We start from the raw sequence: 57,671 nt of genomic DNA on the forward strand, positions 1-57,671 counted from the left end.
TCGGGCGACGGCTTTTCCTGGAAGGCCTTGATCCTGCCTTCATCGTCGGTCACGACCACACCGTAGTTCTTAACCTGCTCACGCGGCACATCCAGTGCTACCACGCTCGCCATCGCGCCCTTGTGACGGTGCTCGTCCAGCGCCGCGCCAATATCCAGATCGACGATTGCGTCCCCGCACATCACCAAGGTGGTTTCGTCGAAGAAGCCACCGAAGTCCTGGATCTTCCGCATGCCACCGGCCGACCCCATGGCCTTGGGCACAATGTCACCGTGCTCGCGCTTGCCCTCGTAGGAATAGCCGATCTCTACGCCCCAGCGATGCCCGTCGCCAAAGTAGTTTTCGATCTTGTAGTGATTGAACGCCACGTTGATCATGATCTCGCGGATGCCGTACCTGGCCAGGTGCTCGATCAGATATTCGAGCACCGGCTTGTTCAGAATCGGCACCATCGGTTTGGGCAGGTTCTTCGTCAGCGGGCGAACCCGCGTTCCCTGGCCTGCAGCCAGAATCATTCCCTTTGCCATGATCAATCTCCCTTTTACGTATTAGTTGAACCCGGTAGCACTCAAGAGAGCGAAAAATCAATCGCCCTTCAGCCCAAGAGACCTGCCACCATCGACGATGAAATTCTGCCCGGTAATAAAGTTGGCCCGGGGAGAGGCAAGATAAGCCACCATCTCGCCAATATCCTCAGGCTTACCGTAACCACTCAACCAGTTCGTCTTGCTCAGTTGCTCAAGCTCCGAAGCGCTGATCTCGCCACGCTGGACAATCCCCGGCGAAACGCAGTTTGCCGTAATTCCGAACGGTCCCAGTTCCATTGCGATGGACTTGGTAAAGGCGATCACCCCGCCCTTTGAAGCCGCATACTCGGCGAAATTGGCCTTGCCTTGCACGCCCAAGACACTGGAGATATTGATGATCCGACCGGTCTTGGACGGCACCATCGCCTTGGCCGCCTCCCGGCAGCACAGGATTGCCCCCCTCAAGTTCACGTTCAAGACTTGGTCGATGACCTCTGTCTTCTGCCCGATCAACGAGGAGTACTCGTCGCGTGCGCTCCCCCCTGCGCTATGAACCATGATATCGAGTCGGCCGTGACGTGCGGTGACCTCCGCGAAAGTCCGCACAATATCAGCCTCATCCGTAACGTCTAGGCGCTGCGGATAGGCTTTACCCCCTAAACCGACAATCTCGGTAACAACAGAGTTGATTTTGTCCGGACTCATACCGCAGACATAGACGATAGCCCCTTCGGCTGCAAGGCAGCACGCAATACTCCGCCCGATGGATCCGCTTCCGCCCGTGACGATCGCGACCTGGTTCTGCAGCACACAGCCATCCGCAACCCGTATCTCGTAGGGGACGGTAACCGGAATCCGCGGGGCCAACCCGTCACGCAGCGAACGTAATTTATTACGGACGCGACCAGGAACAAATTTCTTAAGCAACCTCATGACTGAGTATCCTTTAACTTGGCTTGCCAAAACGGCGGGCGAATATGTCGAGGACTATCCGACGCTCATCGCGATGCAATCCGATCACGGCAACCGCCGCGACAACCGAGATTCCTGCAACGGCACAAACAAGAAAAATGCCAAAGAGCGTCTCGGGCGCATGGTATTTCACGGCCAGCGGAGCAAGAGGCGCTAGCATCAGAACAGCACCGCAGCGCAGCCCCACATCCCGCGCAAAGAGCATCATCGGAAGAGCGATCGAATGCCGCAGAAAGTACAGTCGGGCAACCGCTATCAGCGCCGACAGGACAATGGCGACGACAAAGACAATCTCAGGGGCGAACCCCTGGCTCAGGAAGACATAACTGATGGGTAAATTCGTCATGCCGATGGTGCTGACCGTCAGGTGATATGTCCTGACCTTTCCCGTCGCCGCCTGAGCCGTTCCAGTCACGCCCGCGAAGCTCTCGACCAATGCTTGAATCAGGACCAACTGAATGAAGACGACAGTATGCTCAGGTACAGTCGAGAGCCAGATTCCGAGCAGGGCCTCGGCTTCGATCAGTACCGGCAGGACCATCAATAGCACCAGGAAAAACGCAAGGCGGGCGCCCTTCAGCACCAGAGTATGCATCTGCGCAAGATCGCCCGCTGCGTACGTCTTGACGATTTGCGGATTAAGCGCCTGGATGAAGCTGCTCGTGAAACTCTGTAACGCGTTGCTCACCTGAAGAGCGAGCCCGAAGGCTGCATTGACCAGCGTGCCGAAGATCAGGTTCAAAATAACATTCGTCCCCTGCAGGCGCAGCACGACCGAGAGATTGCTGAGAATGCTCCAGGACGAAAAGGACAATATTTCGCGAAACAGACGGGGGTCACGAGCAGGGCGCGTATGGCATTCCGAAAAGTTCCGGCGCGCATACCAGCCATAAACACCTGCGACGAGCGCTGCAACCACCAACATCAACACGGCATAGACCTGCAACCGGTCTCCAGAAACCCTGAAAAGCGCATAGGCGACAGCCAGCCTAAGTCCCACATCCACAATACTGACGTATGCGAATGCGGCCATCCGCTCATTGGCAATAATCGCTGCGTTAAAGGGTGCCGTGACGACATTGACCAGGAAAGCCAGCAAGGCACACTGATAGACCCAATTCGCGGCGTCCATCCGGTCTGGTGCAATATTCAACTGTGTATTCAGGAACCACAGCCCCAGCGTCTCCGCAATGAGCAGAATGACCACCGCCAGCATCAGATGGATGAAAAGACTCGTGGCGAAGACGCGCTGCACATCGTCCGACGTACCTGACCGTCCTTTCTCGAAGTTCAGGAAGCGCTGCGTGGCGGCCGTCATCGCAGCGTTCAAGAACCCCATCAGGACCATGAGCCCGCCAACCAGGCTGAACAAACCGAAATCGCTGACCCCCAAGGCCTCGAGGATGACCCTCGAGGTATAGAGTGCAACAACCGTCGTCAGGAGCGTACGAAAATAGAGCGCCAGTGTGTTCCTGGCAATTCTGCGGCCATGATGTTCCATTCATTCAGCTCAGTATCAACGGAACAGTTTGGGCAGTTTGCGTCTGAGTCGGCGCCGCACTCTATCGCCGAAGGTAAGCTTGTCCAGCTCCTGCAGATAGGTCTTTAACTGGCGGACGTCGTCCTCCTTGACACTGAAGACCTCGACCAGGATCGGGCCAGACTCCGCAGGATTGGTTAAAACGTCAATTGCGGCGTCGCATTCCTCGCGCGTCGTCGCCGCCAGATAGCGGAAACCCACCGACTCCACCCAGCCCTTTGCCGAGGTCGCATGTCCTGCCGAGATGTGGCGCGACAACTGCGGCGCCAGTCCCTCGCTCAGCGGCATATGCATGACCCCACCACCCTCGTTGTTGAGCATCAGAATGCGCAGATTCTTCGACAGATGCCGGTTCCACAGGGCGTTCATATCGTAGAAGAAGGTAAGGTCGCCGATGACCAGGTAGACAGGATCGGACGTCGCAGCGGCGAAACCCACCGCAGCGGACATGCAGCCGTCAATTCCGTTTACACCTCGGTTGCAATAGGCCGTGACCGATGGGTCCGAACGGAACAGGTGCACCATGCGGATCGGAAGGCTGTTCGCGATATGCAATTGCGCATTCTTCGGTAGCTTTCGAACCAACTGACCTACGGCATGAATTTCGCCAAAATCTACTTGCGGCTCTTCGATAGCGCCATCAACCTCGGACCAAGCCTCGTAATAATCCATTCCGCCCTGCTGCTCGGCCTGCTCACACATCTTCTCGAAGAAGAAGCGCTCCCGAACCTCAAAGACGGTCGACAGTCGTCGGAAAGGGTCGGAGACGCGACTGGTTCCAAGATCCCATACTTCGAAGGGTCTGCCAGTCGAGGAGAGATACCCTTTAAGCTCTCCGTTGAACGTGTAGTTTCCGAAGAGTGTGATGACAACGTCAGGAGCCAATTCAGTAGTCTGCTCCAGCGTCATCGAGCGCAATGCAAGATAGGCCGTTTCAATGGTGCGCGAGGTGTGGCAGTTGGACAGTTTGTCCGCCAGGATCACACAATCGAAGCGCTCGATGAAACGCTCGACCGCCCGGCTTAGCGCTTCGTCCGTCGGTGCCGACTGCCCCCAGACGATCATGATCTTGCGCCCCGAGAGCCAACTCGCATATCGCTGCCAGATCTCTGGATCATCATCGCCGCGAACGCGAGAAATCTTGCGCACCTTGGGAAGGCTCTCGGTAGAGAACTTGTCGGTGTGATGACTTTCCACAGGAAAGTTGAGATGCACCGGTCCGCGACCGTGGTGGTCAAGTTCGAGGAAGGCTTCGTTGATCACCCGATTGCAGTACCACTCCGAAAGCCCGTCCTTAACCTCCGGCAGTTGCCCCTGATAGCGAATAAAGCCGTCATAGACATCCTTCTGAAGGAACATCTGCTCTTCCTTCTGATTGAGAAGCTCTGGAAGGCGATCCGCCGTCAATACCACGAGCGGCAACCCTTGATAGAAGGCTTCCACCACAGCAGACCCATAATTGATCGCCGACGTGCCCGAGGTGCAGCAAACCGCGACCGGGGCACCAGAATTCTGAATCAAACCGAGAGCGAAGAAGGCTGCACTGCGTTCATCTACAACAGAATATAGCGAAAAATCCGGATCCCGCTCCAGGGACCGCACCAGCGGATAGTGTCGGCTACCCGGCGAAATCACGACACTCAAGATGCCATGTTGCTTCATGAGGGAGATGATCTGAAGAATCAACTTATTGTCTGAATACACGCTTATGTTCTCATCGAGTTTATCGAACCCATTGCACATTATGCAAAAAGGCAACCCTGTAAATCTAATATTTAGATAGCAGTTCCGAGCATCCGCGAAATTTAAACTTCAACCAAATTCATATTCCAATAATTTAACCTAGATACACAAACTGTAAACTGAATCATTCCTCTATCGCTCCAAGCAAAAAATCTGCTGAATCGCTCTGAAGCTTCGGCAAAACGTCATCGACAGTTGAGTAGTCGACTGCCGTACCGATGAGCTCTTGCAGCCTGCTTTTGTCGTCGTATTCATTCAGCAGCAGCCTGGACTCCAGGTTGAACCCCCCAAGTAAGGACGTAAAACGTGAAAGTCCCCGACCGGAATTCCCAAGAGCGATGAAATTCTTCCTGAAGATGATTGCAAAAACAGTCCCGTGAAAGGAGTCGGTAACAATAAAGTCGGCATGTTTGAACTCGCTTACCCACTCTGAAACCGATGCATCGGATTGCAACCCAAGTTCTCGCAGGACATAATGCTTGCCGAGCATCTCACGGGCGTCCCCAACCAACTGTGACTTATCCTTGGCGCGGTCAAGGATGTACGTAAGCATGCGCTTCGTCCCTGAGACTTCCTTGGACTGCGGGACAGTAATCCTGTCGTATAAACTCGCATCCACTAGCAGAGTGGGATCCAGGACATGGCGACAATCCGTACGCCCCAAGGCTTCACATATCGGCACGCCACTCTGCTCTCGCGTCGATACGGCATGAAAATCCGCAAGCAGGGGCTTTATTTCCTCGATCATGTCCGGAGCCTGCCAATGATCCATACCGAATGACGCCGCATAGGCGATTTTTCGAGTGTGCATGGAATCAACAAAGCTCAAAAAATACCTGGACGGATCATACGAAATGTAGTCCCACCTCCAGACCTGATCACTCCCAACGATCACGGCATCGAATTTTTCTCTGCTTGCAGCTCGTCTAAACTCGGCCTCGGAGCAGGCCTTTCGAGTTTGGCGGACGATATATTCACTCAGGAATTTCTCATGCCTTGAAGTCTTTTCGTATCGCTCCCGAATTCCGTTAAAATTCTGCCCCGGAACTCTTTCAAGCAAGGTTACGATCACCTTCTTTAGTGCCGGATTAAGACGCCTTCCCTGCGGCCCGTCATTACCGATCGATGTAACTCTATACCCCTTCTCATTCAGGAAACTATGCAGCGCGACAGCCTGTAGCATTCCACCGTAGTTTCCATCCCGGGGTAAATTCAAAATTCCTATATGCTTCATTACGATCGATCCTGTCGAAAATACCTGCAGCCAGGCCTAACTTAGCTGGGGATCCAGCCTTTGGATTACCATAAGCCAATACCCGTATTTCTTCCGGGGCAGCGAGCAACAATGCCTGGATGCTCAGCTTGCCGCCTCAGATGTCAGTGCATTCGCACACGTGATGCGGATCGCCCGACGCCGGACCTCAAGCGTGCAAGGCGACCATCGACTTCGCCAAGCACTAGCCCACAACTCGTCCATATGTATCCTCGAAGCGCACGATATCGTCCTCACCCAGGTAGCTGCCCGACTGTACCTCGATGATCTCCAGCGGCACCTTGCCGGGATTCGCCAGGCGGTGAGTGTGACCCAGCGGGATGTAGGTGGATTCGTTCTCGCCCAGCAGGAAGGTACGCTCGCCGTTGGTGACCTCAGCCGTGCCCTTCACCACGATCCAGTGCTCGGCGCGGTGATGGTGCATCTGCAGGCTCAGCGTCGCGCCCGGATTCACCACGATGCGCTTGACCTGAAAGCGCTCGCCGAAGTCGATCGAGTCGTACCAGCCCCACGGGCGATACACCTTGCGGTGGCTGCGCGTCAGGCTCTTGCCCTCGGCCTTGAGCCGTTCCACGATTTTCTTCACGTCCTGGGTGCGGCTCTTGTGCGCCACCATCACCGCATCGGCGGTTTCCACCACCACCATGTCGTCGCAGCCCACCGCCGCCACCATGCGGTGCGTGGCGTGCACCAGGGTGTTGCGGCTGGATTCGAACATCACTTCGCCACGCCCGCTGTTGCCGTCGCCATCCTTCTCCGACACCGCCCACAGCGCGTCCCACGCGCCCACGTCCGACCACCCGGCCGACAGCGGCACCACCACGCCCTGGCCAAGTTCGGGCGCAGTGCCCAGCTTTTCCATTACGGCGTAGTCGATTGAATCCGACGGGCAGGCGACAAACGCGGCCTTGTCCACACGCAGGAAGTCGGCATCCACCGAGCGCCCTGCAAACGCCGCATCGCAGGCTGCACTGATATCGGGGCGGAAATGCGCCATCGCCTTCAGCCACACCGAGCCCTTCATCATGAAGATGCCGCTGTTCCAGAAATATTCGCCGCTCTCGACGTAGCGGGTGGCGGTGTCGGCATCCGGCTTTTCGACGAACTCGGCCAGCACGCGGGCGGTGTCGGTGTCACCCGCCAGCGGGCCGACGCGGATATAGCCGTAACCGGTTTCGGCGCGATCGGGCACGATGCCGAAGGTCACCAGGCGACCGGCCTCGGCCTGCGCCGCCCCTTCGGCAATGGCCTTCTGGAACGCGGGCACATCGACGATCACATGGTCGGCCGGCATCACCAGCAGCACCGGGTCCTTGCCCTCGGCCGTCGCGGCAAGCCCCGCCAGCGACAGCGCCGGCGCCGTGTTGCGGCCCACCGGCTCGAGCACGATCTGCGCCGAGCGCACGCCCACCTGGCGCATCTGTTCGGCGATGATGAAACGGTATTCCTCGTTGCTCACCACCAGCGGCTGTGCGTCCACCTCGCCGCCCGCGTAGCCATTGAGCCGCACCACGGTTTCCTGCAGCAGCGAGTGATCGCTGGTCAGCGGCAGCAACTGCTTGGGATAGGACTCACGCGACGCGGGCCACAGCCGCGTGCCGGAACCACCAGAAAGAATTACCGTCTTGATCGCCATGTCCCAGCTCCAATATTCCATCACAATTTACTGTTCAGTCGCTGTCTTGCTGCCACAAGGATTGCGGACTCACAGCCTGTAAAGCCATCCGCGCAGCCGGAAGTAAGAGGCAATCAGCTGGTAGCGAGAACGCCCGAAACTCCCCTTGGCCAAAGATACGACCGCCCCTACAAGAGGCCGCAAAGCCATATAGCCGACGAACCAAATCGGGTATCCGGCAAGTTTCATCACGCGACCGAACCCCATGTTGTAGGAGCGTCCACGCGAGAACGTCTTGGCATCGAACTGACTCAGGGGCTCTGGATGATGAATGTAAAAGCTCGGGTCGTAGACCGCATGACACCCTCGATCCACCGACCTGATCATGAATTCGGTTTCCTCGCCAGACCCCCAGAGCGTACCGGCGCCGGTGCCGAGTTCCTCACGGAAATTCCCAACCTTTTCGAACACGGCTTTCCGATAGAAGGTCGTGTACTGAGTCTGCGTAACCCAAGCGCTGTACCGGTCGATCGTTTGGCGAACGGTTGCCCATCGCCCCTGCGACGGAACCCCCTTTTCGTTGAAGCTCATGCCCGAAAAAATATCGAGATGATCATCCTTCGAAAACTCGCCATGAACCCTCTCGACAGCTCCCACCGGATACCAGCAGTCATCATCGGGAAATCCGATCACATCACCATCGACATGCCTCAGGCCGATGTTCCTCGCAGCGGGCGCCCCTCGGGGAGGAGCCCGTAAAACCAGTAGATTCAAGCGTTCTGAAAACTCCGCCGCCACCGCCTCGGAAAGGTCGTCACGACTCTGGTCAACCAAGATCACCTGGTCGGGCAAGCGGGTCTGAATGACAAGCGAGTCAAGCAACCGTCGCAACAAATCCGGACGATCCATGGTTGCAACCACCAATGAGATACGCATTTTCAAGTCCGCCTAAGAACAATTTTCTGAAAAATCACATCAAATCCAATGCACTCTCGTACATCCAGTTTTCGTCACGAGGCCAATGCTGGGGAGGGAACCGTTTCACCGTTTTCTGGCACAGACTGGCTCGTTCGAAGAATTGTTCGAAGGGCATCGACCTGTGCCTGATTCCACCGCTGCGCCGCGTGGAAGGCTTCACGCCCCGCACGCTCTCGCTCGTCCGGACTCATCGCAAACCGGATCACCGCATCGGCAAACGCTCTTGCATCGTTGTCAGGAACAATGGTCACGCCATCGCCAAACCCCGTGCCGAGACCGCGACTGCCGGTTTCAGTGCATACCGTATGCACCGCTGTAGCCATGGCCTCAAGCAGCTTGATATTGATCCCGGTTCCCAGCAGCATCGGATTGACAGAGAGTGGCGCATGGGAAAATGCATCCACCATGTGAGGAACTCGGCCGAGTTTCACCACGTTGGGGTAATCAGGGATGTGCTTGCAAACGGTTCCCGCAACATAGAGCAGAAAGTCAGGAACAGCCTTAACCACCAGAGGCAAGACCCTGTCGATAAAGTACGTAATAGAATTTACGTTAGGGCTACTAGCCGATCCTACGAACGTGGCGCCACCAGGACGATAACTCTCGACCGGCCGACTTAGGTCCAAGAAGTGACTTACGACTCTGACGGGAGGAGCATCATTGCCCAATCGAGCCTCGAACTCCTTAGCCTCCGGCTCCTGAATTGCGACCACCACATCCGCCCGGCGAAAACCCTTGCATTCATCCTCTGGCGTTAGCGAAATCCAGTAATCGGGCTTCTTGTCACTACCAACAAACCCAATATGTCTATCGGCGAACGAGTCATGAGTGTCGAGGACTTTGATAATCTGATCTGGAAAAGCCGAGAATGCACGTGACTGAAAGACATACTCCACAAAAACGGCATCGAAGCTGTGCGATTTCTGAAGCGCCCTCAGTTGATCAGTAAATCCGTCGTAGTAAAGCTCATCAAGTTCAAAATAGTATGCGCCAGCTGCGCCTAGTTTCGCCTTGATCTTTCGACCTGCGGTCAAGGTTGCGCGTTTAACGTTATACCTAAGCTTTTTTATCCCACCACGATAAAGCGGACTAAACTGCTTGACCCCGAATTCGCTCACATGAGCACTCACGTCAATATCAGTGCCCGCATTGGTTCGCGAGGGAAGGTATATGAAATGCGTCGTATGACCGATAGCCTTGATGGCTCTCGCCAGATTAAGTACCCGACTGCGATTACCTTCGACGGTCGGGAACACTGGAATATTCGAAACGATCGCAACTTTCATAGTCAAATTCCTTTTTCTTGCAACAAAACGCCATGCATGGATATCGCGCGCCCCGGAGCGATGTTATTCACTTGCAGCCTTACCCAGCCCGTTCTCCGCGCGAGTACCGTGACGGAGTGCAAAGATGCGATCTACCAGCAAGGCGTCCGTGGAAGCGCCTCGACCAACTTGAATGTAAATTCCTTTCGCATGATCTTTCGTCATTACGAAAGGACCACCGGGAATCAGGATCTCGGTGTAATTTCCGTCTCCAAGCCTTGCTGCATCGAGTCGGGTCGAGGCCCGCGAACCCGGATAGGCCCCCAAGATGGCAGCAAAATCGTGGCCAGACTGACTGGGAGCATCGATTCGAACTCGTGCATACAAGTCCCAACGCCCCTCCCCTGGAAGCCGATCGAGCTTGAGGTGTATCGCCCACGCGCGCTCGTTGCCTGGAATCCTTGCTGCGGCAGCATCGGATGCCTGCGGGTCGGGAACAATGCGTGCCCGTCCGTAAAGGTTGAAAGACAGCTCTTGAAAGTCGACCCAATCGGCCGACTTCAAGCCCTGGACGACACTCGGCGCTTGTGGCGGCCGTCGCTCAATGGCGAGCAGTTCCCGCAAAGCTGTGATCGAGCCGTCCTGGCGGTACGCTTTCACCCCTTCGGCTGATATCGCCGCCCAGAACCGTGCCTGTCGCACCTCCATGGCGGGGTCCCACTCCACTCCCTCGCGCATCGCCATCGCACTCAACGCTGCACGATTCACCAGTGCTACGTAGTCAACTGACATTCGTGCGGCACGGACATGACTGAGCCGCTGCGGATCACCGGCAACGGCCACCTCAGCCTCGTCAAACAGCCGGTCAGCAAGCGCAATGAATCGCACGCCAAACATGCGCTGATCGACATGCGACTTCTCTGCGAGCACGTCACCATGCTCGTCGATCGCTTGATGCATCAGATCGATATATTCAAGGATCTGAGCACCGGCAGCACCGTAGTAGTACGTGCAGAACTCAGCAACCAGCGCGCGCACATCCTGATCCGGATTCCACAACAGGCGAGCTATCAACCACGCTCTGAGCGAGGCGAATTCAGCGCCACGTGTGTTCCAGCTACCTTCTGCGAAATATCCGTTCACGTTTGGCAAGCCTGCAAGCCAACGGATGCTCTTTCCGATCGGGTAGATATTCGGTGTCGGCTGCAGGAAGCCACTGAAGTTGGTGATGTGATCCCACACCAGCACGTTTTTCGCAATCCGGCTCCAGCCAGCGATATCTTCACCCAACTGCCGGTTACTGCCCTCATTGAGCGGGTAGCGGTAGTCAACATGAATCGTCATCGGAAAAACCATGACGTGGTCGGGCACACGCATGCCGGCTGGCGGCGAAAAGCTCCAGTGATACGCATTGAACGCAAACCGGGCGCCCGGCATGTGTTTGCGGACGCGCTCGGCAACATCGATCACCATGTCCAGCCGTGGTGCGGCAGGAGACCCGCCGTGCTGCTCGGCAAAGCGGCGGCTCGCCGGGTCCATGTCCCAGCCCCAATCCATGTCATGGATGTCGAACCAGATGCTGCGGTAATCGGGGTGTTGCTTGAGACGCTTGATGATGCCCTCGGCCATGGCCTGCCGCATGTCGGGATTCATCATCGCGACCTGCCCACCCGCGAACCATTCCGGATGCAGTCTTTCGCTGTTCTTCTTGTCCAGCAAGGCCCAGAACGTGCCGTCGCCCCCCTTGGCACGCCAGCTCCGGTCCCAGGTATCGATCTCGGGCGGCCCGGGCTGAAACGAGGGCCCGTGCGACTCTCCGTTCAGCAGGTTATGCGCACGGAAGCGCTTGTCCTCGCCCTCCGAACTCAGCACCTCGCGATACGAGAAGCGCGGCACCTGGCGTTCGGTTACCGGCGCGATCGCAAGTCTGGTCTGGCGCGGGATATGCACATAGGTCGGGCTGAGCCACTTTACGCCGAGCTTGCGATCAAGAAACCAGTTAACGCCGTACATCGTCCCGCGCGAAGTCTGGCCGGCAATGAGGATGTGTTCGCCAACCGTCCGGATAAGGAAGCCGTCCTCGCCCAGGCCCTCGAACGACAGATCCGGCGCCAGTGCGGCCATCGCCTTTGCGCCCTGCCCGACGACGATCAGACGCTGTGCGCTGCCATCGCCAGACGATGTCAGCGGCAGGAAGCCCGAGCCTGTGATCAATTGCAGATAACGGGCAAGCTCTCCAGCCGCGTGCATGGTCACCGCGTCTGCGTCGACGGCGACCTGAATGCGGTAGTTGCTCCGGCCGGGCTCTGAAAGGGTGAGCAGCGGTGGTGTCTGGCGAGCCGGCGGACGGTCCGCGACGCCGGCAACAGGCACTGGGGTCGCACCATCTGCCTCAAGCAGTTCTGCCGCAAGTTCATCACGCCGCAGCGTCGCCGCGGTGTCGACCGGATCGGTGGTCGGCTCCACCCTCACCGCATCAAAATAGGCTGCGCCATTCGTTCCGCTGACCTTGCGCAGGTACAGCAGGAGTTCGCTTGCGCCCTCAGGCGCTGCGACAACGACCGAATGCGGGCGCCAGGTGGATGTCTCGCCGGTCACGAAAAGTGCCGGTTCGGTTCGCCCGCCCAGTGCCACCCGTGCCGGGCCAACCCAGCCCTGATCGACCCCCTCACCCCGATAGCTCAGCTGAACGAAAACCGAGCCTGCGGGTGCGTTCTCACCTCGAATACGCATGCTGATCCGGTAACGACTGCCCCCCTTGATGGCGCGCTTGTCCTGGGCCACGAAACCGCCCGTGACCCGCATCGAGGCATTGCCCTCGGCGGCACCGCCGCTGACAACGTCGCCCTTGCCCCACCACGGCGACTTGCCCGCCTCAAAGCCGCCATTGGCGATAACCAGCGCACCGTCGCCGGGCTCAGCTGCCAGCGCAAGCGGCGACAGCATCAACCCGGCAAGCAGGGCGACGAGCGCCCACAGAATGGGGAGAATCCTTACTTCCACAGGCCTTCAATACCCGGTTGACGCAGCAGGGGGACACGGAACTTGCTCCGGAACCGCATCAGGCTGTTGAGGTGCATTCGCCCAGCCCAACTGAAAGGACCGGCAGCACTGCTGCGCTGGTGGTCGTGAACCAGGCGCGCGCCGGGAAAGCACACCACTCTCTCCCCGGCCTGCCACACTCTCGCGCAAAGATCGACGTCTTCCATGTACAGGAAATAGGCTTCATCCATGCCCGTTACACGCTCGTAAAGCGCTCGCCGGACAAGAAAGCCCGTACCCATGACCCATTCGGCTTCAAACGGCAGCCCCGGCGCCCACGCATCCAGCATCAGGTGCCGCTTCATGCGCGACTTGAAAGGCCAGTACTTGCCCAGTGGTGTGCGGCGGGCGGCAACATCCAGCAGACTGTAGAAGCGCCTTGCCGAATGCTGGCGCTCGCCGCCCGGATACACCAGATCGAGCCCGACCAGCCCGACGTCGGGGCGTGCGTCGAAGTAGCGGACAACGCGCTCAAGGCTGTCATCCTCGAAGTACGTGTCGGGATTGAGCACCAGCACGAAATCGAGCGAGCACGCGGCCGCGCCCAGGTTGACCCCCGCGCCAAAGCCGCCATTGCGCGTTGCCCGGATCAGCTGCACGCCTGGCGGCAATCGGGCGGACAGCTGCTCGAAGGAATCGTCGGGAGAGCCGTTCTCCACGACGATGATGTCCTTGGCGGCGGCCACCCCATGCTCAAGAATGGAAGCCACGCACTTGCATGTCAGATCCGGCGTACGGAAGTTGACGATAACCGGGTTAACTCGTGTGATATTCATTCCGCACCTCTCAAGCACTGCACTAGACCGCCCCTTGCAGACACCGTCCGCCCGCACTCACCACGTCATCGACAATGCTCCACAGCGCATCCGCCGACGCGTTCCAATCAAAACGCCTGACCTGCTCCCGGCCGCGCCCCGCGAGCTCGGCTCTCAGACCCGGTTCGACCATCAGTTGGCGAAGCGCGCGGGCAATGTCGTCCACGGAGTACGGATCGACGATGAGCGCAGCGTCGCCCGCGACCTCGGGCATGGCAGATACGTTGGAGGTCAGCACCGGAACACCCGAAGCCATGGCCTCGACGATCGGCAGGCCGAAACCTTCATAGAGCGAGACGAAGGCAATCGCTTCCGCCCCCCGGTAAATGCGCGGCAGATCCACATCGGCGAGGCGTCCGGCAAAATGCACATATGCTTCAACGCCTTCATTCCGGGCGAGATTCATCAGTTCGGCATTTTCGGTGCCGGTCATGACGAGATGAACATCCATGTCACGCAAGCCCGAGCGCGCGTAGGCGCAGACAAGCCGATCAAGGTTCTTGTAGCTGCGATGGTTGCCCGGATAGAGCACGTAGCGGTAGGGCAGCCCGAGCGTTTCGGTGTTGGCGGAAAACTGCGGGCTGACCCCGTTCAGGACGACGTGAACGCGACCGGCCGGCATGCCCGACCACTCGATGAACTCACGCCGTGTGTAATCTGACACGCACACCACAGCCTCGCAGCGCCTGTAGAGCGGCAGGAAGAAATGTCGGTAGTAGAGCGCATGCGCGCGACTGTAGAAGTGAAGGTGGGTCAGATCATGCACGGTCACCACGCTTGGCACCGGCGACCACAAAGGCGGCACGAAGCCGGCGCTCCAGAACACACCGCCATCAAGCGCTTTCCCCCGCAAGCTGCGGGAAACCGCCAATGGCGATAACGGGCTGCCAATGCGGCCCTGGACATCCAGATCAACCACTTCGGCATGACTTGGACATCCATCCATCATCGCGGTCATGACGTTGCCGATGCCGGTCTTTTCGGGCCAGCGCATGTCCGAGAAGACCTGATACTTTGCTACACATCGTTGATCACCCATGGCGCGCCTCCAAAGACCGCCCATTCAGCAGTCGATCACCTTTCACAGACCGCTCGTGACCAACTGTTGACGTTCCAGAAGCAGCCTGCAACGTTGAGGCCTGCTGAGCTAATGCATATGAAACAAGCCAACCACAAAACAGATACACGATCTCCGACTGATGCAGTGGGTTGACCAATGACCACAAGGCTACGGGCGCCAGCACGATCACAGCCGTTCTGCCCAAACCCACACCTGCAAAGAACATCATCCACATCAACACCCCTGGAATGCCGGCAATCACAAACAAATCAAGAGGGGAGCTGAACACTGAGTTCGTTCCTGCGCCGAGCCCCCGTACAGCAATCCAGAAAGTTGAAAAGTACGATTCCACGAATCCAAATCCGTAACCAACGAAATTGCGCTCGATGAGTTCAAGCACCTGAACCAAGGCCAACCCTCGCTCCTCCTCGAGACGAACACGCAGCAATTCGCCGGTCAATTCAGGGCCGAAACGGTAGTAGAACAATCCAGCACCGGCTGCCACTGCCAGCCACTTCAAGACCCCGCCTCCCTTGAACTGCAGCAACAAGACGACACCACACGGAATCAGAATGGTTTTTGATCCGCTCAATAGCGCGACGACGATACATACGGACGCAAACAATGCTGCTGATTTGGGCTTCCGATCCGAGCGGAGAAAGAGAAGGTAGGCGCCTAGAAAGAAGAAAACCGCAAGCCAGTTGCGTTCCTTGAATGTGCCGTGCAACGCCCCTTGCATGAACGGGACATGTTGATGCAACACGGGCACCTCAAAGTGCTGAACCAGAAACTGAAAGACAAGAAACAGCCACAGGAACAAATACCCGTATGGCATCTTACGTGACTGATAATAGCTTCCTAGAGTCCTCCCGACCAGATAGCAGGCGGGATAGACGATCGCGAACTTGATCACCTGCTCCACCGCTTTCACGCGGTCGTAATCCGAAAAAAAGGTCAGCACCAGCGCCGTTGCCATGAAAAGCACGTAGCACAATACCTCCTGCAGTCGCGGCGCGAGCCCCCCCCGGAGAACGACAAGCGCAAGCGTGCCGAGCACCCACAGCTGTCCCGACTGTGCTGGGCCGATTTGGAAAAACTGAAGGGATATCAGAAACAGGCCGACAATCACAAAGGGATCGTTAAAACCCATCGACTGAGGTCGTGCCTTCACAATATCGTTCACACAAGAGACTCCCACATGCATACGCAATAAATAGCGTTGTAACTCAATAGCCTATCCAACAGCCTTAACAAGTTGTGCATTCAACCGCGCAAAACCGAGCGCTGGGTGGACCGCCACACCTACAAGCCAAGTCCCCGCGATTCCAAGGGTAATTTCAAGTTCTGAAAGGTTTATCTCCGTTGCCACCGGAGGCAATAAACACCACAAAGCTAACAACAATCCCAAAAACCACACCCAAACTGAACAGGGCCGTAGTATTCAGTTGCGCGACTGATACTTCAGCCCGGCGATACGTGCGCGATCCTGAACTCTCAGCTGACTAATCATGCTTTGAAGGAAATCACCCTGTAATGAAAACGCACGTTCGCTGTCAGGGTCGATGCTGGACAGGCGAAAGATCAGCCCATCCGGAATCAGTCCTTTCAATCCATATTCGAGCTCTACGATTCGCCGCTGAAAAAGACTCGATATGGCAACGTCACCTACTGTGGTCCAGTAAGTGAGCGGCTCAAAGCGTGAACCAGCTCGGGTTTCCATGCGAACGACCGGTATATTTCCATAAGGAGTGGGCAACAGCCCGCCCTGCGTGGATGTCACGGTGAAGCCCTGTGCGGGATAACAGAAATCGGGCTTGTGCGCCTCCAATTCCCCACGCTGATCCTCGCCATATGCGACTGACAGCATGACGCGCTCGCCGGCCTCACTGATGTAGATCCGATTAATCACTTGTGAATAGAGCTTGTCCAGGAGCACGCTTGCCTGCGGATTGACGACCTCGACCGGCGTGCTGTCGAGACGTTGCCACCCTTCGAAACGATCCGGCAGCACGGCTTCGAGATCGAGTTTGGTGCCCAGATCGGAGAGCTTGATGACCGGCTTGAAATGTTCGGCCACGACGAGCGAGAGCATCATGATCACCGCAAGTGCGATGGCTACGGGCAAACTGAGCGCCTTCATGCCGGTACCCCTGCAACCACCTTGCGACGGCCGGTCATTACGCGCAACAGCGCATCAACAGAGATGATGATCAGCAGGGCCGAAAGGAAGAGCACCATGCCGGCGAAGCCGTGAAGAAAGCCCTGCCCAGCTTCGTCACCAAAATGATAGGTAATCAGCGTAAGCACCATGACCCTGATGACATTCGCAGTAAAGGATATCGGCACGATCAGGACCGCAAGTGTGATGTTGCGCATAAGCGAGGTGTGCCTCACCACGTTCAGATAGAGCAGGCCGAGCGATTCGAGCGCGAGCAGTGTCTGCAGACCTGCACAGGCATCGGCAACGAGGAGTTTGTACTGCCCGATCTGCAGAATGACGCCAGCGCGGGCGATCGGGTAACCAAGTGCGAACAGTGCGTTCTCCGCGACGTAGGACACCGCAATCTTCATCGGCATGGTCAGGGATTCCACGAGGGGCCCAGGCAGCGGCACCAGGAAGAACAGGAAGAAGACCGGGAACCAGATCTGCTTGAGACTGTTTGCGCCTCGCAAGAGCAGAACCGTGCCAATCAGTACGGGGAGCAGGGAGAGTGCCTGCGCACCTTCAAACCCCTGCGAGCGGCCGAGAATATAAAGGACGCACCCACCCGCCAGCAGAGGCCAGCCGAGTGCAGGCACCGGACGGTCGTCGTTTGATGCGAATGCAGGCCACTTCCGGTAGATCAGCCAGACTGATATGGCGAGCACCATCGGGCCATGAACCTGCTCTTCCGTTGCCCATATCCCCGCCGAGAAATCAGTGACCATCGGGACGTACATGAAGCAGAGGCCACCGAGCGCGATGAGCCACGAAGCGTATGCGCGAATGTCATGCGTTGGCATTCTGCACTCCGGCGTCACCCTCGCGACATGTGCATGCGCTCGGCGAGTGGGGGGCGTTCAAGAGATCGCCCTCATTGATTGTTGAGAATCGAGCCGATGACCGTGCAACCGCCAAGGCGCAGGCTGTCTGCATACGCCCGCAGGTTCCGGCTGCCCGTCTGATCGCGCCGTGCGACCATGAGCGCCGCCCCTGCGCGGGCGGACAGGGTCTGCCCATCTGCATACTCGCTGCCGGGCGGCGTATCGAGGATGATGACATCGAACTGTTCGCCAAACTGGGTGAGCAGTTGCGGCAGCAGCGGACGGGCGAGAAGCTCCTGGGGGTTGGGCGGGGTTGAGCCTGCCGGCAGAACCGAGAGCCCGAGCAGCTCGGGAATACGCTGCAGCGCATCGGGGCTGCTTCTGCCGGAGAGCAGCGTGGAAAGTCCCGTGCGATTCTCGATACCGAAGAGGGTGTGCTGCGAAGGGTTGCGAAGGTCCGCGTCGATCAGCAATGTGCGTTCGCCCAGCTGACTGAACACGACTGCCAGATTCGAGGCGAGCCAGGATCGACCCTCACGGCGGTCGGGACTGACAATGGCGAGCGTCTTGCGCTCGTGCGCAACGTCGAACCAGCGCAGCATGAGCTGGCTGCGCAGGGCACGAAGCGCCTCGACCTTGAGCGAAAACGGTTGATAGGCGGCAACCACTTCGGTGGCGACCGAGCTTTGACCGGATTGCAGGTAGGGGTAGTCGAACTGCTGCGACAGGGCAAACTGGATGTCGGCCTCACTCAGAAGTCCGAGTGCTTTGGCGGCGTCGCCGAACATCATGCCCTGTTCGCGCTGAAGGCGAAGGATGCGTTCGGCGTCCGCAGGCTTGAGACGTCCGGTGTCGATCAGAATCGCACCGATGGAACGCCCGGCGGGCGCTCCATTACCGGCAAACAGCTGGCTTGCGTCATGGATCATGTTCATGCGCCTTCTCCTGCCCCGGCGGCTCTGCCGGCGGCGTTGCTGATTTCAGCGAAATCGAGTTCTCGGGCTTCAGGCAGCATTTGCAGTCCTCCAGCGCCAGCCTTTCCTGCCCGGGTTATCGGGGGGGATGGAGCCGAGAACGGGCAGCCCAAGTTCGTTGAACAGGTCGTCAGCAGAGCGGATTCGTGCGTTGATCAGTTCGAGCAGGAGCGCAACACCGCAACCCAGAGCGGCGCCGAATACGCAGGCAAGCAATGCGTTCAGCAGCAGCCTGGGGCTGGAGGGTGACGACGGGACTGTGGCCGAGGTCAGCACTGCGATGTTGGTCTGTTGCGTCTGACTTTCGAGGTTGGTCTGCATCAGCCGCTTCGTGACCAGATCGTAGGCATTCTGTGCATTCTCGACGTCGCGCTGCAGCACTGCGATACGGTCTCTGTGCGCCTTGAGTTCAAGCAGGCGGGCCTTCTGCGCCTCGACCGCGGACGCGATGTCGGCCTCGCGCGCAATGCTGATGCGCTCGCTTGTGCCCAGCGAGCGTGCGATGCGTTCAGTTTCGATTGCAACGCGCTGGCGCATCGACGCCAGTTCGGCATCGATTCTCGCCAGATCCGGATGGTTGGGCCCGAGCCTGCCAATGACCTGTTCGCGCTGTGCCTCGATACGTGCGACATCGCCCTTGAGCGACGACACCAGCGGGCTCTGAACCACTTCGGGAAGGGATTCGGCCGAGCCCGACTGGCTTTTCCGCGAGCGGCTGTCGACCTTCTGACCCTGCACGGTGACAAGCTGACTCGACAGCTCGGCCATTCGTGCACTTTCGACGTCGAACCGCTCGTCCGAAGCCACGATGCCGTGCTCCTGCTGATAATCGGAGAGCTTCTTGCGCGCGATCTCGACCTCGTCGCGGAGACCCTGCGTACGATCATTAAACCAGCTTGCATACTGCTTCGCCGGCTCGACCTTGAGCTCCAGCGTCGTTTCGATATAGGCCTCGGCGAAGGCATTCGCGATGGTTGCGGCAAACTCCGGATCGGCTGCCGTGTAGCTGATTGAGATGACGCTGCTTTCGCGGGAGGGCCGCACATCGAGCCCCCTGCGCAACGAATCGCCCAGCCACGCCTGCAGCGAACCGACGCCATCAGTAGCCTCCCGCCAGCGCTCCTGGAAAGCCGGCAGGCGATCCATGCCGGTTCTGGAGACAACCTGCTGCGCCACACGGCTCGACGCGATGATGTCCACCTGGGTCGAAATGTAGCCCGACATGGTCTGACCGGATGACGACGACGCAAGCAGCGGGTCGCCGCGACTGCCATCGACGACCACGGAAGCGTTGGCCGTGTACTTCTTTGGCAACGCGAGGCTGACGCCCATCACGACCACGACGACGCCCACGAAAATGGCAACCACCGTCCATCGCCGCGCCAGAAGAATCTGAAAGAATTGCTGAAAAGTCATGTGCGGTCCCCTGGTCAGAACAGGCTTTCCTTCACGTAGATGACGTCATCTACCTGGAGCAGGTCGTCGAGTTCAGGCTCGATCACTTTCAATACGCCGTCCGCGCCACGGCGGTGAACTCGAAGCCCCCGAATGGTGCCGCGCGCCGTCGTACCGCCGCCCACGGCCAGCCCCTGCATGACGCTCATGCCGCGCTCGAGGCGAAACGCGCCTGCACGCTGAACCTCGCCGTAGATGTAGAACACGGGGGCACGATGAACGTAGATCAGGTCGCCCCCGGAAACGACGGCGTCGTTTGCAAGATCGCCATTCATGAAGAGTGCGGGGATGTCGATTTCGCGGCGGATCTGCTTTCCTTCACGGACGCCCACGAGGACGACCGTATCTGCACCATTGGGCGAGATACCCCCGGCGATGGCGAGCATGTCGGTGAGTCGCAGATTGGCCGTTTCCATCGGGAAACGGCCCGGACGATTGACCTGGCCGAGCACCGCGACCTGGTTGCCACGGATCTGCATCGGCAGGACATTGACCTGGGGCATGAGAACGAAACCGCCTTCGCGCAAGCGGGTCGCGATGGTGTTCTCAGCCTTGGTTGTACTCTGGCCACCGACGACGATCGAGCCGATCAGGGGAAAGGTGAGCGTGCCATTTTCCGACACCCGGGTCTCGGTCGTAAGGTCAGGGTTCTGGAATACCGTGATGCGCACAATGTCGCCGGGCCCGAGGACATACTCCCGCTCTGCCGCGGCCGACGCCGCGCCAATGAAGCCGAAGACGAGAAGCAGCAGTGTGGCGAGGAAACGGGATGGAGAAGAGGTCATAGTTTTCGTATCTCGGCTCGGAAGGTTTGAACCAGTTGTATTGAAACCGCCGGCACATCAGCTCCGGCATCGGGGCTTGCAGGGAGCCCCACCATGGGGCGGAATCTAGTTGAGACCCGCAGCCCCCTTCTCCAGCGCAGAACCCGACCCGGCAATCGACCGGGCGGTCTCGGGCAGCGCTTCGGGCGCCGCAACCTTTGCGCCGTCATCGGCCGCAGCAGCGGCAGTAGCAAACTCGCCCACGTATTCAATCCTGGCGATCTCGCGCAGACGCTTGAGTTCGGCCTTGGCAAGTTCGACCTTGGCCTGATTGAGCAGATATTGCTCGATGAAGGGCTCGGCCTTCGCACGATCGATCGGCTCATCACGGTAGCCGGCAAGAAACAGAATCAGGGCACCGTAAGGCGTGCGACTGACGGCTGCCTGCCCCGTTTCAAGCTGCACCAGTCCGTTGAGCACTTCCATGGGCAACTGCTCTGCAGGCTTCGTGCCGTCACCGGCCGTAAACGGAATGCTTTTCTCGGTCAGCCACCGGGACACCTCCTCAGGCGTGCTGGCCCCCCGGACGGCATCCCGCAACTCCGCGTAGCGCTCAGCCGGAATGCGAATGCTGAGTTCGCGGAGATCATAGATGCGACGCTTGGCAAAGAGACCCGGATTGGCCTCATAGAACGCGCTGACTTCCGAAGCGCTGGGACGAACGCCAAAACCCGCCACCTGGTCGGCATAGGCCCGCGCCAGGATCTCGCGCCGCGCGGACTCGATGGCCTGCATGACCTTGGGCGTTCGGTCGAGCTTGCGCTCTTTCGCCTGCTGAACCAGCAACTCCTGATCGATGAGGCGCTCGAGCGCAGCTGCGCTGGCCTGCTTGACCTGATCGGCGGGCACATTTCCGGAGCGCATCAGCAGTTCATTCAGCTGATGAACGGAAAGCTCTTCCTTGTTCACTTTGGCGGCGACCTGAGACGCAGGCTTGGAGGTGCTTTTTTCAGCGCCGCAGCCCGACAGCAGTCCGATGACAATCACGGCAAGCAAGGGCGCCACTCGAACGGGTTGGAACATTAGCTGACCTCGGATTTAATAAACCAGGCTTATCGAACTTCACACTGACAACGCTCACGTAACGTCAGCATAACAATCCGCCGTTTAGCGTCGATGACAGACTTCACATTCCGGAATCATGTTTCACAACGCCCTCCAGCAAACTGAAAGCAAACTTCGGGCCGACACGACCAAATCGTGCTGCAATGCAACTGTATTCAAGGGAAGGATCGCTTGACCGGTCGGGAAGCACGCACCAAAAAGGCATGCTGTACGCACTTTGTTTTGCAGTGCAACATAACAACATCATGAAAGCGCGTCAAGCTGATGGCATCACACTGCAGAATACCGATCCACGCGCACCGCACATGCCATCAGGCACTGGCAGGGTGCATGAAGCAGAAAAATGCACCACCTTGGAACCGGACTCGAGTCCTCAGAAGGCAAACTTCCCGGACAACCAGATGGATGTCGCCCTGTATTCGCTGGCAGCCACCGCAGACGACCGTCGAGACCGATTAAGACCAACACTCAAGCTGAGCGCGCGCATCGCCTGGTAACTGAGATTGAACCCATAGGTCGTTGTTCGATAGTCGCCCGCATCCACAAGGCCATCGTAGCCAAGCTCCGGGTCACCACCGTAATCGCGGGTGCGGACGTCGAAGATGCCCCCGAGGCGGAGTTTGTCGGAGATCGCCCACGTTGGCGCAATGGAAACAACGCGCGTAACCGCATAATTCGCCGCCAGGTCTTCTTCGGCACCGATCTCCCGCCGCCACGAAAGCGTCACTGCAGTTTTGGCCGTTGGTACCCACTGCAGGGCGAGACGCCCGGTATAGCCCTGAAAGTCCCGATTGGGCGCCGAGTCATAACTGCGGTCGGTGACACCGAAATAGCCTGACAGGCGCAACGCCCCGGTCAATCGCCAGTCACCTGAAACACGCACATCACGCTGCTGGTAATCGCGAATCGAGCCCGTTATGTCGGCTCGGTTGGGGTAGCGACCGACGGTCTGGCGCGCGGTAAACACCACACGATTACCCGAGGAAGGACGGTAGGTGACGTTCACATCCACATCCCGACTATCGAGCTCCGACTCCGGGCTGGCATTGTCCAGATAGGTGTAGCTCAACCGCGAAGCCCCAACCCCTACGGCCCAATCGGGATGAATCCAGTAGTTCGCGCTCGCGGCGGTACGCACATTGCGACTGATGGTCTGGTTTGAGCCAGCCGTATCGTCAAAGTCAGTCATCGCTTCGCTGTAGCTGTGACTGAGCGCCCCGCTCCAGTGGTTGCCCAGCTGCCAGTCCCACGCCAGCCTGAGACTGGGCGCGCTGTAATCAAGCCCATCGTGAACCGCGTAGGCTGAATGCCTGACTGCGAGATCGGCCTGCAAGCGCTGACGACTGTAAACCCGGTCGAATGCAGCCGTAACGGCCGTCACACTGATGGTGTCGCCACGCTCACCGCCCTCCGGCTCCTCGCCATCTGCAAGTCGATAGAGGTTGTCATCACGGGTGACAGTCTGCGACACACCGAAGTTGATCGCATCGGCCTCGTCAGCCCAGGCCGGCGCATGCGCCACGACCAGCGCTGCGAAGGCTGCGACCTGAACAGCTCCGGTTCGATAATTGCTTGTCGTATCTGCCATGGCTCCGGAGTGTATCGACTCCCCTGTTACATTCTCGAGTGCGCTGCACAGCCTTCATCCTGGTGACATCTTCAGCCTGCAGACTCTCCCGGATTCTGCACGAGCCACCCCCTCAAGTCACGATGAACATACTGCACAGCATCAAAACAATGTGTCGGATTATTTTACACTTCGCCACCTTTGACACTGCATGACATTCGTTTACGGACCTTACCGCAGTGCACAAGCAACTGATCGCGATCACCTTTGTACCAGACGCCCTCACCTTGGGCACAGTTCATGCTTTTCATCTCTCAGCGCTGACTGGTGATCAACAGATCTTCATGGCACGGCGCCAACAGCACGATGGTCGTTAATACCCCCGAACCCCATCAGGAGATTTTATTCATGAAGCTCAAAAAATCAGTCGCAGCCCTCGTTCTTGGACTGAGCCTCGCAGGTAGCGCCAGCGCCGCAGTCTATGATTTGGGCACGATCACCCCGGGCACGGTCCTCAGTGACTTCAGCAGCACCTTCGCTTCCGGAACCAGCTTCACCGACACCTGGAACTTCTCGATTGCCACCCCTCTCGAGTCGGCCGGCTGGATCTCCAACGTGATCCTGGGAACGTGGTACAACATCACCGGACTGAGCGCGAGCCTGTTCACGTCCAGCGGTATCGAGCTTTACGACCTGAACGCGAATCCGGCGAGCACGGCCGACACGCTCTATGGGTCAGGCACGTTTGCAGCCGGCAACTACTACTTTGAGGTGTCCGGTACCGCAACCGGACCAAACGGTGGTCTGTACGCCTTTTCCGTGACCACTCAGCCGGTGCCGGAACCGGGAACCTACGCAATGATGCTGGCCGGTCTCGGACTGATCGGCGCAGTGGCCCGCCGCAGGATGGGCGACAAAGCCTGACGTTCGGAACCACCGCAGATCGTTCATCTGCGGCAAGCTGAAATACGCGGATCGCGGCCAGCAACTGGCCGCGTCTGCACTTACCCCATCTGTGCCGGTACTTCGTTACCGAAAAGGCCAAGCACGGCGCCAAAAGCGCCCCTTCAACACCTGTGCAAGAACTCGCAATGCTATACTCTAAGCATGTTGCATAGCAGCAATGACTAGGAATAATGCATATGTTCGCGGCCATCGACAGACAGAACGTACTTCGTAGAAGCAGCTTCACACTGACGAGTGCGATCGAGGCATTTCTTGATCCTGCGATCATCGTTTCCGTGCTGCTTTGCAGCGCACTTTACTTCAATGACCGCATGGGTCCTCACTACCTGATACTTTGCGCGCTCTCTTTCGCGCTCAGTTTTCCGGGTAACGTCGCCTTTCATGAAATACCGCGCAGGATGCTGCGCAAGCAATTCTCCAACTGGTTGCTGTTCGTCGGCATCCTCGGCACCTTTGGTGTCGTGTCCGGTTACGTCCATTACTTTCCGCAGGACCTGCTCCTGAGCTGGGCTGTGATTACGCCGTTCGCGCTGATTGGCAGTCATGTGCTGGTGCGCTCCACCCTGCCGCGCGTCATCTCCATGGGGCAAAACCAGCGGGTCGCGGTGGTTGCGGGCGTGAACGACATCGGCATTCGCCTGACGCAGCAGTTTCGCGACAACCCCTACCTGGGCACGAAGGTGCTGGGCTTCTTCGACGACCGCAGCAGCGACCGTCTGCAGCCGACGAATGGCGTGCCCATCCTCGACACGATGAGTCGATTGGCCGAATTCGTTAAACGCCACCACGTCGAAGCGATCTACCTCGCGCTTCCGATGGCAACCCAGCCGCGCATCCTGCAACTCCTCGATGACCTGAAAGACACAACCGCGTCGATCTACTTTGTGCCTGACATTTTCGTGACCGACCTGATCCAGGGTCGCCTCGACAGCGTCGGAGGCATGCCGGTCGTTGCGGTTTGCGAAACACCGTTCACCGGCTTCAGCGGCGTGATCAAGCGCGCATCGGACGTGTTGCTGTCAACGCTGATCCTGGTGATGCTGACGCCGATCATGGCCGCGCTTGCGGTCGGGGTAAAGATGTCCTCCCCCGGCCCGGTGATCTTCAAGCAGCGCCGTTACGGGCTCGATGGCAAGGAGATTCTTGTCTACAAGTTCCGCTCGATGACTGCCACCGACAACGGTGCGGTGGTGAAGCAGGCCACCAAGAACGACCAGCGCATTACCCCGTTTGGTGCCTTCATCCGCCGTACCTCGCTGGACGAGCTGCCGCAGTTCGTGAATGTGCTCCAGGGCCGCATGAGCATTGTCGGTCCGCGTCCGCACGCGGTGGCGCACAACGAGACCTACCGCAAGCTGGTGAAGGGCTACATGGTGCGGCACAAGGTGAAGCCGGGCATTACCGGCTGGGCGCAGGTCAATGGCTACCGTGGCGAAACCGAAACGGTGGACAAGATGGAAAAGCGCATCGAGTACGACCTCGAATACCTGCGCAACTGGTCGCTGAGCATGGACCTGTGGATCATCATCAAGACCGCTCTGCTGGTCATCAAGGACCGTAACGCCTACTAAGCTGCCAGGCGCGGCGCCAGATCAGGCGCGCGCGCCTTCCGCGCCCAGTGCCGGCAGCACCAGCCGGAACACGGCCCCCGGGCCGGTGTTGCGCAGTTCGATGTAGCCGTGGTGCTGGCGTGCCGTCTGATAGGCCAGATAGAGCCCGAGCCCGGCGCCACTGCCAACGGCGCGCGTGGTGAAGAACGGCTCGAAAACATGCTGGGCGATTGCGCTGTTGATGCCCGGCCCCGTATCTGCAATCTCGAGCCAAGCCAGGCCGCCCGAGCAGCCGGTGCTGCAGCGAACCACCCCCCCCTTTCCGGCCACGGCCTTCACGGCGTTGTCGAGCATCTCGTCGATTGCGACTGCGAGGCCACGCGGTGAAACCATGGCGACCGCATTGGCCTCGCACGACACATCGAACTCGACCTCGGTCGGGGCGCTTGCCTTATAGGTGAGCAGCACTTCGTCGATGATGCGATGCAGTTCGGTGGGCTTCGGTTCTTCTTCGGCGCCACCTGCGCTGCAGCGCAGGGCTTCGACGATGCGGTGGATGCGCTCGAGGCCGGCGCGGGACTCTGTAAGCAGTTGCGGCGCGTCTTCGCGCACGAAGTCGCGGTCGGCGCGCTCGCAGGCGGTATTCCACGCAGCGGCGGACGCGCCGTCGGCAACGAGTCTGTCGGCTTCCTCGCTGAGCTTTACGAGTTGCTCGCAGTAGCTGCCCAGCGCGTTCAGGTTGCCGCCGATATAGCCCAGCGGGGTGTTGAGTTCGTGCGCCATCCCCGCGGCGAACTGGCCGAGGGCGGCCATTTTTTCGGACTGGACGATTTCTTCCTTGGCCGCTTCGAGGTGGCGCACCGCGTCCTGGAGATCGGCGGTGCGCTCGGCGACGCGCTGTTCGAGTTCGGCCTTGGCCTTGATCAGCTCGGCATTGCGTTCGGCCACCGTGGTGTAGAGGGTGTGCACGGCGCTGACCAGCGCCCGGTTGGCGGGGTCGGCGGCGGTTGCATCCTGATCATAGGCGTCGGCCGCGCTGACGCCTTTTTCCATGGCGTGCAGCTGGCGTGACATCGACATGTCGATGCCTAGAATGTGAAGCGCAAGCCAGCTCGAAACGTAGCGCAGCAGTTCTGTCAGGACGCTGCCCTGGCCGGATGCGATCGCAGCGGCGAGGGCGTCGATCTGCGCCACAAACTCGGCATGCGCCGCGCAGTGACTCTCGAAGTGGCGCCGGTCGATTCCGCGCGCCTTCATCATCTCTTCTTCGGTGCGGAAATGCAGGATGGCATAGCGGCCGAGGCCGTCCATGACGTGATCCAGCTCGGCCGCGGACAGGCTGCGTCCGGTCGCAAGACGTGCGCCGAGCTGATTGACCAGGCCGACCAGCTTGAAGTGCTGCTCGTCGACTTCACCGAGACCTGTTTCAAAATAGTCGGCCCATATGAATGGGCCGCCGGATGCGGCGTGTTCGGTGCTCATGTCTTTCCCGTTTGATAGGTGACTAGGCAACAGAGACGATGACGGCTCGCCCCTCCGTGCGCTCGAGGCGCAACAATTGCTCGATGATCGCGTCATCGATGACGAAGCCCTTGCTCAGCAGCAGGTAGCCGTCCGCGTGGATCAGGTCTCTGGCCAGCACCATGCCGGCCTTGAGCATTGCGGGGCGCAGGCGCTGCTCTGTGTTCGCCCGTTCGGCTTGCAAGAGTACGCCTACGCTGACGAAGGCATCGACCACGGAAGGGTCGTAGCGCTTGCCGCGGCTGGCGACGATGAAATCGAGGGCATCCTTCGGGCTGAGCGTGCGCCCGACCATGGTGCCGAGCTGCAGTGAATCGAAGGCGTTTGCCACTGCGAGGATGCGTGCAAGGTGCGGAATCGCCAGGCCGGCACTGCCATCAGGGTAGCCGGTGCCGTCGAAGTGTTCATGATGGGCGCGCACGATGGCAGCGGCTTCGCGCAGCGGCGAGATGCCCATCAGCAGGGTTTCAGCGCGGGTCGGATGCGTCATGACCACACTGCGCTCCTCCGCATGCAGCGTGCTGTATGGCTTGGAGAGGAGCTCGTCGGGCAGACCGATCTTTCCCATGTCGTGCAGCATGGACGCAAGCACCAGGGTTTGCTGCTCGGCATCGCTCACGCCCAGCTTGCGTGCGATATTGCGCGCGAGATCGGCGACGCGCCGCCCGTGTCCCTTGAGAATCGAACTGCGGGACTCGATCAGCTCGCAGAACACCCGTACCGTGCTGGTATAGGACTGGCGCAGGTCGCGATGCGCCTTGTCCGTGGCCGCGAGGGACTCGCTCAACGCCTTGGTGCGGGCCTGGACCCGCGCCTCGAGTTCGGCGTTGAATTGCCGCAATTGCTCGTTCTGTTCGGCGATGGTCTTCGTCATGCGCTCGTTCTCGAGCTTGAGAAACTTGTGCGCGAGGGCGTCGCGCACCAGCATCTTCAGTTCGTCATCCACCCACGGCTTGGAAACATAGCGATAGATCTGGCCGCGGTTGATCGCTTCGATCGTCGAGCTCATGTCGGCATAGCCGGTGAGCAGAATGCGGACGGTGTCGGGCCAACGCTCGCAGGAAGTGGTCAGCAACTGCGCACCGCTCATGCCGGGCATGCGCATGTCCGACAGAATGAGATCCACCGGTTCGGCGGCAAGCAGCTCGAGCGCTTCGTCGCCGCTCTCGGCGGTGAGCACCCGGTAACCCTGCGGCCGGAACAGTCGGCGCAGACTGGACAGAATGTTGGCCTCGTCGTCCACCAGCAGCAGGGTGGGCGGCGAAGGCGTATCGACTGCGGGGGCGGCGGGGGTCGTGGTCATGTGTTGATCCCGGTGTCGGCGGGCTTGAGGGTGTCGGGTGGCTGCAGTTCAGTGAGCGGCAGCTCGATGGTAAAGGTGCTGCCCTGCCCCGGCACGCTGGTGGCAAAGAGCCTGCCGTGGTGCTGACGGATAATGTCCTGCGCCAGCGACAGCCCGAGTCCGGTGCCCTTGCCTGCAGCCTTGGTGGTGAAGAACGGCGCAAAGATGCGGTTGAGGATGTCGGGCGGAATGCCGCTGCCGGTATCGGCAATGCGGATGAGCACCTTGTCGCCCTCGACCGCTGTCACGACGGTGATCGTGCCCTGGGTCTCGATGGCCTGCGCCGCGTTGGCAAGCAGGTTGAGGAAGACCTGGTTGATCATCGAGGGCACGCACCAGACTTCGGGCAGCTCACCGTATTCGCGGATGACCTCGGCCTTGTGCTTGATCTCGTAGCGCAGGATGTTGATGGTGGAGTCCAGCCCGCGATGGAGATCGGCAAACTGCCAATCCTGCTCGCCCACTCGCGAGAAATCCTTGAGGTCGCGAGCGATGCGCTGCACGCGGTCGAGCCCGTCGCGGCTCTCCGCGAACAGCGCCGGGAGGTCTTCGCGCAGGTAATCGATGTCGGCCGCGACATACTGCGCCTCGGCCGCCGCCAGCGCCTGCGCCGGATCGTCCGAGGCGGCCGCGGCATGGTAGGCCGCGATCAGGCCGAGCATATCGCCGACGTTGCGTTCGAGGGTGCCAAAGTTGGTACTTACGAAGCCGATCGGCGTTTTCAGTTCGTGCGCAACGCCGGCGGCGAGCTGGCCGATGGCGGCGAGCTTTTCCGACTGTACGAGCTGAACCTGGGCGCCTTCGAGCTGCTGGTTGAGGCGCACGGTTTCGGCGAGCTGTGCCTTCAGGACCGCTTCGTCCTGACGCCACTGGCTGATGTCGCGCACTGTGCCGAGGATGCGCGCGGGTTCGCCGTCTGCGTTGCGCTCGATAAGCTGCCCCCGGACCTGCATCCAGCGGTATGCGTAATTGGGGTCGCGCATGCGCAGGTCGCAGCAGAACGGCGTACCTTCGTCGCGGAAATGCGCACGCAGGTGCTGGCGCAGACGCCCAATGTCATCCGGATGAACATGATTGACGAAAGCTTCGCTATCATCGCCAAAGCCGCCATCGTCGTAGCCAAGCAAGGCGTTGAAACGGGGGCCATAGAACACCTTGCCGTCGCGGATGTTCCAGTCCCACACGCCGTCGCCACCGCACTCGAGGGCAAGCTGCCAGCACGCCCCGGAAGCATCGGCGCCAGTCGCCGACCAGCACGAGGGCAAGGGTGGCGAGAGCAATCTCGGAGGAGCGGAGGCGGCCATTATTCGTGTTTCCGCTTGATGGATATCAGGCGAAGATACCGGCAGCGCGAGCTAAAATCCAGACATAGGGCCTCACCTGAGATCAAGGAAGCTCAAGCGTGATAAAGGAACTGATGAATTCGGGCGGGGATCAGGGCGTCACGATCGACCCGGCACGTCTGTGCCCGGGGCTGTTCGTCCGGCTCGACATGGGCTGGATGGCGCACAACTTCATGTTCAATCAGTTCCGGATCACGACCGACGCGCAGGTGCGAGAGTTGCAGGCGCTGGGGCTGAGCGCGATTACGTTTTACCCGGCGCGAAGCACGGCGCGGCCGCTGGACCTTGCGGGCGGTGTGCCGTCCGGGGGGACGGAGGCAGGCGCGGGCCCGGCGGGGGAAGACATTTCTCACGCGGCGGGCGCCGAGGGCGCGGCGGGCGCGGCGGGCGCGGAGGAAGATCCGGGGGCAGGAAAAGGTCTGCCGCAAGTCGAGGACGGCTCCGGAGGGGCGGAAGAACAGGCTGCGCCGCGAGTGAGTGAGAAGGAGGTGCAGGCGCAGCGGCTGGCGGCTCGGCGGGCGGAAATTGCGCAGTGCGAGCGGCGCTATGCGGCGGCAGCTGCGGGGGTGAAGTCGGTGATGCGGGATGTCTTCCCGGCCGGCGACAAGGCGGTGAGCACCGCGCGCAAGCTGGTGGGTGATACGGTGGATGGGCTCGCCGAGACGGGCGAGATCGTGATCCACCTGATGAACGAGAAGCTGGCCGACGAAACTGCGTATTTCCACGTGCTCAACGTGATGGTGCTGTCCATCCTGCTTGGGCGCGAGCTCAAGCTGCCGCCGGAAATTCTGCTGGTGCTCGGCGAGGCGGCGCTGTTTCACGACATCGGCAAGCTGAAGGTGCCCGAATCCGTTCTGCGCAACGACAAGCGCAACCGCCACGAGGAAGACTTTTTCCGCCTGCACACCACCTATGGCCGCGAGATTGCACGCGACCTCGGCAGCTTGGCTGCTGCGGCCTGTGACGTGATCGAGTATCACCACGAACAGATGGACGGCAAGGGCTACCCCAAGGGGCTGAGCGGGCAGCACGTGCCGCTGCTGGCGCGACTGGTGGGCATCACCAACCATTACGACAACCTGTGCAATCCGCTGAGCCTCGATGCGGCCATGACGCCGGCCGAGGCGCTGACCCACATGTTCCGCAACGAGAGCGAAGCCTGGGACAAGGCCATGCTGCAGGCTTTCATCCGCCTGCTCGGGGTGTATCCGCCAGGATCGCTGGTACAGCTGTCGAACGGAAACATTGCGCTGGTGGTGGCTGTGAACCACGCCGACCTGCTGCGCCCCTCGGTGATGGTGTTCGACCCGTCCACACCGCGCGAGGACGCGCTGGTGGTGGACCTTATCGAACATGCAGATGTGGAGATCGACGTGGTGCTCAACCCACGCGAGCTCGATCGCGCCGCACTCGCCTATCTGTCACCACGGCGCAAGATGAGCTATTACCACAGCAAACGCACGCAGTAGGCACCAAGGCCTGGCGCTACCTGACGGGGTCGCCGTTGCGCAGGCAGGCGGCGATGGCAGTGGCGATGCCGTCGGCCATGCGCGCCTGTCGCACGGGGTCGCGCAACAGCAGTTCTTCATCCCGGTGCTTGATCACGCCCGCCTCGAACAGCAGCGCGGGCATGCTGGCGTGGCGCAGGACGGCGAGACCATCGTAGTAATGCACCGCATGGGCGGCATCGGCATAGGGGCGGCGACGCGCGTTCTTGTGCGTGGGGACGAAACCCAGCCGCTGCAGCCGCGCCCCTGCCACGCGCGCGCACAGCAGGCTGCGCGGCAGGTCGGGATTCTCGCGCGAGACGAATAGCGAGTGACCGGCGAACTCATCGTTGAAGTCGAGCGCCAGACCGTTCCACGTCCACGGCTGCAGCTCGTGCGCGGACACCGAGTCGTGATGGATGGAGATGAACAGCTCGGCACCTTCGGCCGCAGCTTGCGCGGGCCGGGCACGCAGGCTGGGGATCTCGCCGTCTGCGTTGATGACCCGCACCGTCAGCCCGCGCTCGCGCAGCGCGCTCACCAGTTGCCAGGCCAGATCGCGATTGAACTCGAACTCGCTGCGCCCCCTGGCACTGGTCGCCCCGCTGGCCGCGAGGGTGTGGCCGATATCGACCGCAACGGTCTGCGCCTGCGCCCCTGCCATGAACAGCGCAAAGATCAGGCCGGCACGGAAAAACGTCTGGAGCAAGATGAAAACCTCGGTGCGTGAAAGGCCGCAGTGTGTAACGCCAGCATCGTATACGCCATCCACGATAATCCTTATGCACAGCCGCCGCGAAGCCCGCGCGGGTTGTTGCGACGCAGCGCCCAACGCGGTAAAAAAAGCATTCAAAGAATCAAAGGGGTCAGAGTCGTTTGAAATTTCAAACGACTCTGACCCCTTTGATTGCAATCCGATATGGAGCCCTGCCATGAGCCGTAGCCTGCTGATTCGAAACGCCCTCCTCCTTGCCACCATGGACGATCAGCGTCGCGAGATCGGGAATGGCTGGGTGCTGATTCGTGGCAACCGGATCGAGGCGCTGGGCGAAGCCGGGGACGCGCCCGACACCGCGGACGAGATCATCGACGCCAGCGGTTGCGTGGTGACGCCGGGCCTGGTGAACACGCACCATCACATGTACCAGACCCTGACCCGTGCGGTGCCCGGTGCGCAGGATTGCGAACTGTTCGGCTGGCTCAAGCGCCTGTACCCGATCTGGGCGAGGCTCACACCGGCGATGATCCGGGTATCGACGCAGACGGCGATGACCGAGCTGATCATGTCCGGGTGCACGACCGCGTCGGACCACCTCTACATCTATCCGAACGGCTGCACGCTGGACGACTCGATCGAGGCCGCCGCGGAGATCGGCATGCGCTTTCATGCCTGCCGGGGTTCGATGAGCGTGGGTGAATCCAAGGGCGGCCTGCCGCCCGACCGCGTGGTGGAGCACGAATCCGCCATCCTGAAGGATTCCCAGCGTCTGATCGAAGCGTGGCACGACCCGGCGGACGGGGCCATGCTCAAGATCGCGCTGGCGCCATGTTCGCCGTTTTCGGTGTCGCAGGATCTGATGCGCGAATCCGCGGTCATGGCCCGCCACTACGGTGTTGGCCTGCACACCCACCTGGCCGAGACCGTGGGCGACGTGGCCTACAGCCGCGAGCGTTTTGGCCGCACCCCGGCACAGTACGCCGAAGACCTGGGCTGGACCGGTGAGGGCGTGTGGCATGCGCACTGTGTGTGCCTGGACGACCACGGCATCGACCTCTTCGCCCGCACCCGCACCGGGGTGGCGCACTGCCCTTCGTCCAACATGCGCCTGGGCTCCGGCATCGCTCCCATCCGCAAGATGATCGACGCCGGCGTGCCCGTGGGCCTGGGGGTGGATGGATCGGCCTCGAACGACGCCGGCCATCTGCTGCTGGAAGCACGCATGGCGATGCTGCTGGCGAGGGTGCGCGACACTGGCGACGGCAGCGGCGACCCCGCCGCACTGAGCGCGCGCCAGGCGCTGGAGCTTGCCACCCGCGGCGGTGCTGCAGCCCTCGGACGCCGTGACATCGGCCACCTCGCACCCGGCATGTGTGCCGACCTCGCGATCTTCGACGTCGCCGGCATCGCCCACGCCGGTGCCCTGCACGACCCCCTTGCCGCCCTGCTCTTTGCCGCGCCGGCCGGCGTCCGGCACAGCATCATCAACGGCCGCCAGGTCGTGCGCGACGGCGAATTGCTGACCGTCGATACACAGCGCCTGACCGAAATGCACAACCGCATGGCCCGGGTGCTGCTCGAAGACTAGGCGGGCCGACCGACGCACGCCGAGATCGATAGCCCCCGCAGGCATATAAACTAAACTTTTTATTCTTTTGAAGTCTTTCCGCAGTGCGGTAATTTAGCGCGATCAGAAATCCGTCGCGCAGAAGAACCGCACCATGCAGGTCCCCGAGACTTACCACGCCCTGATTGTCGGCCTCGTGCTGATCGCCCTGTTTGCCTGCTTCGCACGCGAGTGGCTCAAGCCCGACGTCGCGGTGATGGGCGCGGTGGCTTTGCTGATGGCGATCGGGCTGCTCGACCCCAAGCAGGTGCTCGGCGTGTTCAGCAACAGCGCCCCGATCACGATTGCCTGCCTGTTCATCATCAGCGGCGCGCTGAGCAAGACCGGCTGCGTGGACCGCATGGGTGAGTGGATCGGCTCGATGGCGGGAAACAGCGAGCGCCGTCTGCTGCTGGCGATGATCGCGGTGGGGCTGTTCGTGTCGCCCTTCATCAACAACACGCCGGTGGTGATGGTGATGATTCCGGCGGTGATCGCGATGGGCAGCCGTTACGGTGTGGCGCCATCCCGCCTGCTGATTCCGCTCTCGTACGCAACGATTCTGGGCGGCATGATCACCATGGTCGGCACCTCGACCAACATCCTGGTCGATGGTGTGGCGCGCAGCCACGGGCTGGCGCCCTTCCGCATGTTCGAGATCAGCCCGGCGGCAATCTTGCTGGCGCTGCTCGGCTGTGCCTTCATGCTGTGGTTTGCCCCGCGTCTGCTGCCGGTTCGCGAAACCCTGACGCAGCAGTTTACCGGCAGCGGCGACCGCCTGTTCATGACCGAACTCTTCGTACCCGAAGGCTCGCGCCTGGCCGGACGCACGCTCAAGGATGCGCGCCTGTCGAACGGCGTGATCAAGGTGCTCAACCTGTTTCGCGGCGACGAAGAGATCTCGTCGCCCTCGCCCGACACCACGCTGATGGTCGGCGACCGCGTCGTGGTTCACAGCCGCAGCAGCGCGATGATGGACCTGCGCAGCAGCACCGACCTGATCGGCCTGCAGGCACAGGGCGCAGACCCTCACGACCTCGAGACCCTGCGCCGGCGCGGCGTGGTGATGGTGGAGGCGATCGTGGGCCAGACCTCGCGCTATGTGCTGCGCCCGATTCGCGACCTTGACCTGGCCGCACGCTACGGCATTCACCTGATCGCCGTGCATCGCAAGAACGCGTCGATTGCCGACATTGGCGACGACTTCCAGCTGCAGTTCGGTGACGTGCTGCTGGTCGAAGGCACACCGGCCCAGATCAAGCGCTTCTGCGAGAACGGCGACCTGTTCGCGATTACCGACGGCAAGGCGCCGGTGAACAACCACCGCAAGGCGCCGATCGCACTCGCCACCATCGTCGGCGTGATGGCGCTTGCCGCCTTCAACGTGATGCCGATCGAAGGCCTGGCCATCATCGGTGCCGTGATCGTGGTGGCCACCGGCTGTCTGCGCGCAGACGAGGCCTACAAGTCGATCGAATGGCCGATTCTGGTGCTGATCTTCGGCATGCTGGCGATGAGCATCGCCATGCGCGACTCCGGACTGGACAAGCTGCTCGCGGGCAGCCTGGTCAATATCGGCGGCGACCTGCCGCCGTGGATGATGCTGTCGCTGGTGATCCTGATCACCTCGATCGCGACCGAGTTCATCAGCAATAACGCGGTGGCGGTGCTGTTTACACCCATCGTGATCGGCATCGCGGAGCATATCGGCGTCGATCCGCGGCCCTTCGTGGTGGGCGTGATGTTTGCAGCCAGCGCGAGCTTTGCCACCCCCATCGGCTATCAGACCAACACCCTGGTGTACAACGCCGGCAACTACCGCTTCACCGACTTCGCCCGGCTCGGCGTGCCGCTCAACCTCATCGTGTGGATCAGTGCGACGGTGCTGATTCCGCTCTTCTGGCCGCTGGCACGGGTCTGAGCCGGCGTTTCACGACATCCTGACTTAAGGCAGCAGACACCCTTCGTGTGCCCCTGCCGCCGCGCGCCTTGCCCTTCCGCCACGTCCCGCCACGCGCGGGGGCTGGAGCCGCAGTCGCACGCCGTACCCGCCCCTGCACCGTATCAGCGCTGATACACATTCGGTTTCAAGGCTGCGTTCGCCGCTCGTACGGGCCTCAGGCCGCGTTTGAATGCCATGAGAATGCGAATCACGGCCCCGTGCCCCCTGAGTCTGTAACAAACCTGTACAGATCACGCCTGTCCGCGCCGCGATTCTCACCCGAATTTTCGCAAAACCTCCATATATCTCAGCCACTTGAAGAGGATGGCACGAGAGCTGCTGATGATGAACCCGAGGTGGGACCTCTTGCCCCGCCCTCAAACGGCTCAGAGGAGGAAATCATGAAACTCAGTCTGCTATCAGGTGCAATCGCACTGGCGTTCGGATTTGCCACGCAGGCCATGGCCAACCCGACCAATACGGTCAATGAAGCAACTGACTCAAACACGCAGACGGCTACGGCGACGTCGACGCAAGGCGGCACCGGCCCACAGGCGAATGAGTACGCGACAGCGAAATGGGACAGCAGCACGTTCACGGACAGCAGCAACAACTCCGATAACAGCAACAACTCGGACAACAGCAATAACTCCGACAACAGCAATAACTCCGACAACAGCAACAATTCGGACAACAGCACCAATGGCATGGCGATGGCCAAGGACTACGGCAATGCGGCCGCGGTCAATGGCGCGACAGCCTCTTCGGCGATGACCGACTCCTTCAATACGACGAAGGCGATCGCGATGACGAAGCTCGACGGCATGGTCACCAAGATCCAGGTTCATGGCTTGGGCAACCACGCAATGAACATGGGTAGCGTCAATGGCGGCGACGGTGGCAAGGCTTACGGCGGCGACGGCGGCAGCGCGACTGGCGGCAATGCCAGGGGTGCCAACGGTGCCGACGGCGGCAAGGCCTATGGCGGCAATGGCGGTGATGGCGCCTCCGGCGGCAGTGCAACAGCGGGCAACGCCGACTCCGGCTACGTGAAAGGCGGCAGCGGTGGCGACGGCGGCCTGGCGAAGAACGCCACGGGCGGCAACGGTGGCGAAGCCTCGGCAACGACAGGTAACGCACGCGCAAACGACTCCGCGACAGGTGGCAACGCCATGGGCAAGGTCGGTGGCGCGACGGCATCCGGCGGCAAGGCCTATGCCAAGGACAGCGCCTCTTCGGGCAGCGCATCGGGTAGCGGCGGCAACGGCATGGCGTCCGACAAGAGCTATGCAGGCGGCGCAATGGCCGGCAGCAAGGCCGGCGGCAGCGGCGCCGATTCGGGCTCTGCAGACGCAGGAAGCTCCTGGGCCAAGGCTGCTGATGGCACCGCCCGGACACGTGGCGAGGGCAACGACCCGGCTGACGTAGCCAACCGTGCCACCTCGACCAGCGGTTCTGGCGGCACGTCCGGCGCAGCAACCTCGACCGGCGGCACGTCCGGCGCAGCGACCGCAAGCGGCGGTACCAGCACGCAAACCGCGACGGCCACGGCTGGTGCAGGCACGGCGACTGGCGGTGCAGCCACGTCCGGCGGCGCAACGGCCACGGCAGGCGCAGCAACCGCGACGGCGGGTACCAACACCTCGACCGGCGGTGCGGCGAGTTCGAGCGCCACGGCGACCTCGGGTAACAGCTCGGCCAACGGTGGCGCAGGCGGAATGGCCTCCAACACCGGCGGTGCTGGCGGTGACGGCGGTGCAGCCACCAGTGGCAGCGCGAGTGGCGGTGCAGCGACCGGCGGTGCTGGCGGTGCTGGCGGCTCCGGCCAGGGCGGTAGCGGTGGTGCTGGCGGTGCTGGCGGCACGGTGACCGCAGGTGCGGCAACCGGTGGTGCTGGCCAGGGCGGTAACGGCGGCGCTGGTGGTGCTGGCGGTGCGGTGACGGTGGATGCGGGACACTTCAACCTGTCCAACTCCATCAGCGGCAGCTTCACCAACGGTGCTGGCATCATCCTCAATTCCCAGAACACCGGGATTGGTTCGCTGGTGCAGCAGAGTGCCAACGTCCAGGCCAACCTGACCCTCAGGTAAGCCTGAAAACGATGCCGGGTGGCTCGTCCAGCACCCGGCATCCATGCACGATATGCAGCATAGGAGGCTGACCATGAGACCCCATCTGTCCATGATCGCCCTGGGCATTGCACTGGCTGTGACATGCAGCTCGCCTGCCTCGGTGCACGCAGAAGTATTCGTGCCGACCGTCACCGACGAGACGCGCAACGATTCGATCGGTCTTGGAAGCGCCCCCCTTGACGAGAGCGTGCTGGAGAACCAGCGGGGCGGCTCGGATCTGCATCTGAGCGAGATTCGCGCTGTTGGCAACGTCAGCGAGGTGGAATCGCACAACGTCATCACCGGCCACAACATTGTTTCGGACGGTGCGCTTGCAGGCGCATCCGGCATGCCGATGTTCATTCAGAACAGCGGTAATGGTGTGCTGATCCAGAACGCAGTCATCCTCAATGTCGAGGTGAAGTAAAGGAGCATGACGATGAAACGCATCGTGCTCCGTTCAGGCCTTTTGATCGTCGTGGCGATAGTGCAATCACTTGCCGCCACGACGGCCTTCTCCGACCAGCTGAGATTTCACGCTCCGATGGGCGGCCAGCTGACGGTGCCCACCGTCAGCCTGAAGGAAGCACGTTTTCTGTCGACCCTGCGCCAGCAGTACGACTTCAGTTGCGGCTCGGCGGCGGTCGCCACCCTCCTCACCCACCACTACGATCAATCGGTTGGCGAATCCAGAGTGTTCGAGGTCATGTACGAACACGGCAACCAGGAGAAGATCCGGCGTGAGGGGTTTTCGATGCTTGACATGAAGCGCTACCTCGATCATCTCGGCTATCGCGCCGAGGGGGTGGAGGCAACGCTCGATCAGCTGGCGTTGGCCTCCGTGCCCGCCATTGCACTGATACAGGAGAACGGTTACGCACACTTCGTTGTCATCAAGGGCGTGCGCGATGGCAAGGTGCTTCTGGGCGACCCGGCGCTCGGCACGCGCGTGATGAAGCGCCAGGCGTTCGAGAAAATATGGGTCAACAGCATCCTGCTGGTTGCACGTAACCGTGTCGGCATGGCCCGCTTCAACGACGAATCCGACTGGCGCGTGCAGCCAAGCGCGCCGATTGCACGCGGTCTCGACCGCAACATGGCAGACGTGCAGTTGCTTCGTCGCGGCCCCTGGGATTACTGAGGACACCGCGCCATGAAGAATTCAATGAACGGACGCACCTCGGCCCTGATCACGACGGTCGCCACGCTCACTGCCTTGTGCGCAAACCTTGCACAGGCGCTGGGCGAGGAAGAAGAGCTTTCTTCAGTAATGGCCGGCGACGGCGTCACCAGCATCATGGACGTGACGAGCGTTGCCACGCGACAGGGCTTTCATCCGGCAAACTGCAGCAGACACGAAGTTCCGCCGGCAGAGTTGCTGGCACTGGCCGACTGGCCGCTGGACGATACCCCCACCTGCACCCAGGGCCGCGCCGTCGCGCGCGCTGCGCCTGTCGTGGAGGCGACGATCCGCCCCGTCCGGGCAATGGCAGAGGTCGTTGAAGCGAGCATTCTCACCCCGCGTGAGGTGCTCGACCGCTACGGCGACACGCCCTTGCCCCTGGCTGCAGCGACGCCTGAGCAAGGGAAGCTGAACGCACGCAGCGGGCTGGCACGTGGCGATGAGGCTGGCAGAATCGCAGCCGTGCCGGCGCCGACCGCAGCAGGCTTGGCTCCCCCGCCCCCGGTGTCGGCGCCGGTCGCCGTCGCCTCGGTGGTGGAGGACAGGACCGCCGGCGAGCTGCCGGTCGCCATCCCACCGCTGATGAAAGCGGAGAAGGCTGATCGCACCATCCATCGCCCCTCACCCGAGACGCTGGTACTGCGTCGCGCGATCCGGCTTGCGGAGGCGCCGGCCGTTGATGAGAACCGGCTCGACAAGCTGCGTGGCGGCTTCGAGACACCGTCGGGGCTGAGGGTGTCGTTCGGCATCGAGCGCGCGGTGTATGTGAATGGCGTACTCAGCAGCGTGACCAGCGTCAATCTTGCCGATCTGGGCAACATGACCGGACGCGGACTGCCCGAAGGCAGCACACTGGCCGTGATCCAGAATGGTCCGAACAACGCGTTCATCGCCAGCGGCCTGAACAACAACGCGCTGGCCACGGTGATCCAGAACTCGCTCGACAATCAGAACATCCGCGCGGTGACCACGATCAATGCGTCGGTCAATAGCGTGGAGATGCTGCGCAGCGCGCAGATGAACAGCTCGATGCGCGACATGATGGTGCAGTCCCTGCTGCGCTGAAACGCGGCCGTCGCGCACACGGCACAAAGCAAAAAAGACAGGCAGTGCAGGGTGGCACTGCCTGTCCTTTTCTTTGCAGCCTGATCTAGAGCGTGATTGGCATGCGCAGGGTGAGTTGCAGATCGGGGGTGTCGTTGGTGACGCCGACACCGAGCGAGAGATTGACCGTATTGCCGGAGTTCAGGCGGTGGGAGTAGCCCAGCAGCAGGGTGCCGAGTTGCACCCGGACCGAACCCGGCGCGGTGCTGCCATTGATCTTGACCTTGCCCACCGACTGGTGGTCGTAGCCGATGCTGAAGGACGAACGGTCGTTGAGGGCAAGCCCCATGCCGAAGTTGAAGCCGATCACCCCGCCCGGCGCAACGTCGCCAACCAGGATGTCGCCGCCGTCGGTGTTTGCCTTCACGTTGCTGCGCTTGAAGCTGTGCTGATAGCTGATGCCGCCGAAGAACACTGCGGGATCGGAGGGAATCAGCACCGTCAGCCCCGGCGTGAGGGTATAGAAGCCGGAACCCGTGGGCAGCTCGCTTTGAAGGCCGGTGCCGCGTCCGCCAGGCAGCGTGTAGTTGGTCTTGACCTCGAAGGGGTCCTTGCCGGTGCGCGTCTTGAAGCGCAGCGAGGCGATGTAGTACGGGCTGTCGCCACCACCATCATTGAGCTGGTAACGACCGGTCAGTTCGACGTCGCCGATGCCGCTGCCGTCGGCGTCGAACACGCTGTCGACCGCAGTACCGGACGCAATCTCGCGGCTGATGCTGGTGTCGGAACGATAGACCCAGGGCAGCTTGGCCTCGAGCTCGAAGCGGTTGGTGATCCCGCGCCGGACGGTGAGCGCGGCGGTGAAGGTGTTGCGCTTGACCTCGCGCACGTCGATCAGGCCGATCAGGATGGCAGGAATCACGGTGTAGCCGACCAGCGCGATGCGGTTGCTGGACGAGTAGGCATACTGCAGCGACGGCTCGAGCACCCACTTCCCCGGCGCAGTGAGCACGCCGGGGGTCTCGAAGATCGGCGCGATCTCGCGCGACCGCGTGTCGCGTGACGGGTCGGGCGCCTGACCCACGGGCTGCTGCCCGCCGCGCTGGGCCATGGTCGCCGGGACGTTGGCCTCAGCAGCAGGCACGGTGTCCGGCCCACGCCCGCGAACCTCTTCAAACCCGAGCGATCGGCGCAACTCGGACAGCGCGGCTTCCTGACGGGCGAGATTGGCCTTGAGGGCGTCGATCTCCGCGTTCTGCTCGGTGATCTGCTGCTTCATCCGCAGCATGTCTGCGCCCCCTGCCTCCGTATCCGCGGCCGCGCCCAGTCCCGGCAGTGCTAACAGCATGATGCCTGCGAAGCCCTGCCCCAGGGCCAGGGCAATCCGTGTCGGCTTATTCTTCATGGTCTCCTCCCAGCAAAGTCGCGGTGCCCGTCACCGCCATCGGCTACACGATAATTTTCAGTCGATCGATCATCCGGTAGAGCGTGACGCGCGACACCCCGAGCTGTCGGGCGGTCGCGGACACATTGTTCTGGTAGCGCTTGAGACTGGTCTCGATCATTTCGCGCTCGACGGTGTTCCGCACCTCGTCCAGTGTGGGCTCCGGCGCCTCGGCCTCGGCCGCAGTGAGTCCGAGATCTGCGGCGCTGATGAAGCGGTTCTCGCTCATGATCATGGCGTGCTGCACGCGATTGATGAGCTCTCTCACGTTGCCCGGCCAGTCGTAGGCAGCCATCGCGTGAATGGCTTCGGTGCTGAAGCCCCTGACCTGGTGGCTGCGCAGGTCCTGGTTGCGGTCATAGATGACCTGGGCGAGCAGTTCGATGTCGTCCTTGCGCTCACGCAGCGCCGGCACCACCAGGTGCAGGACGTTGAGGCGATAGAACAGATCCTCGCGGAAACGGCCTTCGGCCACCGCCCGGTCGAGATCGACATGGGTCGCGGCAATCACGCGCACGTTCATCTTCAGGCGCTCGGTGCCGCCGACGCGCACGATGGTTTTTTCCTGCAGGAAGCGCAGCAGGCTGGCCTGGAGGTCGAGCGGGAGGTCGCCGATCTCGTCGAGGAAGAGCACGCCTCCGTTGGCGGCCTCGATGGTGCCGATCTTGCGCTGATGCGCGCCGGTGAAGGCCCCGCGCTCGTAGCCGAACAGTTCGGAGTGAATCAGGGACGCGGGAATCCCGCCGCAGTTCATCGCGACGAAGGGTTTGGAGGCGCGGGCCGAATGCCGATGAATGGCCGAAGCAACCAGCTCCTTTCCGGTGCCGGACTCCCCACCGATCAGGACGGGCGCATCGACTGCGACGATCTTGTCGATCTGCCGGTAGAGCTTGAGCATCTTGGCGCTGCGCCCGGTCATGCCGAAGCGACCTTCATCATCCTCCTGCGGCGTGACCTTTTCGAACAGGCTGGCCTTGCCGTGGGCATGGCCGAGCGTCATCCGCAGGCGATCGTGCTCGAGTGGAAGTGAGTGGAAATCGTTGAAATTGCGCCGGAGCAGCTGGGCAAGCACCTCGCTGTCGAGCAGGCTGCGATCGAGAACGGCAATCCACTCGACGTCGTAGCGTGACAACAGCCCCTCAAGCTCGCGCAAGGGCCAGGAGTCCGCCGCGTCGAACGCAACCAGACCGACTGAAAATTCGCCGCCCGTCAATAACTCGCGGGCACACGCCAGGGTTGGCGCAACTTCGAACGACCATCCCGACAACTGCAAACCATCAAGGGCCGCGCTTACCAAACCAGCACGATCCAGCAACAACCCTTTGCGTCGAGCCATAGGCCTCTGCCCCAGATCAGTCAAGTTCTGCGGGAAGACAGTCAAGTGTGCATATCAAGACGCTCGCTGTCACAAATGCGGCATCCCCGCATAGGGCAACGAGTGGAACCCTCCTCTGTCTCCATCCAACACCGGTGTTCAAGGTTTCTTGTGGTCTTTTGTACCGATGTCTGCGTTTACTTATAGCACCCAGATATTGCGCGCATCAACGTGATTATGTCCAACCGTTTGCACTCACGTGAGATCAAAGTAAACGTCTTAAAACCAATACTTTAATCACGTAATCAAACCACTAATTCATGGTATTGACAAAATGAAAAAATACGTATTTTTTACATTTTTTTAAAATGTCAAGGACCCTCTTGCCACACAAGCAAGGCTTTAATGACTCGTCAAAAACAGATTGAAAAAATGTATCTGCCACTTTAAGTAATAGAAAAGCGGATACGGCGTCCGCCATACCCGCTTACTCGTCAGCGTCCCGAGCAGTGTCCGCCCGATGCAGCTTGCCCGCTACCGAGCGCAATCGGTGGCGGTTCGACGCGTATGCCGCCGGTACTCATCGTATCCAGCGCCACAAGCGCGAGCACTGCAAGCCAGAACACCGCCGTGCCGGCACGAAAGAGTTTCTTGCTGTCCATGTCAGTCTCCTCAGGCAGCGACGCGCTTGCGGATGCGCACACCCAGAATCGACCCCGCAAAGGCCAGCGCAAACCACACCCAGCCATGCACGCTGGCCGAGGCGATGCCGCCGAGATAGGCGCCAACGTTGCAACCGAAGGCCATGCGCGAGCTGTAGCCCATCACCAGCCCCGCCACACAGGCGGCAAGCAGGCGCTTGCCCGAGGGCATGCTGAAACGGGCCGGGCCGTTCCAGCGCGATGCAGCAAGCGCACCGAAGATCAGGCCAAGGTTGGTGACCGAGGTCACGTCGGCCAGCACCGGCTCGGCCAGTCGCGCCGCATGCGGTGCGACACCCCAGAAGGGATCGCCCACCGGGGTCCAGCCGAACACGGAGACCAGCTTTGCACCCCAGATGCCGATGCCGTAGACGATGCCCCAGGGCTGGCCGGCGACCACCATGTGGATGAGGTAGAGCGCGGCAAGCAGCACCGCACCGATCCACCACCGACGCGCCCAGCCACTCGCAGCATTTGCGGACGATGACGCCGGCGCGGCAACAAAGCTCGCCACCGCCGAACGCGCAAGCTGCTGCACCTCGGCCGCCGGATTACCGTGCGCGGGATGACGGGCCGCGCGCCCGGCCAGCGCCGCGACCATGCCGCAGCCGATCACCGTGACCGCCAGCGCAGTCGGCCAGCCGTACTGCAGCAGATCGACGGCAGGCAGCCCACCGAGCTCAATCCAGCCCGGCTGGTGAGACGCCCCGACAAAACTGCCGATGGCGAAGGTGGGGAGCACGGCAAAGGACAGCGGCGCACCGGCCCCTGCCTTGTACAGCGTGCCGGAACCGCAGCCGTCTGCCAGTTGCATGGCCGCACCGAACAGGAAGGCGCCCAGCACCAGGCTGATGGTCAGCGGCGCAACGGCCCCCACCAGCTCGCCACCGCTGCCCGCGATCAGCGGCAGGGTCAGCACGGCCGCCAGCACCAGCAGCAACATCTGCGCCCACAGCCCCTGAGGATTGCGGTGCTCGATGAAATCACGCCACCCGGTGGTGAAACCGAAGCGCGCACCCTGCAGCACGGCGCCAAAGCCTATGCCAAGCAGGGTGAGCAGACCCTGACGGATGCCGGTAGCGAGCGTCACCGCCAGCACACCGCTCAGCCCGATCAGGACCAGTACAAAACGAGTAAACCAGCGCATTTCCCTGTCCGTATCAGTTGCTGAAGCTGCGCTTCACGTCCTGTACCAGCGCGGAAATGCGCGAGGGCTGGTTGTCCATCGGCAGTTCAGCCTTGCTCCATTCGACGATCGACTCCGGATAGAGCTTCACCTGCTTGTTGCCGGCAATCTCGGACATCACGAACCAGTTGGTCGCAGCCCAGTGCCCGGTGTTGCAGAAGGACACGGCAGGCGCATCGGCCGCACCGGAACGCTGCACCAGCGCCTTGAGCTCGCTGCCCGACTTCAGCGTGGTGCCGTCCTTGGGGAAGAACTGCGCATTGTCGAAGGACGACGCGCCCGGCAGCGTGCCGTAGCGAGCGGACGCATCGGCACGCGCTTCGCCGCCAAAGAACTTCTGCGGACGGGCGTCGACCAGCAGCGGAGCAGAGCCCGACTTGATCGCCGCAGCCAGTTCTTCGCGCGTCACGATCTGATCCTGATCGTAGCGATAGCTGAACTGGCTGGGGCTGACGGCTGCTGCTGCGGTTTCAAGCGCACCGCCGGCGGCCTTCCAGGCCTTGGAGCCGCCGTCGAGAATGGACAGGCGGGTCAGGCCGCCGACTTTCAGCGTCCAGTACACACGTGCTGCCGCGCCGAAATCGGTGTGATCAGTGCCGCCGTGAACGACCACGACATGGGTGTCGGCGCTCACGCCAGCGCTCTGCAGCAAGGTGCTCAGTGCTGCTTCGGTCGGCAGCTGACCAGGGTTCTCCTTCGGGCCACGGTACTTGCCGTAAGGCGTGTTCACCGCACCGGGGATGTGGCCGCTGGCGTAGTCCTTGTCGGCACGGATGTCGAGCACACGCACGCCGGGCCGGGAAACCAGTACCTTGAGCTCAGCGGGCGTCAGCAGCGGCGAAGGCGCCGCAGCCACGCTCGGTGCGGCGACGGTTGCAGCGGGGGCAACCGGGTTCGCTGCGGCAGGGGCAGCCACCAGCAGGCTGCCGGTGGCAAGGGCGAGAGAAACAACAAGGGTCTTGAGCATGACGATATCGATCCATGAAAATCAGACGGAAAACGCGCCATGACGCAAGGCTTAAACAGCCTGCGTGCCGTGGCGCGTTTTTGATGCATGGATCTTACGAAAGACGACCGCACAACTGAAGCACAGTGAGGGCAGCTGTATATAACCAATCGTTCTTTGAAAACCAAAGTGAAAACCAAAGGGGTCAGAGTCGTTTGAAAGTTTCAAACGACTCTGACCCCTTTGGTTTTTCTCCAACATCCGGATAGCATTCTCCATATATGCCAAATGAGAACCATGCGATGCCGAGAAAACCAAGACTCTCGATCCCGGGGGCACCACAGCATGTCATCCAGCGAGGTAACAATCGACAGGCCATCTTTGTTGTCGATGAGAATTATCACCAGTTCATCGAGATGCTCTCGCTCGCCGCGGACAAGCATGATTGCCAGATTCACGCCTATGTGCTGATGACCAACCACGTGCACTTGCTCGCCACCCCGAGCACCGAGGATGGGATCGGCAAGATGATGCAGTCCCTCGGTCGCCGCTACGTGCAGTACTTCAACCTCCGAAACACACGCACCGGCACCTTGTGGGAAGGACGCTACAGGGCGACCTTGATCGATACCGAGCAGTATCTCTTTGCGTGCATGCGCTATATCGAACTCAATCCGGTTCGTGCCGGGCTGGTGAAGCGGCCGGGCGAATATCGGTGGTCCAGCTTCAGGTGCAACGCATTTGGCGCCTTGGACAAGTTGGTCACGCACCACCCCCAGTATCTGTCACTGGCCAACGTTTCAGCCGCGCGCCAACGAGCCTATCGGGCAATGTTCGATGGGCAGATTGAAGACGCGTCGGCGGACGAGATTCGCCGGGCGACCAACAGCGCATGGGTGCTTGGCGGTGTCGAATTTGCCGAGACGGTTGTCTCCCGGCTCAATCGTCGGGTCACACCCGTGGGGCGAGGGGGTGACCGACGATCGCCGAGCTTTCAGAAACGGATCAAACGACTCTGACCCCTTTGAAGACCCCTTTGAAACGTACCCGCAGGGCGCAGTACTTGAATTCGGGGATCTTGCCGAAGGGGTCGAGGGCGGGCTGGGTAAGCAGGTTGGCGGCGGCTTCGACGTAGCAGAAGGCCATGAACACCGAGCCGCGCTGCACGCCTTCGTCGGCGCGGACTTCGAGTTCGATCTGGCCGCGACGGGTTTCGAGCTCGACGTGCTCGCCATGGCTGACGCCGGTTTTTGCCATGTCGTCCGGATGCATGCCGCACCAGGGCACGGGGTCGAGCGCGTCGAGCACCTCGGCGCGGCGCGTCATGCTGCCGGTGTGCCAGTGTTCGAGCACGCGACCGGTGATGAGCACCATGGGGTAGTCGGCATCCGGCAGTTCGGCTGCGGGCAGCGGCGTGACTGGGACGAAGCGGCCGAGGCCGTTGCGGGTGGGGAAGTCGGTCTGGAACAGCACCGGTTGCGACGGCGCCTCGACCGCGATTTTCGGCGCGACCACGGCGCCCTCGCCTTCGAGCGCCGCCCAGGTGATGCCGGCGTAGCTGGGCATGGCACGGGTGAGTTCGCCGAAGATCTCGGCCGGGCCGGCGTAATCCCAGGCCAGCCCCATGCGTTGCGCGATCTGCTGGATGATCCACCAGTCCTGCCGTGCCTCGCCGGGCAGTGGCAGTACCGGTTGCGACATCTGCACCAGACGGTCGGTGTTGGTGAAGCTGCCGGACTTTTCGTACAGGCTGGAGGCGGGCAGCACGACGTCGGCGAGCATTGCGGTTTCGGTGAGGAAGATGTCCTGCACGACGAGGTGTTCGAGCCCGGCCAGCGCGGCACGGGCGTGTTCGAGATCGGGGTCGGACATCGCCGGGTTCTCGCCCTCGACGTACATGCCACGGATGCGCCCGGCGCTGGCGGCGTCCATGATCTCGACCACGGTGAGACCGGGTTCTTCTGCCAGCTTCGCACCCCACAGGGATTCGAAGCGGGCGCGTACTTCGGGCTCGGCCACGCGCTGGTAGTCGGGGAACATCATCGGGATGAGGCCGGCGTCGGACGCACCCTGCACGTTGTTCTGCCCGCGCAGCGGATGCAGGCCGGTGCCGGGACGGCCGATCTGCCCGGTCATCAGCGCCAGCGCGATCAGGCAGCGCACGTTGTCGGTGCCGTGGGTGTGCTGCGACACGCCCATACCCCAGAAGATGATGCTGTTGGGGCCACGGGCGTAGGCGCGAGCCACTTCGCGCACGGTGTCGGCCTCGATGCCGGTGATCGGCGCCATGCGCTCGGGCGGGTACTGCAGTGCGGCTTCGCGGAAGGCATCAAAGCCTTCGGTGCGGGCGGCGATGAAGGCCGGATCGGTGAGCCCTTCTTCGATGATCACGCAGGCCGTCGACAGCAGCAGCGCCACATCGGCATCGGGGCGGAACTGCAGCGTGCGCCAGGCGTGGCGGGCGAGCGGGGTCTGGCGCGGGTCCATCATCACCAGCTTCGATCCGCGCTCTGCGGCGTTCTTGATGAAGCTCGCCGCCACCGGGTGGTTGGCCGCCGGGTTGGCGCCGATGACGATCATGAGATCGGCAAACTCGACGTCGCGCACCGGGTTGGATACGGCCCCGGAACCGATGCCTTCGAGCAGCGCCGCCACCGATGAGGCGTGACACAGCCGGGTGCAGTGGTCGACGTTGTGGGTGCCGAAGCCGGTGCGCACCAGCTTCTGGAACAGATAGGCTTCCTCGTTGCTGCCCTTGGCCGAGCCGAAGCCGGCCAGCGCGTGCGGGCCGTGCGCGCGCTTGATGCGAGCGAGCCCTGCGGCGGCGAAGTCGAGCGCTTCTTCCCAGCTGGCTTCGCGGAAGGCGGCGAGCGGGTTGGCGGGGTCGAGATTGACGCCCTTGGGGATGCCGGGTTTGCGGATCAACGGCACGGTGAGGCGCTCGCGGTTGCGGCTGTAGGTGAAACCGTAGCGGCCCTTGACGCACAGCCGGCCGGCGTTGGCAGGGCCGTCGCGACCTTCGGCAAAGACGATCTTCTGCGCGGCGCCCTCGCCCGCCACATGGTAGGTGAGCTGGCAGCCGACACCGCAGAACGGGCACAACGAATCGACCTTGCGCGTAGGGACGAAGCGCGGGGGCTTCGCCTCTGCCACAGCAGCGTTCTCGATGACCGTGGCCGGCAGCAGCGCCCCGGTCGGACAGGCCTGCACGCATTCGCCGCAGCCGACGCAGGTGGAGCTGCCCATGGCGACGTCGAGGTCGAACACGATCTTCGAGGCTTCGCCCCGGTGGGCGTAGCCGATGACGTCGTTGACCTGCTCTTCGCGGCAGGCGCGCACGCAGCGGTTGCACTGGATGCAGGCGGCCAGATTGACGGCGATGCCGGGGTGGCTGGTGTCGGTGGCGGGCTGTTCGCGCGGGGCAAAGCGGCTGGCGGTGACGCCGAGTCGGTCGCACCAGTGGGCAAGCTCGGAGTCGGCTTTCTCGGTTTCGGGTGCGACATCGGCACGCAGCAGCTCGAGCACCATGCGCTGAGAGGCACGGGCGCGCTCGCTTGCGGCCTTGACCTTCATGCCGGGTTTGGGTGCGCGGCAGCATGACGGGGCGAGCACGCGCTCGCCGTCGATCTCGACCACGCAGGCGCGGCAGTTGCCGTCGGCCCGCAGTCCGTCGGTGAAGCACAGGTGCGGGATGTCGACGCCGGCACGGCGGGCGGCGAGCAGGATGGTTTCGCCGGGGGCGGCTTCGATGATCCGGCCGTCGAGCTCGAAGGTGATGGTGTCGGTGGCGAGGGTCTCAGTGGTGAAGGTCGTCATGCTGCGCCCTCCCCTGCGCGCGCATCGGCTGGCGTGGCACCCACCTCATGCGGAAAATAGCGCAGCACCGAGCGCACCGGGTTGGGCGCGGCTTGGCCGAGGCCACAGATCGAGGCGTCCATCATCGCGCTGCCGAGTTCTTCGAGGAGCGGCGCATCCCACGTCTTCGCGGCCATCAGACCGGCAGCCTTGCCGGTGCCAACGCGGCACGGCGTGCATTGGCCGCAGGATTCGTGGGCGAAGAAGTGCATGGCGTTCTCGGCCAGCGCGCGTGCCTTGTCGTGCTGCGAGAACACGACGATGGCAGCCGAGCCGATGAAGCAGCCGTAGGGCGCGAGCGTGTCGAAGTCGAGCGGCACATCGGCCAGGCTCGCCGGCAGCATGCCGCCTGAGGCGCCGCCGGGAAAGTAGCCGTAGAGTTCGTGCCCTGGCGCCATGCCACCGCAGTGCTCGTCGATGAGCTGGCGCAGGGTGATGCCGGCATCGGTGACGATCACGCCGGGCTTGGCCACCCGACCGCTGACCGAGAAGCTGCGCAGGCCCTGACGACCGTTGCGACCGCGCTTTTCCAGCCAGTCGTAGCCCTGCACCAGGCTGGTGTCGACGATGTCGCGCACCCACCACAGGGTTTCCGGGTTGTGCACCAGCGTAGGACGTCCGAAGAGGCCCACTTCGGCCACATAGGGCGGGCGCAGCCGCGGCATGCCGCGTTTGCCTTCGATCGATTCGATCATCGCCGACTCTTCGCCGCAGATATAGGCGCCCGCGCCCCGGCGCACTTCGATCGGCGGCAGGTCGGGCCAGGCTGCGCGCACCTTGTCGAGTTCGGTGATGAGCATCTTGCGCACGGCGGGATATTCGTCGCGGATGTAGATCCAGATCGCGGCGATACCCACCACGCGCGCGGCTATCAGCATGCCTTCGATGAAACGGTGCGGGTCGCGCCCGAGGTAGTGGCGATCCTTGAAGGTGCCGGGCTCGCCCTCGTCGATATTGACCGCCATGTTGCGCGGCGCCGGCTGCGCCATCACCGTCCGCCATTTGCGCGCTGCCGGAAATCCCGCGCCGCCCAGTCCGCGCAGGATGGCGGTGTCGAGCACGCCGAGGACCTCGTCGACGTCGTGCTCGCCGCTGCGCATCGTTTCATAGAGGTGGTAGCCACCCGCTGCGCGGGAGGCGTCGAAATCGATGATGTCGGGCGCGAGCTCGGTGCGATCATTCGCTTCCACCACGGCCATTACCGTGTCCGCACTCGCCTGATGAACCGGGTTCTGCCCCACGACCGCCACCGGCGCGCAATCGCAGCGTCCGACACAGGGTACGCGCTGTATCCGCACATCGGCGCCAACCCGACCTTCAAGCTTCACAGCCAGTTCTTCGCCGCCGTGCATCGCGCAGGTCAGCGAATCGCACACCCGCACGGTGAGCGCAGCCGGCGCTGAATCGCCCTCGGCCACGACATCGAAGTGATGATAGAAGGTCGCAACCTCATACACCTCGGCCCGCGCCAGCTTCATCGCCTCGGCCAGTGCTGCGAGGTGGTCTGCGAACAGCGCTCCGTGCGCATCCTGCAGACGGTGCAGATACTCGATCAACCGGTCGCGCTGCGGCGTCTCGCCCGCAAGCGCAGCCTGTGCCGCAGCACGGGCGGATTCAGGGAGTGGCGGCCGATTGGGGCCGCGGCGTGATCCTGCATTGACGAGCATCGGCATCATTCCTTAGGAATTATCTACAGGAACATAAAATTCCCTTGGTGCAACAATACGAGATTATTGCTCACTTGAAAATAGCTCTTTGGAAGGAGAAGAAAAACCAAAGGGGTCAGAGTCGTTTGAAATTTTCAAACGACTCTGACCCCTTTGGTTTTTGCCTTTGGTTTTAGGGTTGTTTGTTCAATCAAGCACGCGCTCGACGAAGGCGGCGACGGCTTCGATGACGGCTTGGGGCTGGTCCTTGTGCGGTGAGTGCCGGCAATCGGCCAGTTTGACCAGATCGACATCGCCTGCACCTGCGGCAATACGGTCGATCTGTTCCATGGTGGCGTACTCGTCGTCTTCGCCCTGAATCGCAAGAATCGGCGCGGAGATGCCGGGCAGGATGTCCTCGATGTTCCAGTCGCGGAAAGCGGGGTGCAGCCAGATGTTCTGCCAGCTGCGGAACACCGCGTCGGCATCGTTGTGGTATCGGCCCAGCCGGGCAGGAAGGTCGGAGTTCTCCCACACGGCCTTGGCCTGGAGAATGCCTTCGATGGTGACGTCCTCGACGAAAACGTGGGGCGCCATCGCGATCACGCCCGCGAGGGGCACATCGGTTCCACCCGCGCACAGAAGCGCGATCGAGCCACCATCCGAATGGCCGAACAGGAAGGGGCGCTCAAGGCCGAGTTCGGCAATGAATGCGGGCAGCACGGCCAGCCCCTCTTCGTGCAGGTAGGTGACATCACGCTGCCGTGTGGCAGGGTCGGAGCGGCCATAGCCGACGCGTGAGAAGACGACCGCCTCGCAGCCGCTCGCATCGGCCACCTTCTGCGGAAAATCGCGCCACATCGACACCGAGCCCAGGCCTTCGTGCAGGAACACCATGGCAGGCGCGTTTTCGCGCGGATGTGCAGAAGGCAGGCGGACAAATTCGAGATGCTTGCCGAGAATGCTGACGGTCTTCACTTAAGTCTCCGGGTTATTCTTGCTTGACCCCGGATTATTGCGCATCCCCTGCCGGAAGAGACCTTTTTCAGTGGTTCACTGCGGCACGACGACCGATACGCTGACGCATCCCCGACAGCGCCACGCCACCGAGAATGAGCGCGAACCCGCCGATATGGAAAGCCTGCGGGATCTCGCCCAGCAGCGGCCAGGCAGCGAGCACTGCATACATCGGCACCAGGTAGAGCGAGATGCTTGCGCCGGCAGGGCCGCTCAGGCTGACCAGGCGGTCGTAGCACAGGTAGGCGCCGAGGCCGGGCACGAGGGCGAGGAATAGCAGTGCGAAGTAGAGTTCCCAGCGACCGAAATCGGGCGTTTGCAAGGCCACGCTCTCGAACAGGGCAAACGGGGCCAGCGCCACGATACCGCCGATCATCAGCGCGCCAAGGCGAACTTCGGCCGGCAGTTCAGGCAGGGGGCGACGCCGGGCCAGCACGGTGTAGCCAGCCCAACCGCACGCGGCGAGCACCACCCACAAATCGCCGCGACCGAAGGACAGACTGCCGAGCGCCTCGACGTCGCCGCGCGACAGGACAAGCAGGACACCCCAGATCGCGAGCGACATGCCGACCGCGCGTTGCGTACCCACCGGCACTCGCCACACGATGGCCTCGATCAGGGCCACGAGCGCGGGACAGGCGGAGATGATGAGCGCGACGTTGGTGGCGCTGGTATGCACCGCGCCGATGTATTGCGGGCCGACCGCGACGCCCATGCCGAGTGCACCGAGCAGCAGCACACGCGGGGCATTGGCCATCAGCACCTGACGCGAATGCCACAGGCGCGGCGCAATGAAGGGCAGCAGGATCGCAAGCGCCAGCACCCAGCGCCCAAAGGCAAGGAAGACGGGGGGAATGCCGACACTTTCCGCCCAGCGGGCGACCACCATGTTGGCGGCGAACAAGGCCGGCGCGATCAGCATCAGCGGGAGCGCGGCAAGCTTCGGGCCGGCAGCGTAACCCGAGCCAGCGCGGGCAATGGTTCCGGACATCTGTATTTCCTGAACGGTTCGTTCATCGGCCTGCCAGGATCGACACCACCCCGTGGTTGGGGGAAGGCCGAAAACGCAGACCACCTGGACGCCTTGTGGGCGAGTCCAAAGCGTACCGGTTCAGGAAAGGAATGAAATTTCTGCTTTTCGCCAGAAAGCAGAAAACCTTAGAACAGGATTTCCGCCAAATGCGATTTGGCGGAAAATTTGTCCTTGGTTACATCTAAAAAACTGAATAGTTCTGCGTTTCAAGCAAAAAACCCCGCAGCGACAGAGTGACGTGCCCGTTGCCCACGGGCGCAGTAACGCCTCAAGACTCAGCAAGCACCGTGCAATTGCGGCCCGCGGCTTTGGCCTGGCAGAGCGCCTTTTCGGCGCGATCGACCAGATGCCGGAAATCGGGATGGCCGTCATGTGCTGCAACACCAATGCTGGCCGTAACGCCGACGCTCTGCTCGTCGGTCAGCGGCGTCACGCTCGCCTCGATGCGGTGACGAACCTTCCCTGCAACGAAACACGCCTTAACGTGATCCACCTCGGCCAGCAGGATCAGAAACTCCTCGCCACCATAACGAAAGACGAGATCACTGGCCCGAACCTGCCCGATCAGCACGCCCCGCCACGTTCTGCAGCACCCTGTCGCCCGCGTCGTGCCAGAACCGGTCATTGACCTGCTTGAACAGGTTGATGTCGAGCAAGCGCACTCAGCACGCCACACCTTTGCGCCGGCTGAGCTCGATCTCGCGCTACATGATCGTGGGCAGGAAGCAGCGGTTGAACAGTTGCGTCAGCACATCGCGGCCCACCTCGAGATCGGTCAGGCGCCCAATCATGGAAGCGAGCAGAGAGCGGATCTGCTCGACTTCGCTCGTGACAGCCTTGATCAGCGCACGAACGCCATCGGGGACCGGCGCCACCTTTCCGGAACAAACGGCTTCGGGGAAAATTGCGTTGTCTACGCGGGCAACACACTCCGCGATCAGGGTCAGCTCCCGCGTATTGTCGAAAATCAGGGCGGCCTTGTGATTGCGCCACAACCCGAACACCGAACCGTTCAGGGACGTGCCCCTTCGAGCGACAGCCCCATTGCCATCGCGCGAAACAGGCGGCTTCCCCAGTCGAGCAATGCACTGGTCTGCCTTTCCCGCTCAAGCAGCAGATCGCCGCTGCCAGCCGGCGAAAAAGGACAGGGTCAGCAGCGACAGCAGTACGAGGCGATCGCGGTCAGCCCTGACCGCCTGCACTGCATCGTGCTTGTGACTGTTCCAGTATGCCAGCTTGCCGAGCTCGATTCCGATGTCGGTCACCATGCCGGTCATGTGCGAGGGGTACTGCTGAACGGCGAGGAAAGCGCCCGCAACCCGTTCAGCGCAAACCACCCCCCGTTCGTGGTAGAACTGCGCCTCACCCTGACAAGAAGTTTCTGCCCGATGTCCGATATCCCGCTGCGCGTGCTCTCCGTCATTCCGCCAATGACGCAGCTGAACACGCCCTACCCGTCCACTGCCTACCTCACCGGCTTCCTGCGCTCGCGCGGCGTCGATGCGGTGCAGGAGGACCTCGCGCTGGCGCTGGTGCTGAAACTGTTCTCGCGCGATGGGCTGAATGCGATCCGCACCCGTGCCGAGGCGCTGCCGGCGCGGCGTCGCAGCGAGAGCGTGGCGTGCTTTCTTGAGCACTTCGAGCGCTACCAGACAACCATCGAGCCGACACTGGCCTTTCTGCAGGGGCGCGACTCGACGCTTGCCCACCGTATCAGCAGCGGTGCGTTTCTGCCCGAAGGGCCGCGCTTCGACACGCTCGACGCCTATGTCGACCCGGACGGCGGCGACCCGCTGGGCTGGGCGTTCGGCGCACTCGGCGTGCATGACCGCGCCCGCCACCTGGCCACGCTCTATCTCAATGATCTGGCCGATGTGCTGCGCGAGGCGGTCGATCCGCGCTTCGAGTTCGTCCGCTACGCCGAGTCGCTGGCCCTGAGCCAGCCCACCTTCGAGCCACTGGCACAGGCACTGGCCGCGAAGCCCAACCTGGTCGACGACACCCTGCACGCGCTCACGCTCGACGCCCTGTCGCGCCACGCACCGCAGGTAGTGCTGGTGTCGGTGCCCTTCCCCGGCGCGGTGTATGCGGCCTTCCGCATCGCGCAGTCGGTCAAGGCGCACAACCCGGCCATCGTCACCGTGCTCGGCGGCGGCTATGTGAATACCGAACTGCGCGAGCTGGGCGAGCCACGCGTGTTCGACTATTTCGACTACGTCACCCTGGACGACGGCGAACGCCCGCTGCTGGCCCTGCTCGACCACCTGCGCGGCAAGCGTTCGCAGCAGCGCCTGGTGCGCACCTTCGTGCGCGACGCCGACAGCGGTGCGGTGCGCTACATCAACCTGGTCGAACCCGACGTGCCTTTCGCCGAAGTCGGCACGCCGACCTGGGATGGGCTGCCGCTCAACCGCTACCTGTCGCTGCTCGACATGCTCAACCCGATGCACAGGCTGTGGTCGGACGGGCGCTGGAACAAGCTCACCGTGGCTCACGGCTGCTACTGGAAGAAGTGCAGCTTCTGCGACGTCAGCCTGGATTACATCTCGCGCTACGACGGCGCATCGGCCGCCACCCTGGTCGACCGCATCGAAGCCATCATCGCCGAGACCGGGCAGACCGGTTTTCACTTCGTCGACGAAGCCGCGCCGCCCAAGGCCTTGCGTGCGCTCGCCGAAGAGCTGTTGCGGCGTGGCGTGTCGATCTCGTGGTGGGGCAATATCCGCTTCGAGAAATCCTTCACCCCCGAGCTGTGCCAGCTGCTGGCCGACAGCGGCTGCATCGCGATTTCAGGGGGGCTGGAAGTGGCCTCCGACCGCTTGCTCACGCTGATGAAGAAAGGCGTATCGGTCGATCAGGTGGCGCGCGTCACCCACGCCTTTGCCGAGGCCGGCGTGCTGGTGCATGCCTACCTGATGTACGGCTTTCCGACGCAGACGGTGCACGACACCGTGGATGCACTCGAATACGTGCGCCAGCTGTTCGAGGCGGGCTGCATCCAGTCCGGCTTTTTCCACCGCTTCGCCTGTACCGTGCATTCTCCGGTGGGCATGAACCCGGCAGAGTACGGCGTGCGCCTCGAGCCACTGCCGCCGGGCAACTTTGCCAAGAATGACATCGGCTTCATCGACCCCACCGGCGTCGACCACGATGCACTGGGCAAGGCGCTGAACAAGGCGCTGTACAACTACATGCACGGCATCGGGCTGGATACCGGGGTACGCCAGTGGTTTGACGACAAGGTGCCCAAAGCCCGCGTGCCGCGCAACTTCATCGAGCAGGCGCTGCAGAAGCGCTGAACGCGAACGGAAACGCGGGCGCATAGCCCACTGTAATGAATTCGCGCCCGGCGGCGACCAAATCCAATGACTCGACCCCTGAAGACTTCATGACCCAGGCTGCAAAACACCTCGTCCTTGCCGGTGGCGGGCATGTGCATCTGTCTGTGCTGGAGATGCTTGCTCAACGCAGACCTGCCGGCCTTGAGACCACGCTGATCACGCCCGCGCCCTTCCAGAACTATTCCGGCATGCTGCCGGGCTGGATTGCCGGGCACTACACGCTGGATGAGTGTCGCATCGACCTGCGCCCGCTGGCCGAGGCTGCCGGCGTGCGCCTGATCGTCGGACGCGTCACCGGCATGGACGCTGATCAGCACCGCCTGCACCTCGACGATGGCAGCACGATGGACTACAGCCTGCTCTCGCTCGACGTCGGCAGCGAGACCGACACCGCGGATCTCGCCGCGCTGGGCGAGCGCCTGCTCCCGGTGAAGCCGCTGGATGATTTCTTCGTGCAGTGGCCGCTGCTCATGGCCACCGCACTTGAGACGCCGGGCTTTCGCATTAGCGTGATCGGTGGCGGCGCAGCCGGGGTAGAAATCGCGCTCGCGGCAAGCCACAGATTGCGTGAGGCCGATAGCACGGCACGAATCGACCTGGTCATCTCGGAGACAGGGCTGCTTCCCGGCCATGCT

48 protein-coding genes (2 of these 48 cut by a window edge) are annotated in these 57,671 nt (G+C 61.7%); 12 read left to right on the forward strand and 36 right to left on the reverse strand.

All coding sequences use genetic code 11. The annotated features are described in order from the left end of the window. The 19 genes from CEW83_RS08585 to epsL all read right to left on the reverse strand — a co-directional run. Positions 1 to 527: the beginning of a sugar phosphate nucleotidyltransferase gene (locus CEW83_RS08585; RefSeq protein ID WP_108948971.1), read on the reverse strand. The gene continues 577 nt to the left of window position 1, outside the view; only the first 527 of its 1,104 coding nucleotides appear in the window; it begins with the start codon at positions 525 to 527; its stop codon lies off the left edge, out of view. A 57-nt stretch (positions 528 to 584) separates the two neighbouring features. Next, a complete protein-coding gene (locus CEW83_RS08590) occupies positions 585 to 1,460 on the reverse strand; it encodes an SDR family NAD(P)-dependent oxidoreductase (protein WP_108948972.1) in 876 nt (291 codons plus the stop codon). Positions 1,461 to 1,473: 13 nt separating this feature from the next. Next, positions 1,474 to 3,000, reverse strand: coding sequence for a lipopolysaccharide biosynthesis protein (locus CEW83_RS08595; RefSeq protein WP_108948973.1), 1,527 nt, complete (start codon positions 2,998 to 3,000; stop codon positions 1,474 to 1,476). 15 nt (positions 3,001 to 3,015) lie between these two features. Continuing rightward, positions 3,016 to 4,743 (reverse strand): 2-succinyl-5-enolpyruvyl-6-hydroxy-3-cyclohexene-1-carboxylic-acid synthase, encoded by a 1,728-nt coding sequence (menD, locus tag CEW83_RS08600; protein WP_108951287.1) that lies wholly within the window; start codon positions 4,741 to 4,743, stop codon positions 3,016 to 3,018. A gap of 163 nt (positions 4,744 to 4,906) precedes the next feature. Then, complete coding sequence (locus tag CEW83_RS08605) at positions 4,907 to 6,016, reverse strand: polysaccharide pyruvyl transferase family protein (protein ID WP_108948974.1); 1,110 nt, start codon at positions 6,014 to 6,016, stop codon at positions 4,907 to 4,909. A 223-nt stretch (positions 6,017 to 6,239) separates the two neighbouring features. Next, a complete protein-coding gene (locus tag CEW83_RS08610) occupies positions 6,240 to 7,691 on the reverse strand; it encodes a mannose-1-phosphate guanylyltransferase/mannose-6-phosphate isomerase (RefSeq protein WP_108948975.1) in 1,452 nt (483 codons plus the stop codon). Between the two features lie 69 nt (positions 7,692 to 7,760). After that, complete coding sequence (locus CEW83_RS08615) at positions 7,761 to 8,606, reverse strand: glycosyltransferase family 2 protein (RefSeq protein ID WP_108948976.1); 846 nt, start codon at positions 8,604 to 8,606, stop codon at positions 7,761 to 7,763. A gap of 74 nt (positions 8,607 to 8,680) precedes the next feature. Beyond that, complete coding sequence (locus tag CEW83_RS08620) at positions 8,681 to 9,934, reverse strand: glycosyltransferase family 4 protein (protein ID WP_108948977.1); 1,254 nt, start codon at positions 9,932 to 9,934, stop codon at positions 8,681 to 8,683. Between the two features lie 63 nt (positions 9,935 to 9,997). Then, the gene (locus tag CEW83_RS08625; RefSeq protein ID WP_159099423.1) at positions 9,998 to 12,916 is read right to left on the reverse strand and encodes a DUF4838 domain-containing protein; all 2,919 of its coding nucleotides are present in this window, start codon (positions 12,914 to 12,916) and stop codon (positions 9,998 to 10,000) included. Further along, on the reverse strand, positions 12,907 to 13,731 hold the full coding sequence (locus tag CEW83_RS08630; protein ID WP_108948979.1) for a glycosyltransferase family 2 protein: 825 nt from the start codon (positions 13,729 to 13,731) through the stop codon (positions 12,907 to 12,909). The genes CEW83_RS08625 and CEW83_RS08630 overlap by 10 nt, the downstream gene beginning before the upstream one ends. Positions 13,732 to 13,753: 22 nt before the next feature. Continuing rightward, the gene (locus CEW83_RS08635) at positions 13,754 to 14,809 is read right to left on the reverse strand and encodes a glycosyltransferase family 4 protein (protein WP_159099424.1); all 1,056 of its coding nucleotides are present in this window, start codon (positions 14,807 to 14,809) and stop codon (positions 13,754 to 13,756) included. Next, positions 14,802 to 16,013, reverse strand: a complete 1,212-nt coding sequence (locus CEW83_RS08640) for a hypothetical protein (protein WP_159099425.1) — start codon at positions 16,011 to 16,013, stop codon at positions 14,802 to 14,804. The genes CEW83_RS08635 and CEW83_RS08640 overlap by 8 nt, the downstream gene beginning before the upstream one ends. A gap of 258 nt (positions 16,014 to 16,271) precedes the next feature. After that, positions 16,272 to 16,970 (reverse strand): exosortase-associated protein EpsI, B-type, encoded by a 699-nt coding sequence (epsI, locus tag CEW83_RS08645; RefSeq protein ID WP_108948982.1) that lies wholly within the window; start codon positions 16,968 to 16,970, stop codon positions 16,272 to 16,274. Beyond that, positions 16,967 to 17,833, reverse strand: a complete 867-nt coding sequence (gene xrtB, locus CEW83_RS08650) for an exosortase B (RefSeq protein WP_108948983.1) — start codon at positions 17,831 to 17,833, stop codon at positions 16,967 to 16,969. Before xrtB ends, epsI begins: the two co-directional genes overlap by 4 nt. Positions 17,834 to 17,904: 71 nt before the next feature. Then, positions 17,905 to 18,789: a chain length determinant protein tyrosine kinase EpsG gene (gene epsG, locus CEW83_RS08655; protein WP_234419031.1), complete on the reverse strand. Its 885-nt coding sequence runs from the start codon at positions 18,787 to 18,789 to the stop codon at positions 17,905 to 17,907. 69 nt (positions 18,790 to 18,858) lie between these two features. Beyond that, entirely contained in the window at positions 18,859 to 20,244 is a 1,386-nt protein-coding gene (gene epsF / locus CEW83_RS08660) for a chain length determinant protein EpsF (RefSeq protein WP_108948984.1), read from the reverse strand. 14 nt (positions 20,245 to 20,258) lie between these two features. Beyond that, entirely contained in the window at positions 20,259 to 21,068 is an 810-nt protein-coding gene (gene epsE, locus CEW83_RS08665) for a polysaccharide export protein EpsE (protein WP_108948985.1), read from the reverse strand. 105 nt (positions 21,069 to 21,173) lie between these two features. Next, complete coding sequence (locus tag CEW83_RS08670) at positions 21,174 to 22,130, reverse strand: EpsD family peptidyl-prolyl cis-trans isomerase (RefSeq protein ID WP_108948986.1); 957 nt, start codon at positions 22,128 to 22,130, stop codon at positions 21,174 to 21,176. Between the two features lie 415 nt (positions 22,131 to 22,545). Further along, positions 22,546 to 23,760 carry an XrtB/PEP-CTERM-associated polysaccharide biosynthesis outer membrane protein EpsL gene (gene epsL, locus CEW83_RS08675; protein ID WP_108948987.1) on the reverse strand — a complete coding sequence of 405 codons (1,215 nt, stop codon included), beginning with the start codon at positions 23,758 to 23,760 and terminating at the stop codon, positions 22,546 to 22,548. Positions 23,761 to 24,147: 387 nt separating this feature from the next. Between epsL and CEW83_RS08680 the strand changes: the two genes are divergently transcribed. Together CEW83_RS08680 and CEW83_RS08685 are read left to right on the forward strand one after the other, a co-directional pair. Continuing rightward, positions 24,148 to 24,663, forward strand: a complete 516-nt coding sequence (locus CEW83_RS08680) for an FxDxF family PEP-CTERM protein (RefSeq protein ID WP_159099426.1) — start codon at positions 24,148 to 24,150, stop codon at positions 24,661 to 24,663. A 218-nt stretch (positions 24,664 to 24,881) separates the two neighbouring features. Further along, entirely contained in the window at positions 24,882 to 26,276 is a 1,395-nt protein-coding gene (locus CEW83_RS08685) for an undecaprenyl-phosphate glucose phosphotransferase (protein ID WP_108948989.1), read from the forward strand. A 21-nt stretch (positions 26,277 to 26,297) separates the two neighbouring features. On the opposite strand, the gene CEW83_RS08690 is transcribed toward CEW83_RS08685, so the two are convergent. Genes CEW83_RS08690 through CEW83_RS08700 form a run of 3 tightly spaced genes read right to left on the reverse strand, consistent with a single transcriptional unit; the run spans position 26,298 to position 30,422 of the window. Further along, positions 26,298 to 27,737, reverse strand: coding sequence for a bacteriohemerythrin (locus CEW83_RS08690; RefSeq protein WP_159099427.1), 1,440 nt, complete (start codon positions 27,735 to 27,737; stop codon positions 26,298 to 26,300). Between the two features lie 22 nt (positions 27,738 to 27,759). Next, entirely contained in the window at positions 27,760 to 29,079 is a 1,320-nt protein-coding gene (locus CEW83_RS08695) for an HD domain-containing phosphohydrolase (RefSeq protein ID WP_108948991.1), read from the reverse strand. Next, a complete protein-coding gene (locus CEW83_RS08700) occupies positions 29,076 to 30,422 on the reverse strand; it encodes a sensor histidine kinase (protein WP_108948992.1) in 1,347 nt (448 codons plus the stop codon). The genes CEW83_RS08695 and CEW83_RS08700 overlap by 4 nt, the downstream gene beginning before the upstream one ends. Positions 30,423 to 30,520: 98 nt before the next feature. Between CEW83_RS08700 and CEW83_RS08705 the strand changes: the two genes are divergently transcribed. Next, positions 30,521 to 31,930, forward strand: a complete 1,410-nt coding sequence (locus CEW83_RS08705; protein WP_159099428.1) for an HD-GYP domain-containing protein — start codon at positions 30,521 to 30,523, stop codon at positions 31,928 to 31,930. Positions 31,931 to 31,946: 16 nt separating this feature from the next. Here the strand turns inward: CEW83_RS08705 and CEW83_RS08710 are convergent, their stop codons facing one another. Beyond that, positions 31,947 to 32,612, reverse strand: coding sequence for an N-acetylmuramoyl-L-alanine amidase family protein (locus CEW83_RS08710; protein ID WP_108951289.1), 666 nt, complete (start codon positions 32,610 to 32,612; stop codon positions 31,947 to 31,949). A 268-nt stretch (positions 32,613 to 32,880) separates the two neighbouring features. Here CEW83_RS08710 and CEW83_RS08715 point away from each other — a divergent pair, with 268 nt between their 5' ends. From CEW83_RS08715 to CEW83_RS08740, 6 genes are all read left to right on the forward strand, one after another. Continuing rightward, positions 32,881 to 34,254 (forward strand): 8-oxoguanine deaminase, encoded by a 1,374-nt coding sequence (locus CEW83_RS08715; protein WP_108948994.1) that lies wholly within the window; start codon positions 32,881 to 32,883, stop codon positions 34,252 to 34,254. Positions 34,255 to 34,387: 133 nt separating this feature from the next. Next, complete coding sequence (locus CEW83_RS08720; protein WP_108948995.1) at positions 34,388 to 36,193, forward strand: SLC13 family permease; 1,806 nt, start codon at positions 34,388 to 34,390, stop codon at positions 36,191 to 36,193. A 422-nt stretch (positions 36,194 to 36,615) separates the two neighbouring features. Beyond that, a complete protein-coding gene (locus CEW83_RS08725; RefSeq protein WP_108948996.1) occupies positions 36,616 to 38,304 on the forward strand; it encodes a hypothetical protein in 1,689 nt (562 codons plus the stop codon). A gap of 73 nt (positions 38,305 to 38,377) precedes the next feature. Then, the gene (locus CEW83_RS08730) at positions 38,378 to 38,752 is read left to right on the forward strand and encodes a hypothetical protein (protein ID WP_199915247.1); all 375 of its coding nucleotides are present in this window, start codon (positions 38,378 to 38,380) and stop codon (positions 38,750 to 38,752) included. A 12-nt stretch (positions 38,753 to 38,764) separates the two neighbouring features. After that, the gene (locus CEW83_RS08735; protein WP_108951290.1) at positions 38,765 to 39,466 is read left to right on the forward strand and encodes a C39 family peptidase; all 702 of its coding nucleotides are present in this window, start codon (positions 38,765 to 38,767) and stop codon (positions 39,464 to 39,466) included. 12 nt (positions 39,467 to 39,478) lie between these two features. Continuing rightward, complete coding sequence (locus CEW83_RS08740) at positions 39,479 to 40,573, forward strand: hypothetical protein (protein WP_159099429.1); 1,095 nt, start codon at positions 39,479 to 39,481, stop codon at positions 40,571 to 40,573. Between the two features lie 85 nt (positions 40,574 to 40,658). Here the strand turns inward: CEW83_RS08740 and CEW83_RS08745 are convergent, their stop codons facing one another. The 5 genes from CEW83_RS08745 to CEW83_RS08760 form a co-directional block, all read right to left on the reverse strand. Further along, entirely contained in the window at positions 40,659 to 41,957 is a 1,299-nt protein-coding gene (locus CEW83_RS08745; RefSeq protein ID WP_108948999.1) for an acetate kinase, read from the reverse strand. A gap of 43 nt (positions 41,958 to 42,000) precedes the next feature. Continuing rightward, positions 42,001 to 43,332, reverse strand: coding sequence for a sigma-54 dependent transcriptional regulator (locus CEW83_RS08750; protein ID WP_108949000.1), 1,332 nt, complete (start codon positions 43,330 to 43,332; stop codon positions 42,001 to 42,003). A 473-nt stretch (positions 43,333 to 43,805) separates the two neighbouring features. Then, entirely contained in the window at positions 43,806 to 43,973 is a 168-nt protein-coding gene (locus CEW83_RS21220; protein ID WP_199915248.1) for a hypothetical protein, read from the reverse strand. A gap of 10 nt (positions 43,974 to 43,983) precedes the next feature. Then, positions 43,984 to 45,159 carry a YeeE/YedE family protein gene (locus CEW83_RS08755; protein WP_108949001.1) on the reverse strand — a complete coding sequence of 392 codons (1,176 nt, stop codon included), beginning with the start codon at positions 45,157 to 45,159 and terminating at the stop codon, positions 43,984 to 43,986. Between the two features lie 13 nt (positions 45,160 to 45,172). Next, positions 45,173 to 46,165, reverse strand: a complete 993-nt coding sequence (locus tag CEW83_RS08760) for a sulfurtransferase (protein ID WP_108949002.1) — start codon at positions 46,163 to 46,165, stop codon at positions 45,173 to 45,175. 260 nt (positions 46,166 to 46,425) lie between these two features. Here CEW83_RS08760 and CEW83_RS08765 point away from each other — a divergent pair, with 260 nt between their 5' ends. Then, positions 46,426 to 47,163, forward strand: a complete 738-nt coding sequence (locus CEW83_RS08765; protein WP_199915249.1) for an REP-associated tyrosine transposase — start codon at positions 46,426 to 46,428, stop codon at positions 47,161 to 47,163. On the opposite strand, the gene fdhF is transcribed toward CEW83_RS08765, so the two are convergent. From fdhF to CEW83_RS21025, 8 genes are all read right to left on the reverse strand, one after another. After that, on the reverse strand, positions 47,150 to 49,960 hold the full coding sequence (gene fdhF, locus CEW83_RS08770; RefSeq protein WP_108949004.1) for a formate dehydrogenase subunit alpha: 2,811 nt from the start codon (positions 49,958 to 49,960) through the stop codon (positions 47,150 to 47,152). The genes CEW83_RS08765 and fdhF overlap by 14 nt on opposite strands. Next, a complete protein-coding gene (locus CEW83_RS08775) occupies positions 49,957 to 51,666 on the reverse strand; it encodes an NADH-ubiquinone oxidoreductase-F iron-sulfur binding region domain-containing protein (protein ID WP_234419032.1) in 1,710 nt (569 codons plus the stop codon). The genes fdhF and CEW83_RS08775 overlap by 4 nt, the downstream gene beginning before the upstream one ends. 186 nt (positions 51,667 to 51,852) lie before the next feature. After that, positions 51,853 to 52,623 (reverse strand): alpha/beta fold hydrolase, encoded by a 771-nt coding sequence (locus CEW83_RS08780; RefSeq protein ID WP_108949006.1) that lies wholly within the window; start codon positions 52,621 to 52,623, stop codon positions 51,853 to 51,855. A gap of 67 nt (positions 52,624 to 52,690) precedes the next feature. Further along, positions 52,691 to 53,653: a DMT family transporter gene (locus tag CEW83_RS08785; protein WP_108949007.1), complete on the reverse strand. Its 963-nt coding sequence runs from the start codon at positions 53,651 to 53,653 to the stop codon at positions 52,691 to 52,693. Between the two features lie 310 nt (positions 53,654 to 53,963). Further along, positions 53,964 to 54,266: a GGDEF domain-containing protein gene (locus CEW83_RS08790; protein WP_159099430.1), complete on the reverse strand. Its 303-nt coding sequence runs from the start codon at positions 54,264 to 54,266 to the stop codon at positions 53,964 to 53,966. Continuing rightward, positions 54,238 to 54,351, reverse strand: a complete 114-nt coding sequence (locus CEW83_RS21020) for a diguanylate cyclase domain-containing protein (RefSeq protein WP_159099431.1) — start codon at positions 54,349 to 54,351, stop codon at positions 54,238 to 54,240. Before CEW83_RS21020 ends, CEW83_RS08790 begins: the two co-directional genes overlap by 29 nt. Before the next feature lie 48 nt (positions 54,352 to 54,399). Next, a complete protein-coding gene (locus tag CEW83_RS08795; protein WP_108949008.1) occupies positions 54,400 to 54,690 on the reverse strand; it encodes a hypothetical protein in 291 nt (96 codons plus the stop codon). Between the two features lie 111 nt (positions 54,691 to 54,801). Next, positions 54,802 to 55,032: a hypothetical protein gene (locus CEW83_RS21025; RefSeq protein WP_159099433.1), complete on the reverse strand. Its 231-nt coding sequence runs from the start codon at positions 55,030 to 55,032 to the stop codon at positions 54,802 to 54,804. A gap of 51 nt (positions 55,033 to 55,083) precedes the next feature. On the opposite strand from CEW83_RS21025, the gene CEW83_RS08800 reads away from it, so the two are divergent. Beyond that, positions 55,084 to 56,994, forward strand: coding sequence for a B12-binding domain-containing radical SAM protein (locus CEW83_RS08800; RefSeq protein ID WP_108951291.1), 1,911 nt, complete (start codon positions 55,084 to 55,086; stop codon positions 56,992 to 56,994). An 89-nt stretch (positions 56,995 to 57,083) separates the two neighbouring features. Then, positions 57,084 to 57,671, forward strand: partial view of an FAD-dependent oxidoreductase gene (locus CEW83_RS08805; protein WP_108951292.1) — the 5' portion only. It continues 576 nt past the right edge of the window; the window shows 588 of its 1,164 coding nt (coding positions 1–588); its start codon is at positions 57,084 to 57,086; its stop codon lies beyond the right edge, outside the window.

The organism is Parazoarcus communis, assembly GCF_003111645.1.
GTDB lineage: Bacteria > Pseudomonadota > Gammaproteobacteria > Burkholderiales > Rhodocyclaceae > Parazoarcus > Parazoarcus communis_A.

Bases quoted from the DNA above. Each gene is read 5' to 3' on its own strand.
- epsG (WP_234419031.1), bottom strand. From the start codon at position 18,789: ATGAACATGATCCATGACGCAAGCCAGCTGTTTGCCGGTAATGGAGCG.
- CEW83_RS08595 (WP_108948973.1), bottom strand. From the start codon at position 3,000: ATGGAACATCATGGCCGCAGAATTGCCAGGAACACACTGGCGCTCTAT.
- epsE (WP_108948985.1), bottom strand. From the start codon at position 21,068: ATGACCTCTTCTCCATCCCGTTTCCTCGCCACACTGCTGCTTCTCGTC.
- CEW83_RS08710 (WP_108951289.1), bottom strand. From the start codon at position 32,612: ATGGCAGGGGCGCAGGCGCAGACCGTTGCGGTCGATATCGGCCACACC.
- CEW83_RS08635 (WP_159099424.1), bottom strand. From the start codon at position 14,809: ATGGGTGATCAACGATGTGTAGCAAAGTATCAGGTCTTCTCGGACATG.
- CEW83_RS08765 (WP_199915249.1), top strand. From the start codon at position 46,426: ATGCCAAATGAGAACCATGCGATGCCGAGAAAACCAAGACTCTCGATC.
- CEW83_RS08730 (WP_199915247.1), top strand. From the start codon at position 38,378: ATGAGACCCCATCTGTCCATGATCGCCCTGGGCATTGCACTGGCTGTG.
- CEW83_RS08605 (WP_108948974.1), bottom strand. From the start codon at position 6,016: ATGAAGCATATAGGAATTTTGAATTTACCCCGGGATGGAAACTACGGT.
- CEW83_RS08700 (WP_108948992.1), bottom strand. From the start codon at position 30,422: ATGGCCGCCTCCGCTCCTCCGAGATTGCTCTCGCCACCCTTGCCCTCG.
- CEW83_RS08735 (WP_108951290.1), top strand. From the start codon at position 38,765: ATGAAACGCATCGTGCTCCGTTCAGGCCTTTTGATCGTCGTGGCGATA.
- CEW83_RS08685 (WP_108948989.1), top strand. From the start codon at position 24,882: ATGTTCGCGGCCATCGACAGACAGAACGTACTTCGTAGAAGCAGCTTC.
- CEW83_RS08620 (WP_108948977.1), bottom strand. From the start codon at position 9,934: ATGAAAGTTGCGATCGTTTCGAATATTCCAGTGTTCCCGACCGTCGAA.
- CEW83_RS08785 (WP_108949007.1), bottom strand. From the start codon at position 53,653: ATGTCCGGAACCATTGCCCGCGCTGGCTCGGGTTACGCTGCCGGCCCG.
- CEW83_RS08755 (WP_108949001.1), bottom strand. From the start codon at position 45,159: ATGCGCTGGTTTACTCGTTTTGTACTGGTCCTGATCGGGCTGAGCGGT.
- CEW83_RS08750 (WP_108949000.1), bottom strand. From the start codon at position 43,332: ATGGCTCGACGCAAAGGGTTGTTGCTGGATCGTGCTGGTTTGGTAAGC.
- epsL (WP_108948987.1), bottom strand. From the start codon at position 23,760: ATGGCAGATACGACAAGCAATTATCGAACCGGAGCTGTTCAGGTCGCA.
- CEW83_RS08590 (WP_108948972.1), bottom strand. From the start codon at position 1,460: ATGAGGTTGCTTAAGAAATTTGTTCCTGGTCGCGTCCGTAATAAATTA.
- CEW83_RS08690 (WP_159099427.1), bottom strand. From the start codon at position 27,737: ATGAGCACCGAACACGCCGCATCCGGCGGCCCATTCATATGGGCCGAC.
- CEW83_RS08630 (WP_108948979.1), bottom strand. From the start codon at position 13,731: ATGAATATCACACGAGTTAACCCGGTTATCGTCAACTTCCGTACGCCG.
- CEW83_RS08670 (WP_108948986.1), bottom strand. From the start codon at position 22,130: ATGTTCCAACCCGTTCGAGTGGCGCCCTTGCTTGCCGTGATTGTCATC.
- CEW83_RS08680 (WP_159099426.1), top strand. From the start codon at position 24,148: ATGAAGCTCAAAAAATCAGTCGCAGCCCTCGTTCTTGGACTGAGCCTC.
- CEW83_RS08715 (WP_108948994.1), top strand. From the start codon at position 32,881: ATGAGCCGTAGCCTGCTGATTCGAAACGCCCTCCTCCTTGCCACCATG.
- CEW83_RS08775 (WP_234419032.1), bottom strand. From the start codon at position 51,666: ATGCTCGTCAATGCAGGATCACGCCGCGGCCCCAATCGGCCGCCACTC.
- epsF (WP_108948984.1), bottom strand. From the start codon at position 20,244: ATGACTTTTCAGCAATTCTTTCAGATTCTTCTGGCGCGGCGATGGACG.
- CEW83_RS08610 (WP_108948975.1), bottom strand. From the start codon at position 7,691: ATGGCGATCAAGACGGTAATTCTTTCTGGTGGTTCCGGCACGCGGCTG.
- CEW83_RS08760 (WP_108949002.1), bottom strand. From the start codon at position 46,165: ATGCTCAAGACCCTTGTTGTTTCTCTCGCCCTTGCCACCGGCAGCCTG.
- CEW83_RS08720 (WP_108948995.1), top strand. From the start codon at position 34,388: ATGCAGGTCCCCGAGACTTACCACGCCCTGATTGTCGGCCTCGTGCTG.
- CEW83_RS21220 (WP_199915248.1), bottom strand. From the start codon at position 43,973: ATGGACAGCAAGAAACTCTTTCGTGCCGGCACGGCGGTGTTCTGGCTT.
- xrtB (WP_108948983.1), bottom strand. From the start codon at position 17,833: ATGCCAACGCATGACATTCGCGCATACGCTTCGTGGCTCATCGCGCTC.
- CEW83_RS08740 (WP_159099429.1), top strand. From the start codon at position 39,479: ATGAAGAATTCAATGAACGGACGCACCTCGGCCCTGATCACGACGGTC.
- fdhF (WP_108949004.1), bottom strand. From the start codon at position 49,960: ATGACGACCTTCACCACTGAGACCCTCGCCACCGACACCATCACCTTC.
- epsI (WP_108948982.1), bottom strand. From the start codon at position 16,970: ATGAAGGCGCTCAGTTTGCCCGTAGCCATCGCACTTGCGGTGATCATG.
- CEW83_RS08745 (WP_108948999.1), bottom strand. From the start codon at position 41,957: ATGAAGAATAAGCCGACACGGATTGCCCTGGCCCTGGGGCAGGGCTTC.
- CEW83_RS08725 (WP_108948996.1), top strand. From the start codon at position 36,616: ATGAAACTCAGTCTGCTATCAGGTGCAATCGCACTGGCGTTCGGATTT.
- CEW83_RS08615 (WP_108948976.1), bottom strand. From the start codon at position 8,606: ATGCGTATCTCATTGGTGGTTGCAACCATGGATCGTCCGGATTTGTTG.
- CEW83_RS08800 (WP_108951291.1), top strand. From the start codon at position 55,084: ATGTCCGATATCCCGCTGCGCGTGCTCTCCGTCATTCCGCCAATGACG.
- CEW83_RS08695 (WP_108948991.1), bottom strand. From the start codon at position 29,079: ATGACCACGACCCCCGCCGCCCCCGCAGTCGATACGCCTTCGCCGCCC.